General features: G+C 66.6%; 49 protein-coding genes and 1 tRNA gene (1 of these 50 cut by a window edge). 21 read left to right on the top strand and 29 right to left on the bottom strand.

Annotated features, from left to right (window positions below):
- Nucleotides 1–59: 59 nt before the first annotated feature.
- Entirely contained in the window at nt 60–812 is a 753-nt protein-coding gene (locus FHU35_RS29095) for a mechanosensitive ion channel family protein (protein ID WP_145742565.1), read from the bottom strand.
- Nucleotides 813–1,056: 244 nt separating this feature from the next.
- Between FHU35_RS29095 and FHU35_RS29090 the strand changes: the two genes are divergently transcribed.
- From FHU35_RS29090 to FHU35_RS29065, 6 genes are all read left to right on the top strand, one after another.
- Nucleotides 1,057–2,271 (top strand): PucR family transcriptional regulator, encoded by a 1,215-nt coding sequence (locus tag FHU35_RS29090; RefSeq protein ID WP_186459674.1) that lies wholly within the window; start codon nt 1,057–1,059, stop codon nt 2,269–2,271.
- Between the two features lie 214 nt (nt 2,272–2,485).
- Nucleotides 2,486–3,406 (top strand): ACP S-malonyltransferase, encoded by a 921-nt coding sequence (locus FHU35_RS29085; RefSeq protein WP_145745627.1) that lies wholly within the window; start codon nt 2,486–2,488, stop codon nt 3,404–3,406.
- A complete protein-coding gene (locus FHU35_RS29080; RefSeq protein ID WP_145745625.1) occupies nt 3,403–4,383 on the top strand; it encodes a beta-ketoacyl-ACP synthase III in 981 nt (326 codons plus the stop codon). Before FHU35_RS29085 ends, FHU35_RS29080 begins: the two co-directional genes overlap by 4 nt.
- 80 nt (nt 4,384–4,463) lie before the next feature.
- Nucleotides 4,464–4,703 (top strand): acyl carrier protein, encoded by a 240-nt coding sequence (locus FHU35_RS29075; protein ID WP_145745623.1) that lies wholly within the window; start codon nt 4,464–4,466, stop codon nt 4,701–4,703.
- A complete protein-coding gene (locus tag FHU35_RS29070) occupies nt 4,700–5,944 on the top strand; it encodes a beta-ketoacyl-[acyl-carrier-protein] synthase family protein (RefSeq protein ID WP_145745621.1) in 1,245 nt (414 codons plus the stop codon). The genes FHU35_RS29075 and FHU35_RS29070 overlap by 4 nt, the downstream gene beginning before the upstream one ends.
- A gap of 290 nt (nt 5,945–6,234) precedes the next feature.
- On the top strand, nt 6,235–7,674 hold the full coding sequence (locus FHU35_RS29065) for an acyl-CoA carboxylase subunit beta (RefSeq protein WP_145745619.1): 1,440 nt from the start codon (nt 6,235–6,237) through the stop codon (nt 7,672–7,674).
- 364 nt (nt 7,675–8,038) lie between these two features.
- Here the strand turns inward: FHU35_RS29065 and FHU35_RS29060 are convergent, their stop codons facing one another.
- Together FHU35_RS29060 and FHU35_RS29055 are read right to left on the bottom strand one after the other, a co-directional pair.
- Nucleotides 8,039–8,614, bottom strand: coding sequence for a hypothetical protein (locus FHU35_RS29060; RefSeq protein ID WP_145745617.1), 576 nt, complete (start codon nt 8,612–8,614; stop codon nt 8,039–8,041).
- A gap of 60 nt (nt 8,615–8,674) precedes the next feature.
- Complete coding sequence (locus tag FHU35_RS29055; RefSeq protein WP_425474199.1) at nt 8,675–9,151, bottom strand: DUF3145 domain-containing protein; 477 nt, start codon at nt 9,149–9,151, stop codon at nt 8,675–8,677.
- Between the two features lie 420 nt (nt 9,152–9,571).
- Between FHU35_RS29055 and FHU35_RS29050 the strand changes: the two genes are divergently transcribed.
- Nucleotides 9,572–10,801 carry a hypothetical protein gene (locus FHU35_RS29050; RefSeq protein ID WP_145745613.1) on the top strand — a complete coding sequence of 410 codons (1,230 nt, stop codon included), beginning with the start codon at nt 9,572–9,574 and terminating at the stop codon, nt 10,799–10,801.
- Nucleotides 10,802–10,803: 2 nt separating this feature from the next.
- On the opposite strand, the gene FHU35_RS29045 is transcribed toward FHU35_RS29050, so the two are convergent.
- The 3 genes from FHU35_RS29045 to FHU35_RS29035 all read right to left on the bottom strand — a co-directional run bounded on the left by FHU35_RS29045 (nt 10,804) and on the right by FHU35_RS29035 (nt 13,028).
- Nucleotides 10,804–11,406 (bottom strand): hypothetical protein, encoded by a 603-nt coding sequence (locus tag FHU35_RS29045; protein WP_246110644.1) that lies wholly within the window; start codon nt 11,404–11,406, stop codon nt 10,804–10,806.
- Between the two features lie 123 nt (nt 11,407–11,529).
- Entirely contained in the window at nt 11,530–12,540 is a 1,011-nt protein-coding gene (locus tag FHU35_RS29040) for a WD40 repeat domain-containing protein (protein ID WP_145745609.1), read from the bottom strand.
- Entirely contained in the window at nt 12,537–13,028 is a 492-nt protein-coding gene (locus tag FHU35_RS29035; protein WP_145745607.1) for a SigE family RNA polymerase sigma factor, read from the bottom strand. Before FHU35_RS29035 ends, FHU35_RS29040 begins: the two co-directional genes overlap by 4 nt.
- Before the next feature lie 422 nt (nt 13,029–13,450).
- On the opposite strand from FHU35_RS29035, the gene FHU35_RS29030 reads away from it, so the two are divergent.
- The 4 genes from FHU35_RS29030 to FHU35_RS29015 all read left to right on the top strand — a co-directional run bounded on the left by FHU35_RS29030 (nt 13,451) and on the right by FHU35_RS29015 (nt 17,882).
- Nucleotides 13,451–15,586: a carbon starvation CstA family protein gene (locus tag FHU35_RS29030; protein ID WP_145745605.1), complete on the top strand. Its 2,136-nt coding sequence runs from the start codon at nt 13,451–13,453 to the stop codon at nt 15,584–15,586.
- Nucleotides 15,583–15,789 (top strand): YbdD/YjiX family protein, encoded by a 207-nt coding sequence (locus tag FHU35_RS29025; RefSeq protein ID WP_246110640.1) that lies wholly within the window; start codon nt 15,583–15,585, stop codon nt 15,787–15,789. The genes FHU35_RS29030 and FHU35_RS29025 overlap by 4 nt, the downstream gene beginning before the upstream one ends.
- Before the next feature lie 179 nt (nt 15,790–15,968).
- The gene (gene pobA, locus FHU35_RS29020; protein WP_145745644.1) at nt 15,969–17,141 is read left to right on the top strand and encodes a 4-hydroxybenzoate 3-monooxygenase; all 1,173 of its coding nucleotides are present in this window, start codon (nt 15,969–15,971) and stop codon (nt 17,139–17,141) included.
- 36 nt (nt 17,142–17,177) lie between these two features.
- A complete protein-coding gene (locus FHU35_RS29015) occupies nt 17,178–17,882 on the top strand; it encodes a class I SAM-dependent DNA methyltransferase (protein ID WP_145745601.1) in 705 nt (234 codons plus the stop codon).
- Between the two features lie 84 nt (nt 17,883–17,966).
- On the opposite strand, the gene FHU35_RS29010 is transcribed toward FHU35_RS29015, so the two are convergent.
- A complete protein-coding gene (locus FHU35_RS29010) occupies nt 17,967–19,067 on the bottom strand; it encodes a hypothetical protein (RefSeq protein WP_145745599.1) in 1,101 nt (366 codons plus the stop codon).
- Between the two features lie 377 nt (nt 19,068–19,444).
- Here FHU35_RS29010 and FHU35_RS29005 point away from each other — a divergent pair, with 377 nt between their 5' ends.
- Nucleotides 19,445–19,645 carry a cold-shock protein gene (locus tag FHU35_RS29005; RefSeq protein WP_145745597.1) on the top strand — a complete coding sequence of 67 codons (201 nt, stop codon included), beginning with the start codon at nt 19,445–19,447 and terminating at the stop codon, nt 19,643–19,645.
- 297 nt (nt 19,646–19,942) lie between these two features.
- Here the strand turns inward: FHU35_RS29005 and FHU35_RS29500 are convergent, their stop codons facing one another.
- Together FHU35_RS29500 and FHU35_RS28995 are read right to left on the bottom strand one after the other, a co-directional pair.
- Nucleotides 19,943–20,254, bottom strand: a complete 312-nt coding sequence (locus tag FHU35_RS29500; RefSeq protein ID WP_186459673.1) for a hypothetical protein — start codon at nt 20,252–20,254, stop codon at nt 19,943–19,945.
- A gap of 1,085 nt (nt 20,255–21,339) precedes the next feature.
- Nucleotides 21,340–22,515 (bottom strand): hypothetical protein, encoded by a 1,176-nt coding sequence (locus FHU35_RS28995; RefSeq protein WP_145745592.1) that lies wholly within the window; start codon nt 22,513–22,515, stop codon nt 21,340–21,342.
- A 400-nt stretch (nt 22,516–22,915) separates the two neighbouring features.
- On the opposite strand from FHU35_RS28995, the gene FHU35_RS28990 reads away from it, so the two are divergent.
- A complete protein-coding gene (locus FHU35_RS28990; RefSeq protein WP_145745589.1) occupies nt 22,916–23,476 on the top strand; it encodes a hypothetical protein in 561 nt (186 codons plus the stop codon).
- A gap of 12 nt (nt 23,477–23,488) precedes the next feature.
- Here the strand turns inward: FHU35_RS28990 and FHU35_RS28985 are convergent, their stop codons facing one another.
- Complete coding sequence (locus FHU35_RS28985) at nt 23,489–24,589, bottom strand: NsdA family TPR-like regulatory protein (RefSeq protein WP_246110639.1); 1,101 nt, start codon at nt 24,587–24,589, stop codon at nt 23,489–23,491.
- A gap of 208 nt (nt 24,590–24,797) precedes the next feature.
- On the opposite strand from FHU35_RS28985, the gene FHU35_RS28980 reads away from it, so the two are divergent.
- Nucleotides 24,798–25,073: an HC3 family zinc finger protein gene (locus tag FHU35_RS28980; RefSeq protein WP_342788591.1), complete on the top strand. Its 276-nt coding sequence runs from the start codon at nt 24,798–24,800 to the stop codon at nt 25,071–25,073.
- Nucleotides 25,070–25,285 carry a hypothetical protein gene (locus FHU35_RS28975; protein ID WP_145745583.1) on the top strand — a complete coding sequence of 72 codons (216 nt, stop codon included), beginning with the start codon at nt 25,070–25,072 and terminating at the stop codon, nt 25,283–25,285. The genes FHU35_RS28980 and FHU35_RS28975 overlap by 4 nt, the downstream gene beginning before the upstream one ends.
- A gap of 237 nt (nt 25,286–25,522) precedes the next feature.
- Here the strand turns inward: FHU35_RS28975 and FHU35_RS28970 are convergent, their stop codons facing one another.
- The 9 genes from FHU35_RS28970 to FHU35_RS28930 all read right to left on the bottom strand — a co-directional run bounded on the left by FHU35_RS28970 (nt 25,523) and on the right by FHU35_RS28930 (nt 31,980).
- Nucleotides 25,523–26,050: a type IV pilus modification PilV family protein gene (locus FHU35_RS28970; protein WP_145745581.1), complete on the bottom strand. Its 528-nt coding sequence runs from the start codon at nt 26,048–26,050 to the stop codon at nt 25,523–25,525.
- Nucleotides 26,051–26,144: 94 nt separating this feature from the next.
- Entirely contained in the window at nt 26,145–27,383 is a 1,239-nt protein-coding gene (locus tag FHU35_RS28965) for a WXG100 family type VII secretion target (RefSeq protein ID WP_145745579.1), read from the bottom strand.
- A 38-nt stretch (nt 27,384–27,421) separates the two neighbouring features.
- Nucleotides 27,422–27,709 (bottom strand): hypothetical protein, encoded by a 288-nt coding sequence (locus FHU35_RS28960; protein WP_145745577.1) that lies wholly within the window; start codon nt 27,707–27,709, stop codon nt 27,422–27,424.
- A gap of 13 nt (nt 27,710–27,722) precedes the next feature.
- The gene (locus FHU35_RS28955) at nt 27,723–28,097 is read right to left on the bottom strand and encodes an SAV_915 family protein (RefSeq protein ID WP_145745575.1); all 375 of its coding nucleotides are present in this window, start codon (nt 28,095–28,097) and stop codon (nt 27,723–27,725) included.
- Nucleotides 28,098–28,205: 108 nt separating this feature from the next.
- Entirely contained in the window at nt 28,206–30,323 is a 2,118-nt protein-coding gene (locus tag FHU35_RS28950) for an FtsK/SpoIIIE domain-containing protein (protein ID WP_145745573.1), read from the bottom strand.
- A complete protein-coding gene (locus FHU35_RS28945; RefSeq protein ID WP_246110638.1) occupies nt 30,320–31,030 on the bottom strand; it encodes a hypothetical protein in 711 nt (236 codons plus the stop codon). Before FHU35_RS28945 ends, FHU35_RS28950 begins: the two co-directional genes overlap by 4 nt.
- Nucleotides 31,027–31,362 (bottom strand): hypothetical protein, encoded by a 336-nt coding sequence (locus FHU35_RS28940; RefSeq protein WP_145745571.1) that lies wholly within the window; start codon nt 31,360–31,362, stop codon nt 31,027–31,029. The genes FHU35_RS28945 and FHU35_RS28940 overlap by 4 nt, the downstream gene beginning before the upstream one ends.
- On the bottom strand, nt 31,349–31,705 hold the full coding sequence (locus FHU35_RS28935) for a WhiB family transcriptional regulator (protein WP_145745569.1): 357 nt from the start codon (nt 31,703–31,705) through the stop codon (nt 31,349–31,351). The genes FHU35_RS28940 and FHU35_RS28935 overlap by 14 nt, the downstream gene beginning before the upstream one ends.
- On the bottom strand, nt 31,702–31,980 hold the full coding sequence (locus FHU35_RS28930; RefSeq protein ID WP_145745567.1) for a helix-turn-helix domain-containing protein: 279 nt from the start codon (nt 31,978–31,980) through the stop codon (nt 31,702–31,704). The genes FHU35_RS28935 and FHU35_RS28930 overlap by 4 nt, the downstream gene beginning before the upstream one ends.
- A 164-nt stretch (nt 31,981–32,144) precedes the next feature.
- Here FHU35_RS28930 and FHU35_RS28925 point away from each other — a divergent pair, with 164 nt between their 5' ends.
- Both FHU35_RS28925 and FHU35_RS28920 read left to right on the top strand, forming a co-directional pair.
- Nucleotides 32,145–32,522: a helix-turn-helix domain-containing protein gene (locus FHU35_RS28925; protein ID WP_145745566.1), complete on the top strand. Its 378-nt coding sequence runs from the start codon at nt 32,145–32,147 to the stop codon at nt 32,520–32,522.
- A gap of 174 nt (nt 32,523–32,696) precedes the next feature.
- Nucleotides 32,697–33,824, top strand: a complete 1,128-nt coding sequence (locus FHU35_RS28920; protein WP_145745564.1) for an NsdA family TPR-like regulatory protein — start codon at nt 32,697–32,699, stop codon at nt 33,822–33,824.
- Here the strand turns inward: FHU35_RS28920 and FHU35_RS28915 are convergent.
- A complete protein-coding gene (locus tag FHU35_RS28915) occupies nt 33,777–34,358 on the bottom strand; it encodes an NUDIX hydrolase (RefSeq protein WP_145745562.1) in 582 nt (193 codons plus the stop codon). The two genes, FHU35_RS28920 and FHU35_RS28915, sit on opposite strands and share 48 nt — an antisense overlap.
- A gap of 180 nt (nt 34,359–34,538) precedes the next feature.
- Between FHU35_RS28915 and FHU35_RS28910 the strand changes: the two genes are divergently transcribed.
- Nucleotides 34,539–36,257, top strand: coding sequence for a sigma factor-like helix-turn-helix DNA-binding protein (locus tag FHU35_RS28910; protein ID WP_186459672.1), 1,719 nt, complete (start codon nt 34,539–34,541; stop codon nt 36,255–36,257).
- A gap of 432 nt (nt 36,258–36,689) precedes the next feature.
- Here the strand turns inward: FHU35_RS28910 and FHU35_RS28905 are convergent, their stop codons facing one another.
- From FHU35_RS28905 to FHU35_RS28890, 4 genes are all read right to left on the bottom strand, one after another.
- The gene (locus FHU35_RS28905) at nt 36,690–37,943 is read right to left on the bottom strand and encodes a site-specific integrase (protein ID WP_145745558.1); all 1,254 of its coding nucleotides are present in this window, start codon (nt 37,941–37,943) and stop codon (nt 36,690–36,692) included.
- An 81-nt stretch (nt 37,944–38,024) separates the two neighbouring features.
- Nucleotides 38,025–38,099: transfer RNA gene (locus FHU35_RS28900), tRNA-Ile, on the bottom strand.
- A gap of 163 nt (nt 38,100–38,262) precedes the next feature.
- A complete protein-coding gene (locus tag FHU35_RS28895; RefSeq protein ID WP_145745556.1) occupies nt 38,263–38,559 on the bottom strand; it encodes a hypothetical protein in 297 nt (98 codons plus the stop codon).
- A 158-nt stretch (nt 38,560–38,717) separates the two neighbouring features.
- A complete protein-coding gene (locus FHU35_RS28890; RefSeq protein WP_145745554.1) occupies nt 38,718–38,924 on the bottom strand; it encodes a hypothetical protein in 207 nt (68 codons plus the stop codon).
- 748 nt (nt 38,925–39,672) lie between these two features.
- Here FHU35_RS28890 and FHU35_RS28885 point away from each other — a divergent pair.
- Nucleotides 39,673–40,536 (top strand): SAM-dependent methyltransferase, encoded by an 864-nt coding sequence (locus FHU35_RS28885; RefSeq protein ID WP_145745551.1) that lies wholly within the window; start codon nt 39,673–39,675, stop codon nt 40,534–40,536.
- Between the two features lie 130 nt (nt 40,537–40,666).
- Complete coding sequence (locus FHU35_RS28880; RefSeq protein WP_246110637.1) at nt 40,667–41,812, top strand: magnesium and cobalt transport protein CorA; 1,146 nt, start codon at nt 40,667–40,669, stop codon at nt 41,810–41,812.
- 1 nt (nt 41,813) lies between these two features.
- Here the strand turns inward: FHU35_RS28880 and FHU35_RS28875 are convergent, their stop codons facing one another.
- Nucleotides 41,814–42,014, bottom strand: coding sequence for a DUF4177 domain-containing protein (locus FHU35_RS28875; protein WP_145745550.1), 201 nt, complete (start codon nt 42,012–42,014; stop codon nt 41,814–41,816).
- Between the two features lie 250 nt (nt 42,015–42,264).
- Here FHU35_RS28875 and FHU35_RS28870 point away from each other — a divergent pair, with 250 nt between their 5' ends.
- Nucleotides 42,265–42,675, top strand: coding sequence for a hypothetical protein (locus FHU35_RS28870; RefSeq protein ID WP_145745548.1), 411 nt, complete (start codon nt 42,265–42,267; stop codon nt 42,673–42,675).
- 117 nt (nt 42,676–42,792) lie between these two features.
- On the opposite strand, the gene FHU35_RS28865 is transcribed toward FHU35_RS28870, so the two are convergent.
- From FHU35_RS28865 to FHU35_RS28855, 4 genes are all read right to left on the bottom strand, one after another.
- Complete coding sequence (locus tag FHU35_RS28865) at nt 42,793–44,784, bottom strand: ADP-ribosylglycohydrolase family protein (protein WP_145745546.1); 1,992 nt, start codon at nt 44,782–44,784, stop codon at nt 42,793–42,795.
- 78 nt (nt 44,785–44,862) lie between these two features.
- On the bottom strand, nt 44,863–44,985 hold the full coding sequence (locus FHU35_RS30265; RefSeq protein ID WP_281290278.1) for a hypothetical protein: 123 nt from the start codon (nt 44,983–44,985) through the stop codon (nt 44,863–44,865).
- Between the two features lie 5 nt (nt 44,986–44,990).
- Nucleotides 44,991–47,243 (bottom strand): ADP-ribosylglycohydrolase family protein, encoded by a 2,253-nt coding sequence (locus FHU35_RS28860; protein WP_186459671.1) that lies wholly within the window; start codon nt 47,241–47,243, stop codon nt 44,991–44,993.
- 2 nt (nt 47,244–47,245) lie between these two features.
- Nucleotides 47,246–51,372: the 3' portion of a WXG100-like domain-containing protein gene (locus FHU35_RS28855; RefSeq protein WP_145745541.1), read on the bottom strand. Its footprint extends 1,495 nt past the window's final position; only the last 4,127 of its 5,622 coding nucleotides appear in the window; the start codon falls outside the window, past its right edge; its stop codon occupies nt 47,246–47,248.

Raw genomic sequence — 51,372 nt, 5'->3', positions numbered from 1 at the left:
CCAAGAGCGTGAAAAATCGGGACCCACCGATGGGTGAGCCCCGATTCCTCAGCGTCGCTTCACAGGGTTCCGCTGTGCCCCTGAGCGCCCGGAGCGGCCTGTCCCGAACCGGACTCCGGGGTGCCCGCCTGCTGCGCGCCGCCGTCGGCCTTGCCGCCGAACTGCGACTCCGCGCTGTCGAGCCAGCGGTGCCAGCGCTGCTGCATCGGCTGGATGAGCCCGCCGCCGACACCGACGATGACCACGCCCGCGGCCGCCGCCAGCACCGCCACCAGCACCGGAGTGGTGACGGTGACCGCGATGCCGATCTGGTTCAGCGCCGAGATGATGCCCAGCGCCAGGATGAAGCCGAAGGCGATCTTGCCCAGCACCGGACCGACGGAGCGGTTGCCCAGCGAGCTGGTGATCAGGTCACCGACCGCGCGCCCGATCGCACCGGCGACCAGGACCAGCACGACGGCCACGACGATGCGCGGCAGGAACATCACGACCTGGTCGATGAGGTCCTTCACCGCGTTGGGGCCGAATGCGCTCAGCGCCAGCTGCAAGAAGATCAGCAGGATGAAGTAGTGGATGAGCTTGACGAGGATTCCGCCGACGTCGATTCCCGACCCGGACGTCATGTCGTTGAGCCCGGACTTCGCAAGGAGCTTGTTGAAACCCATTTTGTTGAACGCCATCTGAACAGCCTTGGAAACGGCCTTGGCGATGAGCCAGCCGACCAGCAGGATGATCAGGAACACGACGAGCTTCGGCACGAAGGTGGCCACGGCGGACCAGGCCGCGGACAATCCTTGTTGGAGGGCTCCCATATTTCTCGCTCCTCAGTAAAACCAGAAAAATGTACGACAAATTCGCGTCCGGCGAATCGTTCTCGATCATCAACTGCGCGGCAACTCCGACAGGCTCCACGTTCGGACGACTGTTGTAATTCGTGCGAGTGAATTATTCGAGACCGTTGATGACTCTGTGAATACGAATTCCCGGCGGGTGAGAGTCACCTCGTCCTCGCGCTCCCCGCGTCCGCGCCGATCTCAGACATGCGATTCTGTCGGCATGAGTACCGAAGACGCTGGTGAGCGGGACACCGGTACACAAGATCAGGTGTGCGCGGCGACGCTGCGGCGGCTGGAGCGCGCGTCCGGAGGACTCGCGGGCGCCAGCATCACCGCGATGGAGCAACGACTCCCCTGGTTCCAGCGGCTCCCGGCGGACCAGCGGGCGAGCGTGCAGCTGGTGACCCAGACCGGTGTCTCCAACTTCGTCTCCTGGATGCAGGACCCCAGCCAGTCGATCCGGCTGACGGCCGAAGCCTTCCGCAACGCGCCCCGCGACCTGTCCCGCTGGGTCAGCCTCCGGCAGACCCTGGAACTCGTCCGCGTCGCCATCGACATCTTCGAGCAGCAGCTGCCGGAGCTCGCCGAGAAGGAGCACGAGCGGTTCGTGCTGCTGGAGTCGATCCTGCGCTACACGCGGGAGATCGCCTTCGCCGCAGCCACCTCCTACGCCGCCGCCGCGGAAGCGCGGGGCGCGTGGGACGCCCGGCTGGAAGCGCTGGTCGTCGACGGAATCGTGCGTGGCGACGCCGAGGAATCACTGCTGTCCCGGGCCGCGGCGCTCGGCTGGGACCCCGCGTCCGAGGCCACCGTGCTGGTCGGCAACGCACCCTCCGACGACCCGCCCACCGTCGTCTACCAGGTGCGCAGCCGCGCGGCCCGCGTCGGCTGCCCCGTGCTCCTGGGCGTGCAGGGCTCACGGCTCGTGGTCGTCTTCGGCGGTGCCGGCGACGATCGGGACAACGAGCAGATCGCGCTCGGGCTGACCGAGGCGTTCGGCGAGGGCCCGGTGGTGGCCGGTCCGAGCATGCCGAGCCTCGCCGATGCGCACCGCTCCGCGGCCGACGCGATGTCGGCCCTGCGGTCGGTCGTCGCCTGGCCCACCGCACCGCGCCCGGTCCCCTCCGGCGACCTGCTGCCGGAACGCGCGCTCGCCGGAGATCCCGAGGCCGAGCGGCAGCTGGTCGAGCGGATCATGCTCCCGATCGTGGACGCCGGCGGAGCGCTGATGGAGACCGTCGACACCTACCTGGAGGTCGGCGGCGTGCTGGAGAACTGCGCCCGCCAGCTCTACGTCCACCCCAACACCGTCCGATATCGACTCCGCCGGGTTGCCGAGCTGACCGGGCGCACTCCGTCCAACGCCCGCGACGCGCACGTGCTGCGGGTCGGGCTCGCGGTCGGCCGGCTGGCCAAGGCTCGCGGGCTCTGGTGACGGGTCCCGGTCGGGGAACGGACTCGCGAACATCGGGCGAACCGAGTGGTGTGGGGTTCACCGCACGGTCATCAACCGGACACAGCCAACAACGATTCCCCAGTTAAGAACCCCTGCTCCAGGTGGCACTTGTAGACACTCCACAACTTTGCGCCTCGGACTTAGTCCCCGTCGGCATCACCTCGATCCCGCCACCGGGTGTTCAGTAGCAAGAGTGATCGCGCTTCTCGCCCCCGGACAGGGGTCTCAGGCCCCAGGGATGTTCAACCCGTGGTTGGAGCTGGACGGCGTCGAGGACCGCCTCGGACGCTGGTCGGAGCTCGCCGGCCTCGACTTGATCAAACTCGGCACCACTGCGGAGGCCGACGAGATCAAGGACACCTCGGTGACCCAGCCGCTGGTCGTGGCGTTGTCGCTGATCGCGGCCGAGGAGATGCGCCGCCGTTTCGAGGTCCCCGCCGACACCCCGGTCGCCGGGCACTCGGTCGGCGAGCTCGCCGCGGCAGCCATCGCAGGTGTGCTCAGCGCGGACGACGCCGTGGCGCTGGCCGCGGTGCGCGGCCGGGAGATGGCCGCCGCCTGCGCCCTGGAGCCGACCGGCATGTCCGCCGTGCTCGGCGGTGACGAGCAGACCGTGCTGGAGACGCTGGAACGCCTCGGCTTGGACGCCGCGAACCGCAACGGAGCAGGTCAGATCGTCGCCGCCGGCAAGACGGGCTCGCTGGAGGTGCTGGCCGCGGAGCCACCGGAAGGCGCGCGGGTCCGCCCGCTGCCGGTGGCCGGCGCGTTCCACACCCGCTTCATGGTCTCCGCGCAGGAGACCCTGGCCAAGCACGCCGAAGACGTCGACGCCGGTGACGCGGTGCTGCCGCTGCTGTCCAATGCGGACGGTGCGGTGGTCTCCTCCGCCGACGACGTCCTGAGCCGGCTGGTCAACCAGGTCACCAATCCGGTGCGCTGGGACAGCTGCATGAGCGCCTTGGGCGAGCGCGGTGTGGACGCCGTCGTCGAGTTCCCGCCCGCCGGTGCGCTGACCGGCATGGTGCGCCGCGCGCTCAAGGGCGTCCAGACGATCGCCCTCAAGACCCCTGCCGACCTGGACAAGGTCGCCGACCAGCTCGGGAGCGCCGCGTGAGCCTGCCCCGCATCGCATCGAAGCCAGCCGTCACGGGCACCAAGCTGCTCGGCTTCGGCAGCAGCCAGGGAAACCGAGTCGTCACCAACGACGACCTGGCGAAGCTGGTGGACACCAACGACGAGTGGGTGCGTCAGCGGGTCGGCATCGTCCACCGCCGGTTCGGCGACGACGACCAGACGGTGGTCAGCATGGCCGTCGAGGCCGGCGCCAAGGCCATCGCCGACGCGGGCCTGGCACCGTCCGATGTGGACCAGGTCATCGTGGCCACCTGCACCATGCAGGGCGGCATCCCCAACGCCGCCGCCCAGGTCTCCGACCAGATCGGCATCAAGGCCAAGAGCGCCTTCGACCTCAACGCCGCCTGCGCAGGATTCGTCTACGCCCTCAACACCGCCTCCGACGCGGTGCGCTCCGGTTCCGCCCGCAACGTGCTGGTGATCGGATCCGAGCGCTTCCAGGAGTGGCTGGACTGGGAGGACCGCGCCAACGTCATCATCTTCGCCGACGGCGCGGGTGCGACCGTGGTCGGTCCGGCCGAGGCCCCCGAGCTCGGCCCGGGCGTGCTGGGCAGCGCGGGCGACCTGGTGGACACCATCTACCTGCGCGAGAACAAGTACATCTACCAGGAGGGCCAGTCGGTCTTCCGGTGGGCGACCACCCAGATCGCGCCGGTGGCCATCGAGGCCGTCGAGGCGGCCGGGCTGCAGCTCTCCGACATCGACGTCCTGGTGCCGCACCAGGCGAACCTCCGCATCATCGAGGCCATCGGAAAGAAGCTGCAGAGCAAGGGTGCCCGCGATGACCTGGTGGTCGCGCGTGACATCGTCTACTCCGGCAACACGTCATCGGCGTCGATCCCGCTGTCCATCGACCACATGCGCGCGGCCGGGGAGATCCCCAGCGGTGCCGTGATGCTCCTCGTGGGCTTCGGAGCCGGGCTGTCCTACGCCGCCCAGGTCGCCATCTGCCCTTGATGTTCTGCCACAACCACAAGGCCGCCGCGGGTCGCGCGACTCAGCGGTAGGGACGTAAGAACCAGGAAGGAAACGAACCAGTGTCGAACGAAGAAACCGCCAAGGGTCTCGCCGCCATCGTCGAGGAGGTCGCGGGTGTCGACGCGGCCGACGTGACCGTCGACAAGTCCTTCGTCGACGACCTGGACATCGACTCGCTGTCCATGGTGGAGATCGCGGTCCAGGCCGAGGACAAGTTCGGCGTCAAGATCCCGGACGACGAGCTGGCCAACCTCAAGACCGTGGGTGATGCGGTGGACTACATCACCAAGAACGCATGACCACCGAAGTCGTCATCACCGGGCTGGGCGCGACGACACCGCTGGGCGGTGACGTCGCGTCCACTTGGGACGGGTTGCTCAACGGAGTCAGCGGCATCCGCCGCATGGACTACGACTGGCTCGACACCTACGAGCTGCCCGCCAAGATCGGCGCGCCGCTGGCGGTCGACCCGAGCGAGGTGCTGCCTCGCGTGCAGCTGCGCCGGATGGACCGCTGCGAGGCCATCGCGGTCATCGCGGCCCGCGAGGCGTGGGCGGATGCCGGCTTCGAACTGCCCGGCGACGAGGCCGAACCGGTCGACCCCGACCGGCTCGGCGTTGCGCTGGGCACCGGGATCGGCGGCCCGCTGACCCTGCTCCAGCAGGACGACCAGCTGGAAGCGGGTGGCCTGCGCAAGGTCTCGCCGCTGACCGTGCCGATGCTGATGCCCAACGGTCCGGCCGCGATGGTCAGCCTCGAACTGCGCGCCCGCGCCGGTGTGCACTCGCCGGCTTCGGCGTGCGCGTCCGGTGCCGAGGGCTTGGCCAAGGCCGCCGAGATGATCCGGTACGGGCACGCCGACGTCGTGGTGGCCGGTGGTGCGGAGTCCTGCATCCACCCGATCACCATCGCCGGCTTCGCCCAGGCCCGGACCCTGAGCACCCGCAACGACGAGCCGGAGCACGCCTCCCGCCCGTTCGACGTGGACCGCGACGGGTTCGTGATGGGCGAGGGCGCCGGAGTGGTGATCCTGGAGAGCGCCGAGCACGCCAAGGCGCGCGGAGCGCGGATCTACGGTCGGCTGGCCGGGTCCGGCATCACCTCCGACGCCTACCACATCACCGGTAGCCACCCGGACGGTCTGGGCCAGGTCGCGGCGATGCGCAAGGCGCTGGCCGCAGCCGATCTCCAGCCCTCCGACATCGGGCACGTCAACGCGCACGCCACCTCCACCGTGGTCGGTGACGTGGGCGAGGCGAACTCGGTGCGCAAGGCCATCGGGGACGGTGCCGTGGTCACCGCACCGAAGGGGTCTCTCGGGCACCTGGTCGGCGGAGCCGGCGCGGTGGAGAGCATCGTCACGATCCTCTCGCTGCACCACGGCGTCATCCCGGCGACGCAGAACCTCGAGAACCTCGACCCCAAGGTGGATCTGGACGTGGTGGCCGACAAGCCGCGCCACGTCGAGCAGACCGCCGCCATCAACAACGCCTTCGGCTTCGGTGGGCACAACGTCGCGCTCGCCTTCGCCACTGCATGACCGCGATCGGCGGGGGCCGGGCTCGACCACCCGTCCCCGCCCGGTCGAGCTCGTGCTGATCGACGTGCGCAGCGTCGCGAGCAGCGGAACCTGAAGCGGTTCTCCTGCTCCCCGAACGCCCCGACCCGGCTGGTCCAGGACATCGAGGCGCCTTCACAGGAGAACACCGCTCGAACCCGCGGTGCGCGTCGCCCATCGGGCAGAAGACCGGCCGCGCCGGTCGAGGACCGCACACCACCACTGCGCGATCTCACAGACGTCTGCTGACACCGAATTCCCGGAGGACCCCCATGACCGCTCTCGCCACCACATCGCCGGAGACCGAGCAGGCGCAGCGCGACTTCCGCGATCCCGAAGTGCGGCTGGAGCAGATGCTCGACGAAGACTCGATCGAACCGCTGCATCCGCGCGACAACAGCGGGATGTTCGCGGTGCGCGGTCGCATCGACGGCACGCGGGTCATCGTGTACTGCAGCGACGCCACCAAGATGGGCGGCGCGCTGGGTTCCGAGGGCTGCGCGCACATCGTGGACGCCATCGACATGGCGGTGCGCGAGCGCTGCCCGGTGATCGGCGTGTGGCACTCCGGTGGTGCCCGCATCCCGGAGGGCGTCGAATCCCTGGACGGCATGGGCCAGATGTTCGCGGCGATGATCCGCGCGTCCGGCCGCGTCCCGCAGATCTCGGTCGTCGTCGGCCCGGCCGCCGGTGGCGCGGCCTACGGTCCGGCGCTGACCGACGTGGTGGTCATGTCACCGAAGGGCCGCGTGTTCGTGACGGGCCCGGACGTCGTCCGCAGCGTCACCGGCGAGGAGATCGACCAGGAAGGGCTCGGCGGCATCCCCGCGCACGGCACGAAGTCCGGCGTGGTGCACGTGGTCGCCGAGGACGAGTCCGACGCCTACGTCCGCGCCCGCCGCCTGACCGGCCTGCTGGCCAAGCCAGGGCTGTTCGACCTGCGCTCGGTGCAGGACGAGGCGGAGCTGCGCGGCCTGCTGCCGGACCGCCCCCAGCGCGCCTACGACATCAAGCCGGTCATCCGCGGAATCGTGGACGCGCGCCCCGACGGCAACGCCGATTTCGAGGAGCTGCAGGCCAAGTGGGCTCCGAACATCGTGGTCGGCTTCGGCCGGCTCGGTGGCCGCAGCATCGGCATCATCGCCAACAACCCGCTGCGCAAGGGCGGCTGCCTCGACTCGCTGTCAGCGGAGAAGGCGGCCCGCTTCGTGCGGATGTGCGACTCGTTCGGCGTTCCGCTGCTGGTGATGGTGGACGTTCCCGGCTACCTGCCGGGCGTCGGCCAGGAGTGGGGTGGGGTGGTCCGTCGAGGTGCGAAGCTGCTGCACGCCTTCGGTGAGGCCGTCGTGCCGCGCGTGACGCTGGTGCTGCGCAAGTCCTACGGCGGCGCCTACATCGCGATGAACTCCCGCGCGCTGGGCGCCACCACGGTGTTCGCCTGGCCGGAGGCCGAGGTCGCGGTGATGGGCGCGAAGGCCGCCGTCGGCGTGCTGCACCGCAAGAAGATCGCCGCCGCTCCGGAGGAGGAGCGCGAGCAGTTGGTCGAGGAGCTGACCGCCGAGCACGAGCGGATCGCCGGTGGCGTGGGACGCGCGATGTCGATCGGCGTGGTCGACGAGGTCATCGACCCGGCGTCCACCCGGCGTCGCATCGCCGAGACGCTCGCCGCCGCCCCCGCCGGCCGCGGCGCCCACGGCAACATCCCCCTCTGACCCGCGACCAGGCGACCGAGGGCGGTGCTCCAGAGCGCCGCCCTCACTCACCAAGTCCCAGTTTTAGTCATAACTGAGCCGACATTTCAGACATGATCATGGCTCGGTTTGGACTAAAACTGGGATCCGGTGCGGCGGGTGTCGTTGTCTTCAGGTGTGGGACTCAGCTGGCACCGCCGCGGGTTCTCACACGCTGTCTGGCGAGTACGCCGCGACGCCGTGTATTGGCATACAAAAGGAGTGGCGCACGGAGTCCAGACGGCGTGTGAGGTTCCGCCACCCGCACCGCCAAGCAGAGTGATTCTGCAATGCCCCCTAAAACTGGGCGGTGCCGCGGCGTGCGGTGCGGGAACGGTGCCGGGGGTCAGGCGCAGGGGGTCATGATGGCGCTGTTGGGCAGCTTGCTGATGTCCAGGACGGCGTTGCCGTTCTCGTCAACGACCACCGGGTAGACGACGTCCCAGTGCACGCATTCGGCTTTCAACTGCGGCGGCGCGTCCTCGAGGTCCTGCTCGCTCTTGAAGCTGAGCATGACGATCGCTGAGCGGTCCTGCCCGGGGTCGATGCGATGCACCTTCATCTCGAGGTCCCGGGTCGAGTCGTAGGCGTCGGTCCACTTGCTCTGGGGCAGTTCACGCCACTTGCTGGGCGGAACGGTGGACTTCCACAGCTCGTAGTTCTTGCGGTTGATGCCGTCGAAGTAGTTGTCCAGCAGACCTTCGATGATCTTCTGGTCGGGGTAGGCGGCGGCATCCGGTGCGTACTCGACGCCGGAGCGCGACACCTTCTTCTGAAGGGTGCCCGGCACGGGAACGACCCCCTGGTCCCGCTGTCCGTACTGGTCGTCGTAGACCTGCTGGGCGAGCAGGACTCCTCCACCACCCGCTGCGAGCAGCACGACGACGGCGAGCGGAATCCCCCATTTCAGCCAAGTGCGCACGCGCCCAGCTTCGCACAACACCGATCACCGGTTGCGCCGTTCCCCGCGATCCGCCGCAAATCAGCCGACGCGGTGCAGCACCGTGACGGGAGCGCCGTCGCCGGCGCGGCGGAACGGCTCCAGGGCGTCATCCCACTCCGCACCGAGGAGCTGGCCAACCCGGTGCGAGAAGGCCTCCGGCCCCTTGGCGTTCGCTGCGAGCGTTCTCAGTTGATCTTCGCTCACGACGATGTCACCATTGGCGCTCGTGCAGGCGCGCCACAGACCGAGCCCGGGCGCGTGGCAGAACCGCTGCCCGTCGACCCCGTGACTGGGGTCCTCGGTGATCTCGAAGCGCAACATGGGCCACGCGCGCAGCGCGGTCACCAGGCGTGCTCCAGTACCCGGCTCGCCTGTCCAGGTGCACTCCGATCGGAGTTGCCCTGGGGCTGCCGGTTGTGCCGTCCAGCGGAGTTCCGTCCGAGTGCCGAGTGCGCCGGAAATCGCCCACTCGACGTGCGGGCAGACCGCAGACGGCGACGAGTGGATGTAGACCACACCGCAGGTGAGGCCACTGTCGCTGCCACGGGTTCTCACTGCTGACCTCCGCTATTCGACGAGGGACGTCTTCCCCTACGACCTCGCGAACCCGGCGATCACCAGTTGCGGCGCCATTCTGCATCGCCGGTGGAGATCTTCGCCACCGCGAGATCGTCACGCGGTCAACTCCCACAACGCCCGGTACCAGCCGAGACCAGTACGGCATCGAGGACGCCGATTCACTGAAGTCGCTGATCCGGGCCCCGCACCGGGCGATCGACATCCCTCGGACGCACCAACGCCGCCTCGGCGGACGAGTGGCGATTACCACTCGAACGGATTAATCATCGATCCGGATCACGTCGTCGGCCCGCCCCCGCTACGGTCGTCCGGTCGGCCCGAAAGGACCCGGCACACCAGAACTCTCGAGGAGGCCTGATGCACCTGGTGCGGCTCGGAGCGGAACCGACCAAGGTCGGTGCCGACATCCGGGCGGCCATCGCCGCGTGGGGCGCCGGTCGTTCGGTGCTCGGCGGCGTCGCCGTGCTCGGCTGCCGGCCTCCGGGCAGCCCGCGCGAACTGGACGCCGTGATCGTGCTGCCTCGCGGGGTGATCGTAGTGCTCGGCGTCGACCTGCCGGAACCGGTTTTGAAGCTGGACGCCCCCGTCGGCACGCCGTGGACGGTCGACGGCTGGCCGCTGGTGCGCACCGAAGGCAAGGTCAACCCGGCGCAGGAAGGCCTCGAGTCGGCCGCTGCCCTGGCCCGCAGCCTGCAATCCCGCGGGCTCGAACCGCTGCCGGTGGCAGCGGTCGTGGCGGTGGGCCCGTACGTCGGACAAGTCACGCAGCCGACGGCCGACCTGCACCGCGGGGTCCGGGTGGTCTCGCCGAACACGACCTCCGTCCTGTCGGCCGCCCGGGAGCTGGCGACCTACGAGGGTCCGTGCGACGCGGCGTCCGCGCTGGGACTGCTCCGCGTCCTGGACGCGGAGGTGCCCGGTGACACGCTCATCGCGGAGGGCTTCCCGGCCTCGCCCGAGGTGGATCTCGCCGGCATCGACACGATGCTCATCCCGAAGTACTCCGAGGACCGCCCGCGCGCCGCGGCACCCCGGTCCTCCCCGCGAGGCAAGGTTCTCGGTGCGGTCGCGGCGTTGGCCGTGGTGTTCGCGCTGGTCGGAGCCCTGGTGCTGGGGTCGTCCTCGGCGAGCCCGCCTGAGATGCCGTCGCAGCGAGTCGATGGTGTGGAGTTCGCGCAGCATGCGACGGACCGCGTCGGCGAGTGCGGACCGGGCTCCTACGGCGACGTGCAGCGGTTCTTCCAGCAGCAGCCCTGCCGAGGTCTGCGACGCGGGATCTTCGAGTCCCGCCTGGGCCCGTCGTCGGTGGCGGTCTCGATCGCGATCGTGGACCTGCCGGACGCGCGGGCCGCGACCGAGCTGCGGAAGCTGCTGGAGTCGGCGGGGACCGGCGGGATCAGCGATCTGCTCTCGCAGGGCGGGGGCTGGCCGGGCGCACCGCGCGACTTCGGCGACTCGGCGCGATCGGTGCAGCAGACCGCGAACCAGGTCCGGGTCGTGCAGGCGGTCTGGTCGCAACGCCGATCCCACCCCGACGATCCGGAACTGCGGGCGATGACCGAACGCGGGTTGCGGCTCAACGTCTGAGGCTAGGACCTCTCCCGGTCCGCGACACCGGGCTCGTCGCGCCGCTGGGCCGGAATCGGACGCGGCCCCTTGGTGAGGTAGGGATTTCCGAGCCTGGTCAGGAACAACACCGGCGCGAACAGCGGCACCACCGCCGACAGCGCGGCGGCCGTGACACCGGCCCGCAGCACGTCTCCGGGCAGCAGCGTGGCCCGCTCCAGCAGTCGGCGGGAGATCTGCGCGGTGATCCACAGCAGCACGACGAAACCGACCATGCTCCCCACGGCCACCAACATCGCCGGCCGGTAGCCGAGGCGTTCCGCTCCCAGCATCACCGCGACCCAGCCGAGCAGGGCGGGCAGCTGACCGCGTTCGGTGGTGGCCGACCACAGGAGCCCACCGAAGATCGCGAGTCCTCCGCCGCTGTGCTGCCAGGTCTCGGTGACCCGCTGCGTCCAGCCGCCGCCGGTGAAGCCGACGCGCGCGGCGAGCTCGCCCAGCACGCCCAGCGCGCTCGGACCGTGCGCCGGGGCGAGGAACTGCCCGACGATCCACGCCAGCGCCCACAGCGACACGCAGCACGCGACGACCTGCTGCCACCGAGGCCGGTCCAGAGCAACGAGCACCAACCGCCGCAATCCCCGCACGCACACCCCACACCGTCGGACGACCTTCCGAGGATGGGCCAACCCGGGCCGCCCGACCAGCAGATCGCCGATGTCTCGCCCGCTTGGGTGAAGCGCGGTCGGTCAGAACGTCGCTGGAATGGCGGTGCACGGCTCGGAACCGGCGCAAGGCTGCGGGATCGGCAGCACTTCGGGACCGTCGACCAACCACTGCGCCCTGCCCGGGGCGGACACCAGGGCCCGGCCCTGCGGGTCGGCAGAGAGGCCGAAGCCGCCCGGCCCGACCGGCGGGGTCGCGAACGGCACGCCCGCGGCCAGCTTCCGCCCGGAGTCGGCGGCGTAGGTCGCGACCCGCGCGCGGCCCGAGACCGCGCAGTCGGCGGGTTCCAGCGCGGCGATGTCCGAGCCGGCACCGGCGATGGCCAGCGGCCCGCACGGACCCGTCTGCACCGGAAGGCTTCCCTCCACGGTGGACGGATCCGGCGCGGTCAGCAGGAGCTGCGCCGAACCGGCGCGCTCGGCCAGGAGCGCAAGCCTGCCGTCCCCGGACAGCGCGAGGTCGACGACGCGCACCCCGGGCGTCGGCAGGTCCCGGCGCACACCACCCGTCCACAGCACCACCCGGTCGCCGTCGGCGTAGGCGACCCGGCCCCCGGCGGCGGTCAGGGCGCGCCCGTCACCGACTCCGGCGAGAACCCGCTGGCCCCCACCGGCGGTCACCTCGACGGCCCTCTCACCCTCCGATGTGGACACCAGCGCGAAAACGCGGCCCTGATCGCCCGCGAGGTCGGTCACCTCGCCGCCGGCGATCCGGGCGAACTCGCCCTGGCTGCGCCCGGAGGCCACGTCGAAGGACGCGATCGTCCCCGCTCCCACTGCCGCGACGTAGTTGCCCGGCCGCACGCTCACCGGCTGCGGGCTCGGGGTCTGGAATCCCAGTGCCACACCGGTGAAGATGGCCACCACCGCGGCCGCGGCGACGACCAGGAAGGTCGGCCTGCGGTAGGGCGCTCGGTGGCGGCGCCGGGCGGCGGCCAGCAGTTTCGGCAACGAGTCCGGCGCCGGTTCGACGTCGTCCACGGCCCGGTGCATCCGGGCGCGCACCAGTTCGGTGTCGCGATCGAGTTCGTTCACACCCGCTCCCCCAGCAGCTCCGACAACCGCGACACCCCGCGCGAGCAGTAGGACTTCACCGAACCCTGGCTGCACCCCATCACTTCGGCGGTGCGGACCTCGCTGAGATCGGCGTAGTAGCGCAGCACGATGGCCTCGCGCTGCCGCCGCGGAAGCCGCGCGAGGGCCTGGGCGAGCACGGCGCGATCCAGCCCGCGCCCGGTGTCGTCGGGCAGGCTGTCGGCCACGGCCAGCTTCGGCAGGTACTTGCGCGCGACCAGCCGTCTCCGCAGCGTCGATCTCGCCCGGTTGAGCACCGCCTGCCGCAGGAAGGCCAGCGCTTTGTCGGGATCGCGCAGCCTGCTCCGCGAGTCGAAGACCCGCAGGTAGGCGTCCTGCACGATGTCCTCGGCGGACGCGCGGTCGTCCACCAGGAGCACGGCTATGCGCAGCAGCTGCGAATAGTGCTCCTGGTAGAGGTCGGTCAGCTTGCTCGTCAGTTCGTCCATTGCCGCCGACCCGTCACCCGGCCGGACGGTCACAGGCATTGCGATCGACACCGTCACATCTGTGCACGACGCCCGGGACCCCCTCCTGGGTTGTGGCCGGATTTCGGTCGTTACCGAATCGGCTGCGATCAACGGCGGCGACTCTACCGACGGCGAGCGCTGTTGATCAGGCCGTCCGGCGAGTTCACGCCACCGGCCGCGGTCCCGGCCGAGCCGGACCGGGCAGCGAGCGGAGGCCGAACCCCCGCTTCGACCCGGCCGCTTCACATCCTGATTACTCTCCCGAAACGGGCTGGACATTCCAGACGCGCGAGCCGATGCTCTAGAACTGCTGTGCAACCGCATCTCGCACAGCAGGATTGGAGTCCGAGACGGTGGCTACGACAACGGCCCCGAGCGGTGGAGCGGCTCGGAAGCGCAGGATGAATCCCCGGGAGATCATCATCTGGGTGCTGGTCGCGCTGGTCGGCGCGGTCAGCTGGGGCGTGATCGCGCTGGTGCGCGGTGAGGAGATCTCGGCCGGCTGGCTGGTCTTCGCAGCGCTTGCCTCTTACGCCATCGCGTACCGGTTCTACGCCCGGTTCATCACCAACCGGGTGCTCAAGACCGACGACGACCGGGCGACCCCGGCGGAACGGCTCAACAACGGGGCCGATTTCCACCCGACCGACCGCCGGGTGCTGTTCGGCCACCACTTCGCCGCGATCGCCGGCGCCGGGCCGCTGGTGGGTCCCGTGCTCGCCGCGCAGATGGGCTACCTGCCGGGCACGATCTGGATCATCGTCGGCGTCATCTTCGCCGGCGCCGTGCAGGACATGGTGGTGCTGTTCTTCTCCACGCGCCGCAACGGCCGCAGCCTCGGCCAGATGGCCCGCGAGGAGATCGGCCCGGTGGGCGGCGTGGCGGCGTTGATCGCCGTGCTCCTCATCATGATCATCCTGCTGGCGGTGCTGGCGCTGGTCGTGGTGGGTGCGCTCAAGGGCTCGCCGTGGGGCGCGTTCTCGATCGGCATGACGATCCCGATCGCCCTGTTCATGGGCTTCTACCTGCGCTACCTGCGGCCGGGCAAGATCGTCGAGGTGTCGGTGATCGGCATCGCGCTGCTGCTGCTGAGCATCGCGGGCGGCAGCTGGGTCGCCGAGTCCGGCATGGCGGAGTTCTTCACCCTCAGCGGCACCGAGGTCACCTTCGCGCTGATCATCTACGGGTTCGTCGCCTCGGTGCTGCCGGTGTGGATGCTGCTGGCTCCGCGCGACTACCTGAGCACCTTCATGAAGGTCGGCGTGATCGTGCTGCTGGCGGTGTCGATCCTGGTGGCGATGCCGGGGATGAAGACCGCAGCGGTCACCGACTTCGCGCTCAACGGCACGGGCCCGGTGTTCTCCGGCTCGCTGTTCCCGTTCGTGTTCATCACGATCGCCTGCGGCGCTCTGTCCGGTTTTCACGCGCTGATCTCGTCGGGCACCACGCCGAAGATGATCGAGAAGGAATCGCAGATCCGGGTCATCGGCTACGGCGGAATGCTGACCGAGTCGTTCGTGGCGATCATGGCGCTGGCCGCGGCCTGCATCATCGATCCGGGCATCTACTTCGCGATGAACATGCCCGACAGCGCGCTGGGCGACACCGTGCAGTCGGCGTCGCAGGCGGTGGCCGGGATCGGCTTCCAGGTCACCCCGGAGCAGCTGTCGGCCGCCGCGGCGGCGGTCGAGGAGGAGACGCTGGTGGGCCGCAGTGGTGGCGCACCCACCCTCGCACTGGGCCTGTCCGAGGTGTTCTCGCAGGTCATGGGCGGGGACGCGCTGAAGGCGTTCTGGTACCACTTCGCGGTGATGTTCGAGGCGCTGTTCATCCTGACCACGGTGGACGCCGGGACCCGCGTGGGCCGGTTCATGCTGCAGGACACGGTCGGCAACGTCTGGAAGCGCTTCGGCGACGTCAGCTGGAAGCCCGGCAACTGGCTGGCCAGCGCGATCATCGTCGGCGCGTGGGGTTACTTCCTGTGGGCGGGCGTGAACGACCCGCTGGGCGGCATCAACCAGCTGTTCCCGCTGTTCGGCATCGCCAACCAGCTGCTGGCGGCGGTGGCGCTCGCGGTGGCCACCACGCTGCTGATCAAGGCGGGCAAGGCCAAGTACGCGTGGGTCACGTTGATCCCTCTGGTGTTCGACGCGGCGGTGACGCTGACCGCGAGCTGGCAGAAGATCTTCTCCGCCGATCCCAAGATCGGCTTCTTCTCCCAGCGGGCGTCGTACCAGGCCGCGCTGAACGCCGGGCAGACCAGCAAGGGCACGGCCGACACCGTGGAGGAGATGCAGAAGGTCGTGGTTAACTCCACTGTGGACGGTGTGCTGAGCGTGCTGTTCGCGGTGCTGATCATCATCGTGCTGGTGGACGCGGTCCGGGTCTGGATCAAGGCGCTGCGCACCAGGGACCCGCTGCCGAGCACCGAGGCGGAGTACGTGAAGTCGGAGCGATGGGCTCCGTCCGGACTCATCCCGACGGCGGAGGAGCGCCAGAAGCAGAAGGAGCTCGCCTCGTCGGGGAGCGGAAGTTGACCGGTACGACCCTGTCCAAGCTGCGCGGATCGGTCCGCGCGGCGTGGCAGATCGTGCGCGGAGTGGTGGGCGAGACCGCCTACGAGGACTACCTGGCGCACCACCGCGCCCACCACCCCGGCGAGCGGCCGATGCCGGAGCGCGAGTTCTGGCGAGCCCACATCGACCGCCAGGACGCCAACCCCGGCTCCCGCTGCTGCTGACCGGGAGATGAGGACCGCGGAGGGCGGGAGTTCCGATCGGGACTCCCGCCCTCCGTCAACTCGGCGACGGTTTCCGGCCTGGGACTTTCCGTTCAGCGGGAGCGAAGGCATCCTTCGACGGGGGCTCGGATCCGATGGTGGTGCTCGTCCGAGGTCCCCGAGGAAGTGAGGCCGTGGCTGTGCGAACCCAGGTCGCGATCATCGGCGGTGGACCCGCCGGCTTGCTGTTGTCCCACCTGCTGCACCTGCAGGGCGTCGACTCGGTGGTGCTGGAACGCCGCGGCCAGGAGCACGTCCAGCAGCGGGTCCGCGCGGGCGTGCTGGAGCAGGGCACCTGCGACCTGCTGCGCGAGGTCGGCGTGGGTGAGCGGATGCTGCGCGAGGGCGACCGGCACGAAGGCGTCCACCTGCAGTTCGACGACGAGCGGCTGCACATCCCGTTCACCGAGCTCACCGGCCGGGCGATCACCGTGTACGGCCAGCAGGAAGTGGTCAAGGACCTCAACGAGCGACGGCGGGCCGACGGCGGGCAGGTGCTCTTCGAGGTCGACGACGTCGCCGTGCACGACGTCACCACCGACGCCCCGAGCGTGACCTTCACCCACGACGGGCGGGCGCAGGTGCTGCACGCGGACTTCGTCGCCGGGTGCGACGGCTTCCACGGCGTGTGCCGCGACGCCATCCCGCCGGACGTCCGCCGGGTCTACGAGCGGATCTACCCGTTCGGCTGGCTGGGCATCCTCGCCGAGGTCGCCCCCTCGACCGACGAGCTGATCTACGCCAACCACGCAGGCGGTTTCGCGCTGCACAGCATGCGCTCGGCCACCATCAGCCGCTTCTACCTGCAGTGCGAGCCGGACGAACGACTGGAGAACTGGTCCGACGAGCGCATCTGGGACGAGCTGAGCACGCGGCTGGGAACTCCGGGCTGGACGCTGCGCGAGGGCCCGATCATCGACCGGTCGATCACCGCGATGCGCAGCTTCGTGAGCGAGCCCCTGCGCCACGGCAGGCTCTTCCTGGCAGGCGACTCGGCCCACATCGTGCCGCCGACCGGCGCCAAGGGCCTCAACCTCGCGGTCGCCGACGTGGATCGGCTGGCGGAAGCGCTCGTCGACCACTACCGCACCGGCAGCGACGCGGGGCTCGACGAGTACTCGGCGAAGTGCTTGGAACGGGTGTGGCGGGTGCAGCACTTCTCGTGGTGGATGACGTCGATGACGCACCGCTTCGAAGGCCCCGACCACGACTTCGAACGCCGCCTCCAGCGCTCCCAGTTCGACTACCTGCGCACCTCAGAGGCCGCCGCGACCACCCTGGCGGAGAACTACGTGGGCATGCCGCTGCGGTGAAAAACCGCTTTCGCGGTCGGCCCCCTCGGCGGAAGGATGCGAGGAGTGGACTTCGAAACCTTTGACGCACGCGGGTACCGGACCGTTGACGTCCGCACGGGATACGGGGAGTGGGTCGCCCACTACGAGGACACCGTCGAGGACGTGATGGACCTCGCGCTCCTGGAGCGCCTGGCCGAGCCGCCCTGGACGGCGGTGAGCAGGGCTGCCGACCTGGGGTGCGGCACCGGGCGCACCGGGCAGTGGCTGCGCGACCGGGGCGTCGCGCACGTCGACGGCGTGGACGTCACCCCGGAGATGCTGGAACTGGCGCGCCGCAGGGGCGCGCACGACCGGTTGAAGGAGGCCGACGCCTCGGCGACCGGACTGCCCGGCGAGGCTTACGACCTGGTGATCTCCTCGCTGATCGACGAGCACCTGGACGACCTGGGCCCCCTCTACGCCGAGGCGCACCGGCTGGCCGCTCCGGGGGCGGCGTTCGTGCTGGTCACCTACCACCCGCACTTCATCATGACCTCCGGGATGCCCACCCACTACACCAACGCCGAGGGCGAACCGGTCGCGATCGCCACCAACGTGCACCTGATCAGCGACCACATCGCGGCCGGCCTGGGAGCGGGCTGGCGACTGGCGGAGCTCCACGAGAACGTCATCGACGACGCGTGGCTGAAGATCAAGCCCAAGTGGGAGCGCTTCCGCAACCACCCGTTCTCAGCCGCCTACACCTGGCGCAAGGACTAGAAGCTGTTGATGAGTTGTTTGCGTGGCGGTGCGGGCTGAGTCCCACACCTGAAGCAGCGGCAACGCCGCATTCCTCAACAGCTCCTAGCCGCGATGTCCGGGCGGCGCGACCACACCGCCCGGACGGGTCCGCAGCGCTCGGAGCAGCCGCCGCCAGCCTCGCGTGCGGGGTGGCTGGGCGGGTGGTTCGGGCGGGCGTTCGCCAGGAGCGGCGGGCGCCCAGCTCCCGAGGTCGTCGGGCTCGCCGCGCCAGAGGACGGGTTCGCCGACGTCGAGCGCGTCGGTGAACCAGAAGGTCTGGTCGGGGTCCCAGCCCGCGAGCACCGTGCGGGCGCCGCCCACCGGCAGCGCTCGCCCGGCGGTGGTGAGGTAACCGGTGAGGGTGAGGTGCACGGCATCGTGGTCGGCCGCCACCGCTTCCCAATCCGGTGTCATCCAGCGCCCGGTCCACCCGGTGACCCGGAACCAGTCGTGCCTGCGGGAGAGCGTGACCTCCATCGGGTAGCGCTCGACCAGCTCGCACCAGTCCTCCGGTCCGGTGATCTCGTGGACGCGAGGTTCACCGGCCGGCCGCACGGACCGGCACCACGCCCACTCGGGCCCGAAGCTGTCCTCCTCCAAGCAGAGTCCGAGCGCTACAGGCCTGGCTCGGGTGCTGTTGATCAGATCGTGCGGCGGCCTGGACCACCAGAATCCGCCGAACGGCGCGGCGGGGTCCGCAGGCCTCCGCCGGGACCGGCGCTCGTCCTCGACGGTCTCGGCCCGCCATCGCGCCAGCACCTCACCGGCCGGGCGGACCGTAGGCACTTCGCCCGGGTGTGTCGTCGCAGCGACCTGGTGGCCGAGATCAACCGGGGAGGACCACCACCGGGCCCCGGGCGCCGAAGCGATGGCTTCAGCGACGGGCAGCAACGCGGGGGCGACCTCGGCGGCGGCGAGCGCCTGATCGATCTCGTCCGGTTCCTGCCAGTACATCGCCCGGTCGACCGAGTCCGCCAGCGGCTCGAGCAACGCCGTCTCGCCCCAGCCCGCCAACGCCGCCACCTCGTCGGCCTCGCGGTCCTGCACGAAGCCGACGATCGTCTGCGGGCTGGCATCGGGCCACGAGAACATCCGCCCTGCGACAGCGCTGAAGCACAACCGCCTCCCCCGCGGTCCCGCCACCAGCTCCTCGGCGAATCCCATGGCCGGACGGTATCGACCACTTCTCCCCCACGACACCGGTTTTTCCCCGTTGCCGCCCGGACGGGAACGAGCCGACACGGGTTCGATCGCGACACGTTTTCGACCACAACGAGGGCGGAATCGCCTGGTCACCACCCGAGGCGTTCACGCAAAAGGGTGGATGCGTCGACGTAGGGGTGGACTGTGGCGGGTGGTGTGTAAGCTTGGCGCCGGTCGTTGTATTTCTGGGTTCGTGTTTGCGCACGCTCGCAGGATTTGATGCGAGCGAGCAGCTGTCCGTGGTTGTAGCTGGAAAGCCGCCGTTCGAGATCCCCGGCCCGGGCTCCCACGCAGTGTGGGCGCCCGTCACACGCTCCAGCTCCCAGGAGGAGACAAACATGGCACAGGGAACCGTGAAGTGGTTCAACGCTGAAAAGGGCTTCGGCTTCATCGCCCCGAACGACGGTGGCCCGGACGTCTTCGTCCACTACTCGGCCATCGAGGCCAGCGGCTTCCGCAGCCTCGAAGAGGACCAGCAGGTCACCTTCGAGGTCACCCAGGGCCCGAAGGGCCCGCAGGCCAGCTCGGTTCGCGTCTGAACCTCGTAGCTCACGAATGCCGCCGGCTGCTCACCTCCGGGCGAGCAGCCGGCGTGCTTCTACCGGGAGGAATCCCATCACCGCCGCAACACCCGCGTCCACCGAGACGCCGGTTCCCGCGCAGGAAGCTCCGAACGAGATCGCCCCGATCCAGTTCGTCGAGCCGGAACCCGCCCACGCGCAAGAACATCAGCCGCACGCGGACCACAGCGAAGCCGGAATGCGCGAACTCCGCACCCCTTTCAACACCTGACCCCCGCTGCCGCGGAACGATTGTCAGTGGCGCGGATGCAGAGCTCACCTGACGTGCTCCTTCCAGCTCCTCAGCTCCGTGACGTCGCGATCGTCGATCAGTTCGCGACGGTGCGCTTGATCGACGAGTCCCCTCCAGCGTTCCACCGGCATCCTGTCGAACACGTCCTTCAAAGCACGCGGCACGGTGGTGACGGGGATGTTCTCGTGCTGCGTCAGCTCCTCGTCGGCGATATCCCTACGAACTTCGAGCTCGACCCAGTCCGGGAAAGGGACATCGGTGTGCCCGCCGTGGAGGTGCGCAAGCTCGCGCACCGCGGTGCGCTGAAGCCTTATGGCAAGGGTGTCTATGTGCACCTGGATGTCCCGGCCGACGAGCTGACTCAGCCGGCGGTAGCACCTACCCACCCAGCGGCGGCTGGCTACCCTGATGCGGCGCGGATTGAACTGCCCCAGTCTCAGTAAGTCCAGGACTGCTTCGCGTTGCAGGAATGCGCCGTCACCGACCAGAGCTGCCCTCCTGGCGCCGTCAAAATCGCACCACTTCCGGGACGGTTTTGACGTTCGCGAAGTGGCAGAACGCGGCTGATTCCGGCCACCTCGACGCCGGATGACGCGTTGGGTGCGCAAATGCGGGCGTTCATCCTCAGGACGTGCGAGATCACCGCAGGAGACCCCGGAGGCCGGCACAGATCTTTGGGCCAGTCGCTTCGGGTTCGAGGCAGCCTAGAACCACTTTGGGAGAGGAGACGGAAAAGCCGCTTGGGGCTGAGCCCTCGATGCAACGCGGAAACGGCAAGACCTTCGCGGCGCATAGGTTCCTCGCGCTGCCGATGTCCTGGATGCCGCGTACAGACCAGAGTGATCGATGTTTTGTGCACGCAAAGTGCCTACTGTCCGCCGGAAAGATCGCAGGGTCACATTCTGACCAGCGTAAATGTGGGGCAGGTGGGACTTGAACCCACGACCTGACGGATTATGAGTCGGCCATCTGTTATCGCACCGTTGTAAAACAGGGGCAAATCGGGCGCTTGGAGTACATCCAAGGGCCGCAGCAGGCATCTTTCGCGGGAGTTCGCACCCAGTCCCGCACCCAGTCCCGCACCCAGTCGCCCGCACGAACTCCTACTGCGCTGCGCGCGTTCAGACGTCCTCTACTTCATTTTGGGTGACCTCCGGGCGCCTGCCGCGCCGCATGCGAGCCCGGCAAGCATCCGGCCGGCCAGGTATGCGGGCTGACAGCTGGTCCGCACAAGCGGACGCGGCCCGGGCGCGAGGTGGAAGGCAGGCTCTCAACAGCCTGCCCGAATCAGCACAACGACCCCACTTCCTTTCATGACCAGAAACGATCAATCGCCTGAGCGAAGTAATGTGCAGTACTGGAGGCGCGCCAAGGGATCGCCTTACCACTCAAGTAGACACCAAGACGCATTGGCATCTGACTACAGACTGGCGAGCGATTTCAGGAATTCTACAAGCTGCACCCCCTGTCCCGTCACCAAATAGTATGCGACGACGATCAAGGCAAGGAGCAATCCAATGGATTTTGCATTTTGCTCGAGGGTCGCATTAATCCGATTGACAAACCGCGCGAATCTCGAAACGGGAGTAAATTCCTTATGATAGCAAGGCGTGAGCCTCGATATGCGCCGTGCTGTAGCCAGGAGATCCTCGTTCGTAACGATCGTGATCGCCATCGTGCGCAGCATATCGGTACGCACTATCTTTTGGGGCTGCCGGGAAGACTCTTCGCGCAAGTATGTAGCCAGGTTCAAGTAGGCGACCGAAACCTCTTGGAAGTGACCAGTCGAATAGAACGGCTGGAGACGTGGAAGAAACCGCTCCAACAACACAGCAACCAGAAAAGCCTGTTCCTGATGCGGAAATCGCCATCTAGATAGTCCAACCAACGTCACCTCTCCGTCAGCAGATGGTTCCTGACGATAGAAGCAGGCCTCCGCCAGTCTCTTTTCAGCAATAACCCTTCTAGACAGAGCCGCTGCCATCCAAAATAGGAGGACTTCCCCAATAATTCTCACACCATCATCACTCAACAATATCTTCCATTCAGGGGAAAAGGCGCGCGAGCCTGTAAAGTAAGGGGCAGCCACTGGAACAGCCAGCACGAAGAGCGCAGCAGAGTTACACCGTCCGACATTCTTCCAAACTATAGAGTCGCGCACGCACCGGATAGCCTTATCTCGCATCGATCCATCAAACCAGTACTTCCATGCCGTGGAATTCCATTGGCCAGCCCTAAACTCCCGTAGAGGTGTCCGATATGCGACGTCGAACGGGACAGCCAGCGAAAGTACAGCGGCGAACAGACCAGCGGCAACTAAAACCTCGCGCGATGGATACCGAGTAGCCAAGAGCTGAATGAATATAAGCGGCGGGCAAGCCGCCATTGCAACGACCAGGAAAATTTCTCGAACTGGCGGAATCCGGCGTAACCACCCCCTTGCCCCATCTCCCATTATTACGCGCCCCGACCACTCAGCCAAGGTTGATAGAACAGCGTAATTGCATCCAAACAAGCCGAAGTAGAAGATGCAAATCGAAATTGCAAGACTTACATGATGCACTTGGTGAATCCGCTCCTTTTTGCAACCGAACATCGCGAAACACTACTGATAGTTCAGTGGTTCCAGGCTTAAAGACAATGAGTTCACTCAAGTGGACGAGTCCGCCAGCACGCGTGTAGACACGCTCAAGACCGGTGCAGGCGCCTCGGGCTGCTACTGGATCCCGTGTGTTTAAACTTTCACTACTTCATTGGGGGCGATGCCTGCTGAGCCGCACCTGCGTGCGCGCCGGGCAAGCTGCCGGCGCCCCCGCAGGGAACGCCTCGAAGTGGCCCCGGGAACCGAAGAATCGTTCACCGCACACCGGTACTCAGCTCACCTGAGCAGACGCGAGACACACGCTGCTCAAGTCGCGTTACCACGTGAGCCGTACGTCAAGCCCTTCGCGCCGAAACCTGGCCGCATGTTTGTGGGTATCCATAAGATGGTGATCATGTCTGGACAACTTCAGTGGATCGGCAATCTCATCACCGCCGTCGCAACCCTTTCCGGTGTCCTAATTGCGCAGTTTTTCGCGCGTAGAACCGAAAAAACCAAGGCCCTTCGCGAGGACGCCACACGATGGATGCAAGACCGCAGGGAAGCCTATACGGACTTCCTCGCCGCCGTATGGCAGATGCGAGAGTTCTCTGTCAAAATGGACACGCATGACAGCGGTGAGCCCGAACGGCCGACTGTTGAGGAGCGCAGGAAAGATCTGGCCAGAGCTCACGAGCTTCTCTACATCATTGCGCCGCCCGACGTGCTAGAGCGCGCCGACGAGCTACGCGAAGCCCTCGCCACTTTCCACACAAGGTGTTTTGACTTGATACTCGCGTTCAAACATGCGGAGGACAAGTCGGCGGCGGAATTTGCGTACTCGGATCACAAGTACGCCTACGATCTGGCTGTCCTCGAAGCGGCAGCTGCGTTCCGTGAAGCCGTCCGCCTGGATCTCGGAGTCGATCCACAAGCCCAAAAGCTACGACGCCGACGAGACAAGATGGTCAAATAGCCCACCAACCGTTTACATCAAAGCAAGTCTTCTTTGCTGGCGGACTGAACCGATAGTGACGGCGAGACGCTTCGCTTGGTCAACCTCGGCTCGTAGCGCCTTGTCTTCGCCTGCGGACCGCAAGGCGGTCGCGAGGTCCACGCGCAATGCAGTCTCGGCGCGGGTGAAACTCGGGTCGAGTTCGCCCAGTGCGCGCGACAGCACGCCGACCGCGGTTGGGTCCGCAAAGCTGGCGAGTGCGTGTCCCCGCCAGCGATCGAGGTGCACAGAACTAAGCACCACGTATGGGCTGCCGGGGGCACTCGGCTCGACCGGGAGGAGTTCAGCAGCGTCATCGAACGCTCGGAGGCTCTCGCTTGGTTGATGACGCGCAGCGAGTGCCTCGCCGTATGCGGCAGCGAGCCAAGAACGTAGGAGCTGCGGGCACTCAGAATTCGCCCGCCCCCGCATTGCGTGCAGCAGGCGGACAGCCTTCGTGGTTTCGCCGAGGTCAAGAAGCACGAAGGCCTGTTCGGCTGCTGTGTGGATTTCGTACGACTCGCTGCCGGTCTCTCGTGCGCCCTGTTTCGCCCGCTCGTAGTGCTGCCAGGACCTTTGCGTCTTCCCGAGGTCGAGGGCTTGCCAGCCTGCGAGCGTGTGGAGTTCGGTGAGGATGACGGCGAGTTGCTGACGGGTGTTTCCGGGCAAGCTGTGGGTGAAGAGCTTCTCGACTTGGCTCGCCTTTGCCCCGACTTCCTCGTATGCGACGACTGCGCCGAGTTGCCGGTCGACGCGGCGTATCGAGTCGAGCTGTCCGCGGAGAAGGCCCAGAAGCGTTCCGTCGATTCGGCGCGAGACGTCGAGCATCTGTCGTAGTTCGGAGGTCTCGTCGTCGCACGGTGGCGGTGACAGCAGCTCGTCGATCGACAGCCCGAAGATCCGTTCGAGCAGGCGTGCCGTCACGGCCCGGACTGGTCCGAGCGGCTGCCCGTTGGGGCCGCGTCCTGTGATCAGCCGTTGCAGGTGCCGCAGGCTGAGTGTTCCGGGTTCATCGTGCTCGCGGGCGAAGCGTTCTGCGTACTCGGTGAACTCTTCGAGTGTCTGGCGTCGTTCCCTGATCTTCTGTTCGAGCACCGTACGAGGCGGTCGCACCGTGTCTACCCCCGTTCGCTCGTGCATGTCGTCCGCATGTCGTGTTGATGTCGTTCCGCCGATATTGGCGAGGTGAGACGCTTATTTCAGTGTGACACGCCGCTGACCGGCCGGTCACACGTCAGTCCAGCGGCAGCGCCCTCTCCGCGCTTCGGCGCCGTCGCCGGACTCCCGGGCGTGGCCCGTGCCGATGGCCCCCAGTCGGGCACGGGCCACGTGCGTACCGAACAGGCATCGACGTACAGGGACAGCCATGCACCCGTTTCGCTGGACACCCGCTGAGGGGAAGCGACACGCGACGACCGACCGCCGTCGACTCACTCGGCTCTATCCGGTGTCCGAGCAGATCGAGACGCTGTGCGGCCAGTCCGTTGAGGTCGCCGAGCCGAGCGAACTGGCGTGGTTGTGGGAGACCTGCGTCAGCTGCAATGAGAGTGCGCATCTGCTCGCGGCGAGCGAGTCATGACGACCCGATCGGCCGCTCTGGCGGTGTTGCTGCGCAAGACTCAATGGTTGCTCGACGATCTCGCGTTCGAGATCGGAGCTGGGCGAGCCGACCAGGTCGACATTGCCTGTGTGATCGACCTGCTCGAATCCGTGATCGCGCTGCTTCGGGAGGAACAGCAGCAGACACCGCACGTCATCGACGGCGCCACGGAGACAGATCGGGACACGTAACCGCGCCAACCTCTACAGGTTGGCGACGACACCACGAACGGGACGGGTGGGACGGGTTCGTAGTAACCCGTCCCACCCGTCCCAGTTCTTGTCTTCCCTGTTCAGCGACCTTCTCGGCCTGTCCTGCCGCTGAGGACGGGTTCATAGGTCGGTGACGGGTTACGCCCTCGCCGTGACACCCGTCCGGCCGCTATCAAACGCGTCCGTGCTGCCGGTGTGCATCAGCCCACAGCCACATCACAACGGCAGGTGGAGGTACTGCCGGGCCGCCTGGTTGGTCTCCACGTGATGGTCCTGAGCGGAGTGTGCGATGCCGTTGTACACGAGGTCCCAGAGCTTGCGGTTCGACTCGATCACCAAGCAGGTCGTCACAACGATCCGTTCCGACCGGTCTTTCAGCACAAGATCGAGTCGGCCCGGCCCGGTGTTCACCTTGACCTGCTTCAGGTCGTAGGTATCGACCCAGTGCTTGCCGTCGAAGTACCAATCCGCTCCGCCCGCGATCACTCGACCGCGGAACTTGAAGTACATGATGGCCACAAAGGCGAGGGGCCATGGCCACACGTACCAGGCCAGCAGCCCTTGCATCGTCCAGTTCTGAAGCGCAGCCAGCGCGACGATTCCGATGGCGACGATGACAGCGGAGATCAGGACCGGCCCTCTACGGGGCTGGTACCACTCCAAGGTCGGGCCGCGCCCTTCCGGCGGTTTCGGCTTTCGCTTGCTGCTGGTTTCCCGTGACCGCTCGTCGGGCTCCTTGCCCATGCTCTCCACCAACGGAGCGGAGGGCGGGCGCGGTTGCCCGGTCTGCGGGTCCGGTTTGGGCGGCAGCTGGTCAGTGCGGTCCATACCCGTCCGATCACGTGATGTCGTGCCAGAGGTCGCTGGCACCCTTCTTCATATCGTCGTAGTGGTTGTCCATGAACCAGCTCACGCCAGCCGATACCACAACGCCGGCACCGACCGCCGCCAGAGTAGCCGGGCCGCCGGCCACGCCGAGGGCGACCAAGCCGGCCTCGGCCCCCACGAACGCACCAGTGGAAAGAGCCGTGCTGCTCACGTTCGATACGACGGCCTTATCAGATGGTGTTCCGTTAGCGATCGAAACGCTGGTACTCACCCCGGTGAGAGCGATGGCCGAGTACGGAAACGCCTTGGCGACCGAGCCCACGCCGCGCAGGAAACCGTTCGACCCCTTCGCTGCCAGCTCCTCGCCAGGTGCAGCAGCGATCATGGTCTTGACACTTTCCGGCAATGGCACATGGCGGTCGATCGACCAGCTGCTCAGCGTGTTGGTGGTAGCGCGCATGGCGGGAAACTCACGCTCAAAGAAGAGCATCCGAGCCACTGCGCGCCGGTCGGGTGACATGTTCGGGTTTGAGGCGATGGTCTTGGCCACGGACGCCGCACGGCCGAGTTTCCGGGCTTCATCGCTGTATTTCGCTACGTTGGCATTGGGACTGCTGGCCAAAGTCCGCATGACACCGAGCGAGCTGAACAGCAGCCCTCCCTTGACGGTCTCCAAGAGAGTGCTCGGTTCGCGTACAGCTTCTTGAAAGCGGTGGTGAGCGTCGCGTTCGTCCTGCCGAGCTTGATCCACTGTCGTGGACGCCTCGTCGAATGCCTTCTTCTTGGCCTGGTAATCGGCCAGAGCCGCTCCATGTGCGGCCACCGCATTTTGGTGCTGCCCCGATGCCTTCTCAGACGTCGGGCGTTGGGGCGCGGCTGGCGCAGGACCCGGCACTGGGCCAGGAGGCAGAATTTCAGCGTTGGTGACGGCGAGTTTCCCCTTCTGGGCCAACTCTCGCGCCTGGTTCACTCGGCTGATTACCCCGTCAAGGTCCTGGGCGAGCCGGTCGTGGGCGCCCGAGATCTTCCGCGCGGCCGTGACGACAGTGTCGATCGTTTTCGCTGATTCTTTGATGAAGGTACGCCCCTTATCGGCGGCGTCACCTTTCCACGCATGCTCAGACTCACCCGATGTGCGGTGTATAGAAGCGGCCTCGGTGTCGAGCAAACCAGCAAGTTGCGTGCACTTGGTCGCAGTGTCACGCAGCGATCCCGGATTTCCCTCAACTCGCGTGCTCACGCCGCCCATGTGCCCTCCAATGAATGCTCCGCGGATCGCAATCGTCTTTAGCTTGGGTTGATCTGAGAGATCTTTTCGGCACCGGCGTGGTCACCGGTCACGTACTCATCGCGGACTTGCGTCACCCGCTCAACGAGCTCATCGACAGCGTGTACTGCTCCGGCGGTTTGTTCCAACAGCAGCTCAAGGACTTTCGCGGAAGCCTCGGTGGAATCCCCCGCGTCGGCCGGATTCGGCGGGCTATCCGAGCCACGGCCCATCGCATCGCTGCTATGTTGCATGGAACCGATCACACCCGTTAGACCGTCCGGGTCTACGTAGAACTTGTCCCCCATAATTCGCCTTCTCTCAGTCGTCCTTCCGCGCTTCCTCAGGCAGCAACGCATTCCACAACACAACCTCGGCCGCAGTGGTGCGTTGAACTTCCTCCACCTGCTGGCGATAGACCGAAACCCAGGGCTGCTGGTTTCCACATGCACTGAGAAGCAGGTCCAGCGACTCGTAACAGAGCAAGGCCAGCTGCCCCTCTTCCGTACGCCGCAACTCCAGCTTCACGTCTGCACCACCGCCCTGAGCTCGTTCGGACGGAATGAATACCTGCTGACGCGGGTTCTCGTCAGATCGATCTTCCATATCCGAATTGCCAGGTTCGATTACCCCCGACGAAGTTGCCGAGTCAGGAGCGGCGAAAACTTCCTGTTCCCTTTTTCCGCCGTAGCGCACGTAGTACCTCTCGTCGACGCTTGGTCATTGGCCCGAGGCTCCCATACGAGCCACAGACGTCGGAACCAACTCGGCGAAATGTGATCCCCCTAAGGTGGATCGCCAATTTCATTCTTCGTAGGCGCTATTTTCGGCTGCTTTGCGGAGGTCTGCGGTGTAGTAGCCGCGCACCTGCCGAATTGTGCCGTCCTCAGACGCGGCTCGACCGCGCCGAGGCTGGCATCCGCACTCGCCCATCTGTCGGCCGAACATGGTCGGTTCAACGTCGAGAGCTGCGACCAGCTCGGCGGTCGGGACGAACTCGCGGTCGTCGAGGTCGTCGCCCAGGTAGTCGAGCACCGACGCGAGCGGCTCCGGGACCGTCTCGGGCTCTTGCTCGGTGGGTGTGCCGCTGCCGAGCGCCTTCAACACGGCAGCTGGGTCGACGGCCCGCTGTTCGTCGTCGCCCGCTGCGTGACCCGTGAGCGTTCCGGCTTCCTGTCGCAGAGCACGGCCACGCTCACAGATCGTCCGCCAGTCCGGGTTGGCCATGAAGTACGTCCGCACCGTCTTCGCGATCATGTCCGCGCCCGTGTCAGTGTCGGCGTCTGGACGCAGGATCCCGACTCCCTTGTGCCCCGGCAGCAACGTCGACGTGTCGAAGCCGCGCGTGTTCATCTGCTCGCCGAGGACGATGTTCGAGTCCCGCCAGTCCATGACCCGCAATGCGAACCGCGATCCCAGCACTGCACGGAGCCGGGACGGGATGGTGGTCGAGTCCGGCCGCTGCGTCGCCAGGATGACGATGATGCCAACGGCCGGCCCCTTGCGGGCGAGGTAGGTCAACAAGTCAGCGATGTAGGCGCCGAGCGTGCTCTTCTTGCCTGCTACGTCCTCTCTCGCAGGGTTTTCCAGGTAGACCTGGACCTCGTCGATGATCACGGCCGTGATCGGCATACCGAGATTGCTATCTCGCGAGATCGCTGGGGTGATCTTGGATTCCGGGCACAGGTCGTCATCCAGCGCGGACATTCGGGCGTAGCGTGCTTGGACCTCCGCAACCAGCTCGACGAGGTGATCTCGGATCCTCTCGGCGTGCTCGATCTCGTCGCCGCAGACGAACCGGTGGGCAACATTCGCGGCGGCTTCCCAGTCCTTACCTCCCTTGCCGTCGAAGACGTACAGCCGCGCATGCGGGTCGAGGATGAGTCCCGCCGCTGGTAGCCGGGTTGCGAACGTCTTGCCTTGCCGGGGAATCGCTCCGATCAGCAGCGACGTCCACACGAGCTGCATATCCACCCGCCGACTCCGTGCGTCCCGCCCGAACGGGATCGGCTGCCAGGCATCCCAGCGCTCAACATCGAGCAGCGGAAACCGCAACGGCGGACCGGCGTACGGATCGCTGTCAGCAACCCACAGGAACACCCGTCCCGCGTGCCCACCACGGCCGCGGACTCGCTCGACGATCAGTTGCAGCTCGTCGACCGCCAGCGCCGATGCCAGCGCTTCTCGGTTCTTGATCACGTCGGCAGCCTTGCGAGTCGCGGGGAGATCGACCGTCACGGCCCACCCGGCACCGTCGTGCGAGGCTCGTTCGACGAGCCGCAGCGACTCGTCTTTGCCGATCAGCTTCGCGTCGCGGAACGCGTCGACGAGCATCTGCGGATCCATCATCCACGTGAGCGAGCGCGGTCCGGACAACGTCGGGGTACGTCCGGGAGCGCCGTCCTTGCGGCGACCGAACACGGCCATCCCCACCGCGACGACGGCCGCCGCGATCCACAACGCCCGTCCGCCGTAGAGCAGGTAGATAATGGCTCCGGCCGTGGCGACTGCGACCACGGTCATGCCGGTGACTTTCCAGCGGAACAAGGTGAGTTCGCGGATCTCGATGAACTTGTCCGCGAGCTTCTCGGACTGCTCCGCGGCTTCCCGGTAGTCGTGCACGCGGACCCACTTGCGCCAGGTCCGGAACACCGCGACTGCACCGCGTCCGACTGCGCTCACGAACCACCACGGCGACCACAGCAACACCCCTGCGAGGCGCAGCAGACCGTTCTTGGCCGCGTGCCGAGATTTCAGCGCGAGCGGCACGTGTCGTGAACGCTGCCACCAGTTCATGAACCTCTGCCACCGGGTCAGGCTCGGAGCCTGCGGGACGTCGTCGATCAGTTCGGCGTCGAACACGGCCGACTCGACCGCTCCCGACTGCCGCTGCGCAGGCAGGGATTCGTCGTACGTGCTCATGCCTCCCCCTCACCTACTTCGGACGCCAGCGCGGCGGACAGCCGCGACGACAATCCGCGCGAACAGCCAGTGACCTGCCGAATCCATGCCGGGGTGACAGTCACTTCAGGGGTCCAAGACTCGCGGGCGTGTTGCAGGTATTCCTCGAAGGAGATCCGCCGAGCCGATGTCCGGTCGGGTTCGACTGGTTTCGGCACGGTGTCCGCAACCGTGTCCGCCTGGTGTTCATGGGCGGCTCGGATCGCCTCGGTGAGCTTGTCGCGGAGATTCGTCACGGCCTCAGCCGCGACGAACACGACCAGGGGCGGCACGGAATGCAGCACGACCATTGCCGTGTGTCCTGCCTCGAAGGCGTCCCAGGTGTTCATCACGTACGTGGCGGCAAGCGTGAACCACTTCGCCGTTCGCACCCACCCGCCGGTACGAACCCCGTAGCGCGCCGTGACCTGCTCGGCGCGCAGAATCGCCAGCAACACCAGCGAGACCATCGGATCCAGCAGCCATGCCGCCCACCACGGCAGCGACCCAACCGGCGAGCCGGCTGCGGCGAACCGCTGCACGTTGGTCATCGTGAACGCCAGCCCGAGCAGGATTCCCGACCAGCACAGCCGGTCTACCTGCCGTCGCACCTGTTCCACTGATTCGGCCGGGCCGGGGACGGACGGAACCCGCCCGTCCCCGGTGGCGCTCGACTGCCGGGGGCTCATCGACTCTGCCTCGTGCGCCGATGGTGCCGGTCCTCGGTCGTGACCGTCAGCGCCCGCACCAACGTGAACGCCGTGATCAGCGCAGGAACCGCCAGCACGGCGAGCAACAGCCCGGTCTCGCGGCTGTGGTGGATCACGAGCCACTGCACGGCCACGATCACCGCAGCCGTCACCAGCACTCGCCCGGTGAGCGACACCATCCGCGATCCGGCGTGCGCGGCTTCGGCAGTACGTCGCGCCATCCGCAGGCTCGAATGCCAGATCGCGAAGACCGCGACCAGCAACCCGATGCCCACCAACGTCTCCATCGGCGAGAGATCAAGCGTCGTCATCGGTGGTCACCTCCTCAGCGGCGAAGTCGCCTTGCCGCCGATCGGCCCAGATCACGAAGAGCTCGCGTCGGTCCGCGTCCGACAGGCCTCCCCACACGCCGATGGTTTTCGCGCCGTGCAAGCGGAATTCGAGCTCGATGCAGACGTCCTGCACCGTGCAGCCAGCGCAGAGGTCGGCGGCGAGCTGCCGGTCCGGGTCGGGCCCGCCCGGGTCCGGCGGGCCGTCGTCGCCGACGACCCACATGCACGGGTCGTCACGCATGACGATCTCGGCGAGCACATCGGTGGGAACCGCGCGAAGCCGGTCCAGTCGGACGGCGATGTCGTAGAGGCGGTCGTTCATCGCGCACCCCCGCTCAGCCGAGCGACCTCGGCGGCAGCACGGTGGTCAGCTGCCAACCGAGCGACGTCGACGCAGCCACCGGACTCGCTCGCCGCCGCGGCGAGCCGGTCGACGGCAGCAGCGGGAACGACGTAACGAGCGCGGACCCGGACAGCAGGAAAGCCGTTCTCCCTAATCGCCCGGTACAGAGTTGACGGATTGCAGCGCATGATTCGGGCGGCTTCCCGAACCGTGTAGAACGTCGGCCTTTCGACGTTCTCGTGACCGAATGTCATGTGAAGTCCTTCGCGTAGCAACGCCTATTTTGGCGACGTGTAGAGCTGGTATTAGCGCTGCTTGGCGCGCGAGAAGCGAAACGCGGTATTTCTGAGCTGAGTGAGAACCGCGGAATCGCGTGAAGGCGTTAATCTCGGCGTCGAAGCGGAGCGCGGAGGAATACGTGTCGGAGGATTGGGCTGCGGTCGCGCATGCGATCGATCAGCGAACGCGCGAGCTGGGCTTGCGTCAGCGTGACGTGGCGAAGCGCGCGCAGGTATCGCAGGCGACGGTGCGCGAGCTGCAGCGACACACGGTCGTACGCCGCAGAAGCACGCGAACGCTGGAAGCGCTGTCGCTCGCGCTCGAATGGCACCCACGGCACCTGCTTGCCCTGCTGGAAGGCCAGACGCCTCCCGCTATCGACGACCCCGTTTTCCCCGAGGACGACGTGCCGACTCGCCTCGATGCGATCGAACGGCATCTGCGGGAGATCACGCACCAGCTCGACGAGCTGAACAACCGACTCCGGGACGACCGTGACGGCAAGCGAGCCGGGTAGCCGACTCGGATCCGAAGCGGCCGGCCTCGCGGCGAGGGCGGTTTCAGTCGTTGTGCGCATGCCTCCAAGAAACGGCATCCGAGCGCGTTTTTGCAGGTGGCGCGGGTTAACCGCAATCCCATTAACCGCAATTAACTTCCCAGGTCAAACCCGTTATTCGGCATGGGTGAGGCGATGACCGGAACCCCCTTGCAACGCGTGCGCAAGCAGCTCGGCTACTCCGCAGACGGCGTGATCCGGCTGCTGCGGCAACGCGCCGATGTGCGCGGCGTCCCGGTGATGACGGCGGCGAGCCTGAAGACAAAACTCTCGCGCTGGGAGAACGGACACGAGCAGGTCAGCGAGCCGTATCAACGCCTGTTCCGCGAGATCTACGGCCGCACGAACGAAGAACTCGGCTTCCCCGCTGACGAGGAAGACGACGATACGGCGGAGCTGCGAGCGCGGCTGGAGATGGCACGCACCGTTGACGCGGACACCATCGCCGTATTCCGACGGCAGATCGACGACGCAAGACGGCTCGACCGCAAATTCGGCGGCGTGACGCTCCTCGATCAGCTACGCGGCACGATCGACCAGGTCGAAAGCCTGCTCGGCTACAACACCATCGGCGGCAAGCGAGAGCAGCTCGCCGGAGCGCTCACCGAAGCATCCACATTGGCCGGTTGGGAAGCGTTGGACCGCAACGCGATCGGCCAGGCATGGCAGCACTACGAGCGCGCGAAGGCTGCGGCGCGCGAAGCGATGTCCCCGGCATTGCTCGCACACGCGATGGCCGAACAAGCCTTCATCTTGGTCGACATCGGCGAAGCAGCCTCAGCAGTCGAGCAGGTCGAACACGCACGCCAGGCCGCCGAGAACGCCGGACCGCCACTACTGCGTGCGTGGCTTGCGGCCGCAGCCGGCGAATGCCTGTCCGCAGCCGGTCAGCGGGGCGACGCGCTCCGCGCATTTGACGCCGCAGACACGCTGCTCCCGCCTGAACCGATCGACGCTGAGCTGCCGTTCCTCTTCCTTGGCGGATCCCACCTCGACCGGTGGCGTGGGAACGCCCTCGGCAAGCTCGGTGAGCCAGAAGCAATCGACCAGCTCACCGACGTGTTGCCGCGCGTGCCCGAAGCATTCGTACGCGCGCGAACAGGACTACTGGTCGATCTCGCGTACACGTTCGCCGCGTCCGGCGACAGAGACGCCGCGCTCGACCATGCACGGCAAGCGCGGCGTCTGGCGTCTCGAATCAAGTCGGACCGGCAGCTACGGCGTCTGGACGGGCTGATCCTGCCCGGCAGCAGTGCCGCGTGACGTGAGGTAGTAGAGCAGCGCGACCAACGTCCCTGAACCGAGCAGCTCTTGCCGCTGCGCCAGCTCCATGACACGCGACAACGGCACCCACTCGACCCGCCCGACTTCCTCAGTCTCGGTCGGCTCGCCGATGTGTTTTGCTCCGCGCCACAGGTATACGTCGATCGGCGCAGTCACCTGCCCCGGCAACGGCTCGAAAGTCACCAGGTGCTCACCGTCCCCGATCGGCTCCCACCCGCTCTCCTCAGCAGCCTCACGGGCAGCAGTCCCCGCCGAGTCGTCACCGTCGTCGACCATGCCGCCCAGCAACTCATAACCCCACTGCTCGGTGGGGAACCGGTACCGCCACAGCATCAACGCCCGGTCCTGCTCGTCAACGATCAAGGCGATCGCGATCCGCGCCAGGTGCACCACGTGGTACTCCCACCGCTCACCGTTCGGCGCCTCGACATCCGCCAGCCCCAACCGAACCCATCGATTGTCGTAGACCAGCCGCTCCCCGTAGGTCTTCCATGCTCCGCGCTCAGTGCTCACATCGGCAGCCTACGGTTCCGTCATGACTGGCAGAGAAGCCGTCAGTTCGGGTGCAGTACCAGGTGGCGTTAGGAACGGCGAACGAAGTTCTTCATGACGAACAGTCACTTGATCATGCTGAAGATTCTGCGATACTCTAATAATCCAAGAGATCGTGCGCTAGTAAATCAAGGTGGGGGAATGGGTATCGACCACGAGATTCGTGAATCTCAGATCAAAGAGGCAAGAATTGAAGGGGCAACCCTTGAAGAAATCGGTCGAATCCACGGAATTACCCGCGAGCGAGTGCGTCAGATTTTGAAGAGCAGCGGCAACGAAGTCAGCTCGGAAGAAGCTAAAAAGAAGAGGTACACATCGCGCAGTAAGGCGCTAAACGAAAGCATCGCCGAATTTCTGGATGAGTATCGCGATGTAATCGCAGATCTCGCAAATGACGGAGCACTTCGTTCTGACGTTGAAGAGCGGTTCCAGATCTTGGCTCCGAACATTCCATACGAAGTGGTTCGCCAGGCGGTGGAATCTTCCGCAGAGCTATTTGATCACCGAAATACCCAAGAGTACCGATTCCCGGACTCAGTGGTTGAATCTGCCGTTTGGTATACACTTGGCCGAAGCCTCAAGCTCGATCCGATTAGGCAATCCGCAGTACGCGATATTAATCTGGAAGAGGCGCGGGAGGTGTCGAACACGCTTGCAGAAGAAGGGTTCTCTGCTGATCGAATCGCCGAGATCTTGGCGACCGTAATTTCGACGCGCGAGCACCATCGTAATAACCCCGATGTCGCGCTCACCAGTAAGTGCTACACCAACTGCCGGGATGAAATACTGAAAGAGTTCGGAAATGAGTCACGAAAGGGAGCGTGGCCGTGGCCGCCAACGAATCAAACGGTGATGAAGCGACTAGGTGGGGGCTATTGGGCCGATGCAATGAGGAGAGTGGGAATATCCCCAGGCGATAAGGGGCGCCAACGCGGTCAGATCATTTTTCAAGTGGAGGATTACTATAATTCAGTATCAGGATTCCTTAAACATGCGAGCGAGGACAATCTGGACACGACGTTCACAGGCTACAAGAAGTGGGTTATAGCGGAGGAACGCGCGGGGCGGCGCAGACCTTCGTCGGATGCCGTTAGAAAGCAATTCAATTCGTGGACGAACGCGAAACGGGCCGTCGCATCTTCCGTCAAGGCTGACCTAAGAAGCGTGAAACGAACTGGCTCGGCAAGATTTAATCCGGGCGGAAAAGATGCCCTTAACAGGTCCCAAGTGGAGCTAACTAGGTTTATGCGTCAAGTAAAAACCTTGCCCACGACCGAAGCTTCCGATGCCTGCTTAAAATTCATTTCGGAGTTTTGTCAGGAATTTGAAGTTAGCCGTCGAAATTGGCTACGAGCGATGATCTACGCGGACTGCCCGGACTCCATCTCTAGGCAGTTGTCAGCGCGCGACGAAGGAATAAAGCTTAAGCTGACGAATAAGCAGATTCATGAGCTGCGTAAGCCCGAACCAGATCTTGACACCATTCTCTCGTCAAACTACCTTGACGGGCTCCTCAACCAGGCAGACCCCCGTAACACAGACGGCTGGCTAAGGAAGTCCGCCCAAGACGAACTAGATGCCATCTCAGTCGAGGATCTTAAGCGATTTCGGATCCTACGATACATGCGCAACGCATTCGTGCATAAATCTCCGGACGCACGTCTTGAACGTGCCATTTCGGATCTTTCCGACGATGATCCAGGGTTCGAACTGAAGCAGTCTGCGACTCTCCGAGTCGTAGGAGACTGGCTTCGAAGTCGAAATTTCTCGCGTTTTGATAAACTATGTCAAAGCGTTCCAAATATCTGGAGAGCGATGGTCGTAAGTGAAATCCGCCTTTCTGATGAGCTAGCCGGTTAACCCAGATTGGGCACAAGGTTCTCTGAGGACTGGCGGAGTTGCCTGACAAGGCATGAGGCACTTCGAGGGCGTGACCTTGATGGGGGATTCGAGGTATTGAACCCATGACTTTCTATTCGGAAGTCATGGGTTCGCATCCTTATCTTCCTCGCCCGCTTGCCACGTTGAATCAACCCGCTTCTCGCCATCGAGTCACTGCGGTACCGTATTGACGCATGTGGCAGGTTCTGGAGCAAGCAACTCATCCGCGCAATGCCGAGCGCTTGGTCACCGCAGCCGACCCGTTACCGATCAAAACACAGAAAATACTCGACACCATTTATCACTCGATAATGCACGCACAAGCCTAACTCGGGTGTCAAATTGGCCGTTCCTGGACTCTTCTGCGTGGCCTCATTACCCAGTACGTCCAGGTACGGATTGGAGCTCTAGTTAGTCGCGCCTCCGCTTCGGCATCCTGCTTCCAAGAATCTCTGCCGCCTTGCGGTCGGACGCCGCTACCCACGCCGCGTAGACCTTCAGGGTTGTCGCGCCTCCACCGCCATGTCCCAGGCGCCCGGAGACAGTGGGGAGATCCACTCCAGCCGTCAATAGCTCTGTAGCCGAGTAGTGGCGCAGGGCGTGTAGATGGGTGTTGATACCGAGGCGGGTTGCCATCTTCTTGTAGCGGGGTGTCATGGCATTTGGCGAGTACGGCTCGGTGTGGTCGGGTGTCTCGATGCTGCTGAAGACGAACAGGTCTTCCCGGAACTCAGCGCCAGCCCCTCCGACGCGCTCGGCGACCCGATCATGTTGTTCGCGGAGGAGGGCGACTGTTTCTGAGTCGAGGGCGATTCGGCGGCGTTGGTGGGTCTTGGTGTCCTTCTCCTTGCCTCGGACCCAGTTTCGGTGAACCCACACGACTTCCTGGTCCAGGTCGATGTGGGAGAAGCGCAGTGCGGCCAGCTCGCCGCGACGCATGCCGGTGATCATGGCCAGCCAGACGAGGGTGCCCCAGTCGTCGTCGATCCTGAACGCTTCCTCGGACAAGCGTGCGGCCTCGGCTGGGGTGGGCGGTGTGGGTTCGGGGCGCTTCTGCTTCGGCTTGCGGGCGACTCGGGCCGGATTGGAGTCGATCCACTCCCAGCGTTCGGCCGCGTCGAGGGTGCCGCTGATGATCGCGTGGATCTGTCGGACCGTCGACTGGGCCATCGGGCTGCACGCGTGCGGTCGGCACTTCGCCTTCTGGCAGTCGTGCTCGTCGGGCTTCCGGTATTCGACGTACGGCTTGCCGTCGCACCGCTCCCGGCAGCGGCGCAGATCTGAGTAGAAGGTCTCCAACATCCGCACCGAGACCTTGTTGACCGGCTGCTCGCCGAGCGCGGGAACGATCGTTCGATTGATGTAGCCGCGGTAGGTGTTGCTGGTGCTCTCCTCGATCTCGTTCGTACGCATCCACTCTTCGAGCGCGAACGAGAACTTCACCGACGATGTCGCGGTCTGCTGCTTGTCAGCCTGAGCCAACAGCTTGTTCAAAGTCTTCTCGGCGCGCTTGTGCGCGGCCTTATCCGTGCCCTGGATCGTCTCGCGGAGATAGACGCGCTTGCCGGTCACCGGGTCGATGCCGGCGTAGACGATCACTCGAAGTGTTCGGGCGCGTTCTTCGATGCGTCCCCGAGAACGGTCTTCCCTGGGTGCGTGCGTCATGGCTGCGAGGCTACTCGCACCCAAAACCGCACCCAGGAGAAAACGCGCTCGCCAAATTCTGCCGTCTTGCCTGCTCAAAGGTGGGGCAGGTGGGACTTGAACCCACGACCTGACGGATTATGAGTCCGCTGCTCTGACCAGCTGAGCTACTGCCCCCGCGGGGTGCTCGGTATCGGGGATCGTATCGAGGGCGTCACAGAGCGGGGTCGCCGGGTGTTCCGGCCGGACGGCCCAGCATGATATTGGGCGGAACGGCGGAAACCCAGCGCACCACGTGTGCGTCGGGTGGTCTACTGATCGTCGCGAGCGGAGTCGTGAATCAGCACTCGGCGGCCTCGATCAAGCCGCGTTCGCACAGGTGAGCGCGTTGTTGTTCACCTGTGGTCGGTTCCCGGCCGCAGAGGCTGCCGCATTGCGCGAATCTCGGTAGATCGTCGTATTCCGCGACGGAATGCGGATATCCGGGATCTCGCTGGAACCGCTGGAATTCTTCAGGAGCGATCCCCCGCTCCACGCTCGTGCGGGCGGGAGCCGGGGGTGGCGCGAGTTCGCTCGGAGCGCCCTCGCAGGCGAGCAGCGCCACCGCGAGGGCGGTGGTCGCGAGCGGTCTGCCCATCAACGCACCTCCACCGCAACCGCACCAGGGACGCCCGAGTATCGGTGCCACCGCGCGATCGCGCGAGCGGAGTGATCGGGGCGTGCACGAGGCCCGGACATGACGAAGGCCCGGCGCCTGTGGGGGGCGCCGGGCCTTCGCTGAAGGTGTCGGTCTCTTCAGCCGAGGAGGCGGAAGACGTCGAACGCTCCGGACAGCTGCCCGATGATCGCGATGGTGGCCATCAGAGCCCCGATGGCGGCCACGGTCAGCACGGACATGATGATCAGGTAAACGACTGCCTTGATCGGTTTCGGCAGCTTGGCCACCGAATCGAAATCCGGCAGCGTGATGTGGCGTTCCTTGCCGATTCCTGGTGCGGACATCTGACTCCCCCGTCCTTGTCAGTTCCCTCGAACGACCACCTGCATTCGAAGGACGGAGCGCGAACGGACAACCGTTGCGCCGAATCGCATCACGAATTCGTCTCGGTCGAAAATCGATCGAATCATCCAACGCGGTCGATCCCAGCGGCCCTCACGAGCCACGAGGCTTGGCACGAATCATCCGCACCGATGCCGTTGGCCGCGAGCCGAACTGAGGCGACATCGCGCATTTCGACCCTGGATCGTTATCCGGCCGACGGTCCGCGGCGTGCGGACTGGCGATGCTGGTCGGCCGGGACGTCGCCACGCTGGAACCTCGCCGACCGCACCATGATTCTCGCATCCGCCAACATCGATCTTCGTCCAGGGTGGCCTCAGCCGGAACCGCCGATCGGGGCGGATCATCCGGTTCGCGAGTGAACCGTCCGATGTCGGCTTTCGGAATCGATCAAAGTGGATCGAATGCAAATTCGATCCGCCGCGCGCCGCGCCCGAAACGAGCGCGGACAGCCGCTTTTCTCCGCTTTTCACGGGCGCGGAGCAGGCCCGCGGACGCGTCCGGGCCCGAACCCCGGGCCCAGCGGAGATCACAGCGGGTGTTTTCCGGTTCCCCCGGAACCGGAGGGGAATCAACCCGATAGGTGCATGACCGCGCCACCCGTTCGGTGGCAGACTACGGCGGCATGTGAGCGTGACGTGATCACTACGATGCGTCATAGAAGTACGCGTACCGCGAAGGGGTAAGACCGTGAGTCAGTCGAGGGCGGAGATGTTCGCGCCTGAAGGTGTGGACCTGGAACACCCCAACGTCGCCCGGGTCTACGACTACTACCTCGGCGGCAGGGCCAACTACGCGGTGGATCGCGTCTTCGGCGAGCGAGCTCTGGAGCGCTACCCGTTCGTCGCACCGGCCGCCAAGGCCAACCGGCTCTTCCTGCACCGCGTCGTGCGGTACCTCTGCAAGCAGGGCATCAGGCAGTTCATCGACATCGGATCCGGCGTTCCGACCATGGGCAGCACCCACCAGGTCGCCGACGAGATCGTGGACGACGCCAGCTGCGTCTACGTCGACAACGAACCGGTCGCCGTCGCGCACTCGCGCATCCTGCTCGAGGAGGAGGACGTCACCGGCAAGCACGACGTGCTGCACGCGGACCTGCGCGAACCCGACCGGTTGTGGAAGCAGATCGAGGACAGCGGGGTCATCGACCCCGAGCAGCCGGTGGCGCTGCTGCTGATCGCCGTGCTGCACGTGACGCAGCCCGGCCCGAACGGCGAGGACATCGGCCCGCAGGCCGTGGCGCGCTTCCGCGAACTGCTGCCCGAGGGCTCCTACCTGGTGATCACCCACGGCACCGCCGACGACGTGCCGGACAAGCGCAAGGCGGAGATGGCCGAGTTCGGCAAGATGTACGACAAGTCGGCGACCCCGGTCATCTGGCGCCCGCACGGCGAGATCGAGGAGTTCTTCGGCGACTACGAGCTCGTGGAGCCGGGATGCACCTGGACCCCGCTGTGGCATCCGGAGGAGACCGGTGAGAACGCGCCGGTGATCGAGTTCGACAGTCCGAACGACTCGGTCGTCTGGGCGGGCGTCGGCCGCAAACCCTGATCCGCACGCGCGCAGCCGCCACGACCTGCGGGCCGTGGCGGCTGTGACGTCTGCCTGGAGCCAGCGCGCGCAGGGCACGGCTGGGTACGCTCGACTCGATCGTCCGCCCCGACGACCTCGGGAGGCCACAGTGCCCGAATGGCGCCCACGTCCGCTGCGCAGGCGTGGCAGGCACACGGAGCCGGCGCTCCGTCAGGAGACGGCGCCCGAGCACTCGATGGACCCCCGTTCCCAGGACGAACGGCCGCTGGCCGATCGGCCGCTGATCGACACCGCGATCTACCGCGACGGCGTGCGCATCTCGACTCCGCCGAGCCTCGGTGAGACCTACCGCCAGCTGCCCGGCGCGGACGGGACGATGGCCTGGATCGGCCTGTACCGGCCGGCCGAAGAGGAGCTGCTGGCCGCAGCCGAGGAATTCGACCTGCACAAGCTCGCTGTCGAAGACGCGATCGTCGCCCACCAGCGGCCCAAGATCGAGCGATACGGCGACACGTTGTTCGTCGTGCTCCGCGCGGCCACCTACCTCGACGACCTCGAAGAGGTCAGCTTCGGCGAGCTGCACCTGTTCGTCGGCCCGAACTTCGTGCTCACCGTCCGACACGGGCAGGCACCCGATCTTTCGGTCGTGCGCCGGCGGATGGAGACCGATCCGGAACTGCTCCGGCGCGGCCCCGAAGCGGTGCTCTACGCGGTGCTCGACCACGTGGTGGACGGGTACGCGCCGGTCATCGCGGGACTGCAGAACGACATCGACGAGATCGAGACCGAGGTCTTCAGCTCGGACCCGCACGCGTCCCGGCGCATCTACGAGCTCTCCCGCGAGGTCATCGAGTTCCAGCGCGCCACCAGACCGCTGCTGGCGATCCTGCGCAGCCTGGAAGCCGGGTTCGAGAAGTACGAGATCGACGAGGAGCTGCAGCGCTACCTGCGCGACGTCGCCGACCACGCCACCACCGTCGCCGAACGCGTCGACAACTTCCGGCAGATGCTGGACAACATCCTCACCGTCAACGCCACGCTGGTCACCCAGGCGCAGAACGAGGAGATGAAGCGCATGACCGAGGCCAGCTACGCGCAGAACGAGGAGCTCAAGCGGATCTCGTCGTGGGCGGCGATCCTGTTCGCCCCGACCCTGATCGGCACCGTGTACGGGATGAACTTCGACATCATCCCCGAACTGCACTGGTCGTTGGGCTACCCGTTCGCGATCATGCTGATGCTCGTCGTCTGCGTCAGCCTCTACGCCATCTTCAAGCGCCGCAACTGGCTGTGACTCAGGCCTGACGCTCGAAGGTCACCAGCAGGCCCTCGACGCCGCCCGGCCCCATGCGGCCCTTCACGTCGGCCCCGGTGATCGCCTTGAGCTGCCAGCCGTGAGCGGCCTCGTCGTTGAGCACCTTCTCGAGCTTCTCGCCGGACATCTTGCCGCCGAGCCACTTCTCCCGAAGCTCCACGACCTTGTACTCGTACGCCACGGTCCCTCCCCGATTGTCGAACGTCTTCTCCCACCAACGCCGGCCCGCGGCCTGAAGTTCCAGGTGCCGCACCTGCCCAGCGGGCACCGGGTTTTCGGTCCTGGTCCGAGTCCCGGGCGAACGGACGTTGATCGAAGTCGCTGCAGAGCAAACCCATCCCGATGCCGAGCGCTCCCTTGCGCACGTCTGCTAGCTTAACATCAATTCACTAGTTGACTAGTGAATTGAGACTTCGAGCGAGGGAGACAGCATGTCGTTCATCAACACCAAGCGCGCCGTGTTCGCGGGAGCCCTGGCCTTCGGGACGATCGCGGGAGTCGGCGCGGCCGCCATCGCAGGCCCCGCGCAGGACGTTCCGCGGCAGCCCGCGGCGAACGCCGTCCAGGTGCCGGCGCAGGCCAAGAACGTGCCCGAGGTGCGCATCACCTCGGGTGACTACGCGCTGGAGTACCGCGTGCTCAACACCAACGGCGACGGATTCGGTTCCACGATGGACCCGAACACCGCCCGCGAGATCCAGGCGGATGGGTTCTCGACGGTCGACTTCACCGTCGCGGGCGAGCACGTCGTCGGCGACTGGTCGCTGGTGGACGGCTCGACGCTGACGTGCCGCGCCACGGGCACGGCCGAGGACCCCGACGTGGACTGCGACTTCGAGTGACCGGCTCTGGGCGGGCACGATCGTGCCCGCCCACGGGCGTCCTCGACTCAGCGGGCCCACCTCGTGCGGAGGGCAGGCGCCGCACGCGGATTCCTCACCGCGAACCGCTTCGGAACATCACCAGCGGGGGTAGCGCTCGGTCCAGTCGTCGTCGCCTTCCACCGCGAGGACGTTCCTGTGGGCGAAGTGCCAGAAGGCGTCTTCGGCGAGCTCGAGGAGGAGGTCCCGCACGTCGAGGGCCTCGACCCACTGCCGGGGCAGGCCGGCGACTCCGGTTCGGGCGCCGATGATCGCGCCCGTGAGGGCTCCGGTGAGGGCGCTGCTGCCGGAGTGGTTCACGGCGATCCGCAGGGCCATCTCCGGCTTGTACTCGCGGCGGGAGGCCGCCATCAGGGCGCGTCCCAGGACCGAGAGCGTGTCGGTGCCCGTGCCGGTCCGCTCGATCAGCTCGATGTCGTGGTCGAAGTACCGCGTCCGCCGCTGGTCGACATCGCGCACCACAGCGGCGACCTGGTCGGTGCCCGGCCGCGTGCCGGTGAGCTCGGCCTTGAGCAGCTGCTGCAGCTGCAACCAGATCGGGTTGACGAAGTCGCCCTCGAGGAACAGGCGCTGGAACAGAGCGGCGAGCGCGTTCGACGCAGCATCGTCGATCTCCGTCCGGTTCCAGCCCCCCGCCAGCGCAGACCCGGCCTCGCTCACCGCACCGGGAAGTGCCCACATCAGCAGCAGGGGCCCGCCCAGCGAGCTCTGCGACGGGTCCGCGACAGCGGCGCGCACCGCCTCGATCAGCTGCGGCGAAGCGCCCCGATTGGCGTGCAGCTCGGGAACGCCCAGCAGCCACCCGTCGGGCTGCGGGTGTTCCGCCGCGAGCGGGCCCGCCGCCTGCTGCCACTGCACTCCCTGCGTGACCAGCCAGCGCGCATGAGCCGAACGGACGGCTGCCGGGTCGACTGCGGAGGTCGTGCCCTCAAGACCGCGCATCGTGCCCTCGGTGAGGAACATCAGCAGCTGCGTCAGCCAGCCCACCTGGCCCGGTCGTGCGAAGACCACGTCCGGTTCCTGGATGCCGGCCCGGCCGTAGCGCTGCTGGATCTGCGGCCACGTCATGCCGTCGACCGCCGCGCCCAGCGTCTCGCCGACCGCGAACCCGACGTAGGCGCCGATCGTCCTGTGCCAGGAGCGATGCGGGTCGAAAGCACCCACGCGGGCGAACTTGCCGAAGGTGTCGAAGTGCGGCTCGGCCCGGCCCCGCGCGTCGTGGGTGATCACCAGGCCGTTGACGTTGAGGTCCTCCGGCCACTCCTCGGGCTCGCCCGCTCTCCTGCGGCCGGAGTTGTAGCGCAGCCAAGACACGCCGAGCAACAGCTTCTCGCGCTCGTCCTGGGTCAGCTCGTGCCCGCTCGCGCGAGCCTGGACGAACCAGCGGGAGTTGATCGACGGGGGCTGCTCCAGCCCGAACCTCTGCTGGAGCGCTGCGGACCTGGCGTTCTCCGGGGTGAGCCCGAACTCCTCCTCGTACACCGGCTCGCCGGGCTTGAGTCGCGAGAGGTGCTGCTGAAGGTCGTTGAGCTCGTCGGACTTGATCGTGAACGACGGATAGCTGTCCGGGTTGATCGCCATGCTCGCCCCGGGGTATCGCGCGAGGAACGTCAACCCCGTCATCCGCCACCACGACGTCATCTCCGGGATGTGCCGAGGCGAGGTGTACACCCGCATCACCAACCGCGGTTCCGGTGGCGCATCAGCATCACCCGGAACTAGGAACTCCGAACCGAGCAGGCCGAACAACACCCTCTGACGCGGTAGGTACTTGAACGCCAAGTAGTTCAGCAGGGCCTCGAGCTTGTTCTCGTGCTGCGGCAGCCCCTGGCGCAGCGGACCCGGGCGGTAATCCGGGTTGGTCTTCTCCTCGACGCTCCCGTCAGGATGCGTGATCTCCCAACCCGTGACCTGAGTCTTCGGCACACCCATCCCGTACAACCCGGTCGCGACGTACTCCGGATCGATGCTCTCCGAGCGCGCAGGCTCACCCGGCCACGACAGCGGAAGCGAAAACCCCGGATACGGCGTGGTGTTCGCCATCCGCAACTCGCCCTCGGGCTCAGTCACGATGCACACCGGAGGAGGCACGATCGACTGCACCGGATCACCGGAGTCGACACCTTCGGTGATGTTGAAAGGCACGCGTCAGCCCTCGGGAACCAGCCGCACACCACTCAGGTCGACCTTGCGGCCACCCGCTTCCCCGATCTGGAAGCCCTGCGCACGCAGCCACCGCTCGACCAGCTCAACGGCCTCGCTCTTGTCCACCGAACTCACCAATTCGGGTAGCGCCCGGCCCAGTCGTCGGACTCCTCGTACGGGTTGCGCTGGGCGAAGTTCCAGTACGCCTCATCGGCCAGTTCGCGGATGACCTCACCGACGTCGAGGGCCTCCACCCATTCGCGCGGCAGGCCTGCGATCCCGGCCCTGGCTCCGACCATCGCACCGGCGAGCGCGCCGGTCATGGCGCTTCGGCCGGAGTGGTTGACCGCCACCGTCAACGCCGTCCGAGGGTCGTACTCGCGGCGGGCCGCGGCGAACACGGCGCGTCCCAGGACCGAGAACGTGTCGACACCACCGCCGATCTGCTCGATCTCGGTGATGTCGTGCTGGAGGAACTTGAACCAGCGCTTATGCACGTCGCGAAGCAGGTCGCGCGCCTGCTGCTCGGGAGGTGTCGCCGGTGTGGCGTAGGGGCCTTCCAAGAGGTCGAGCACCCGGATGCAGACGGCGTTGCCTGCCTTCTGCCGCAGGAACAGCCTGGACAGCAGCTGTTCCAGCACTGCGGTGGCAACCAGGTCGTCCGGCGTCCGCCGCCATCCACCGGTCGGGAACCCGTTCCGGGCCAGGGCACCGGGCAAGCCCCAGGCCAGCATCATCGGCCCGAACAGCCCGTGGTCCCCGCCGGGCTCGGCCACCGCCGCCCGCACCGCCTCGACGAGCTGCGGCGGAACCCCGCGCTGCGCGTGCAGTTCCGGAACGCGCACCAGCCAGCCGTCGGGTTCTGGGTGCTCTGCGGCCAGCGTCCCCGCCGCCTGCTGCCAGGGCACGCCCTGGGTGACCAGGAAGCGCGCGTGCGCGGAACGCATGGCGCTGTCCCCGTTCTTCCCAGCGCTCCCGCGAATGGCGCCTTCGGTCAGGAACATCATCAGCTGGGTCCGCCACGACACCTGCCCCGGGCGTTCGAAGACGACCTGCAGGTCGGTGATCCCGGCCGGCCCGAATCGCTGCTGAATCTCAGCCCACGACAAGCCGTCGACGGCGGTCCCCAGCGCGTCCCCGATCGCGAAACCGACGAAAGCGCCGACCACCGAGTGCCACGAGGTGTGCGGATCGGTTCCGCCCATGCGCGGGTACTTGCCGAAGGTCTCGACCGCAGGCCAGACGCGACCGGCCTGGTCGTGCAGCGACATCAGGCCGTTCGCGCGGAGATCCGTCGGCCAGGTCTCGGCGGAGAGGTCGTCCCCGGCCGAGGGCAGGACCTGGTAGCCACGGCTGTTGCGCGTCTTCCAGGCCTCCGCGGTGAGCAGCTTGGCCCGCTCGTCGAGCGTCAGGTTGAACCCGCTCTCCCGCGCGTCCGCGACCTTCTGCCGTGACAGCGTGGGCGGCGTCGGCAGGCCGAACTGCTGCTGGAGCGCGCGGGCGTGGTCATCGAGCGAGCCGTCGAACCCCGGTTCGGTCTCGATCGTCGGTTCGGCTGGCAAGTAGGCCTGCGAAGACGCGAACACCCGGTACTTCGTCGGCAGTTCCGCGAGTTCGGCCGCAGTCACCTTCTGAGACGGGTAGCTCCCGTCGTTGATGACCATCGTGGCGGTCGGGTAGCGCTGAGCGAACGTCGCGACCTTCATCCGCCACCACCGGAGCGCCGAAGGGATCCGTTGCGGCGAGCTGTAGACACGGATCGCTTCGGTGCCGTGCTGCGAGAACGAGTGCGCGTCGCTGTGGAGCTCCTCCGAACCGAGCTGCAGCGGCACCAGCACCTCCGTGCCGTACAAGCCGGCCAGGAACTTCTCGCGATCCAGCTGCTTGAGCTCGTGATGGTTGAGCAGCGCTTCGAGCTTGTTGTGGTGCCGAGGAAAACCGCAGCGCAACGGCCCGGGCTTGTAGGCCGGGTTGGCCTTGCCCTCCTTGCGCCCGTCGGGATGCTGGATCTCCCAACCGGCGATCTTGACGCGAGGCACGCCCAGCTCGAACAGCTCCGCAGCCTGGTACTCGGGATCGACGATCTCCGCGTACGCCTGCTCACCCGGCCACACGACCGGCTTCGAAAACCCCGGACGCGGCGTGGTGTTCGCGAACCGAACCTGCCCCTCGGGCTCGGTCACGATCAACGCCGGAGGCGGGAAGATCTCCTTGCCCGGGTCGCCGTGATCCAGGAACGCGACGTTGCCGTACGGCACGAACCAGCCCTCGGGCACCTGAGAAACCCGCTCGTGCTCAACTCGGACACCGTCAGACTCCCCAACGCGCTGCCCGGACGCCCGAAGCCACCGCTCCGCAAGCTCAATCGCACCCGACTTCTCCACGGTCAGCGGTTCCTCCCCGGTTGCCGTTCCTCATCACGTCCCGATGCCGAACTCATCCACCGGATCCCTGCCGGCGTCGGCGCCCATGCGCCGGTGCCCTTGTCGAACGTCCCCAGCAGCGACTCGGGCCCCTCGGCGTCCTGGACGTAGATCTCAGCACGCCCGGTGAACTCGCCCGCGCCGAGTTCTTCCTGGTCGAACGGTATCCCCATACCGTTCGGATCGGGCGCCTCGTAGCGGAGCGTCAGTGCCGAGTCCGGGCGATCGTCGATCTGGCCCGGCCCGAAGTCCAAGGCCGCGTCCTTGCGGAACGTTACCTGCCGACCATCCGCAGCCAGGAGCGTGGACGACTCCTGATTGCCCAGGTACATGGCCGCCAGATCCGCTGGAATGGTCGCTTCCCGGTTGTGCGTCACCGACGCCTGGTCGCCGTCACCACGCCCATCAAGGGAGCGGCCCACATCGCTGCGATTCCCCTGCCCGGGCGTGGCTCCCATGGGGCCTGCACCGCCGCCGGGCTGCTGTCCCGGAACCGAGCCACCGGACGTCGGAGACGGACCGGTGGTGGAGCCAACACCGGATGTTCCGCCCGGCGACACCGCACCGGAGGAAGGTTGAGCCATGGCCTGACCTGCGGTCCCACCAGCCGTCGAGTCCGCAGCCCTCGCGCTGCCGGTGGACGAGGAACTTTCCGTGGAAGCCGCGGCGGACGGCGGAAGGCTTCCTCCCGCTCCGGTTCCGGACTCGGTACCTGCCGACGTGCCGGGAGTCTGAGGCAGGTTGTCCAAGCCCAGCTCACCGGAGATGGAGCGATTCACAGCGTCGGGAGCGACCGGCGAGCTCGCACCACCTGCCGACCGGTCACCACTGCCGTCCTGGCTACCCGGTCCAGACGGGACGGTCTCCTGCGACTCATGACGGTGTCCCGGCTGTCCCGATTCAGTGCCAAACCGCGTGTGGTCTTGAGACTCGACCGACGGCACGCTCGACGTGTTCACCAGCGGCCCCAGCTCGTACTCGTCCTCGGCCTCAGGAACCGTGCGCAACGGGTTCGCGTGCTGGCCGAACCAGGGGCCTTCCTGGCGCCACCGGCTCGGCGCCTGCCTCGGTTCACGATCATCGGAAGTCGTGTCCGATGTGGACTCGGAGTCCGCCGACGCCTCTGCGTCATCAACGTACTGTGGCTCGTCTTCAACGAGCGGAATCTCCGATGTGGATGGACCGTCCTGCGGGGCATCCGGGTCCGACACCTCAGACGTGACCTGCGGTGTGTGCGGATCCGGTTGCGGGGCACTGTGAGCGGAGTGCGGCAGGTTGAGTCCGGCTGAGGTGTTGGTCGCCTGGTCCGGAGCTGTTCCGAACGGCAGCAGTTCGATCGATTTCGGCGGATGCGGAAGATCCATCAGCCGCCCCGACTGCGGATCGATGAACGCGACGCCCTCCGAGGTGTTCACGACCATGGCGACGTGCCCGAGCGTGTTGTCGGCATTCGTCGGATCCGCGAACCGCACCCCGATGACAGCATGGGACCCGGTCGGCTCCTGGGACATCCTGTGGATGACGCTGTCGTAGTTCTGCCCGTGGAATTCCCACTGACCGCCGAGATTCTGCTGGACGTACTCCTTGGTGCCCTTGGCCGAGAGCTCCTCAGGACGCACCGGCTCGATCGGTTCATCACGGCCGACGAGCTGCTTCGCGTAGTTGACGACGCACCGGGTGCAGTTCGTCTGCCACCCGTTCTCGAAGCCGCCCGGCGCGTAGAAGTTCGGGTTGGTGCCGGGCAGCTTCGAGTGATTCGCCTCGACGTACTCCGCACCGCGCTGGGGGTGCGCCGTAGCCGCATGGATGGCGGGCAGGCTGTGCACACCCGGCGTGCCGTGGGAAAGGCTGCTCCAATCCGGAGACCCGTCGGGGTGGGTCGGCAACGGCGGCACGGCGGGCACATCGCCATGGGCACCGAACAACTCCTGCGGTGCGCCCATCGGCGTGTCGTCGTCCAAGGCCGACTGCACGTCGCCTCCGTCGGGATCCTCACCCGACAACATGCTTTCGATTCGGTTCGAGCTGCGCGCCTCGATGATCTCGGCATCAGCCGCCGATCGTTCCTGCCGATCCGCGATGCGTTCGCGCGTCTCCTCCGGGCTGAGGTACCGGGGATCACCGGGAAGGATCTCTTCGGCGTGGATGACCCACTTCTGCCTGCCTGCGACCGTTTTCCCATCGGCGTCGATGGTGGCCGGGATCTCGACGAGTTCCTTGCTGTGCACGTAGAGCTGAGCGCCGGGCAGGAGCGCCGCCTCACGCTCGTCGGTCTTGCTGGCGAGCTCCTGCATCCGTGCCGCGGTCTTGGATTCGATGTGCAGCTCAACGCCACCTTCGAAGCCCGACTTCTCGTCAGGCGACTGCTTCATCGCCATGCTGGTCACCGAGTGCTCGACCGTGACCTGTCCCGGCTCGTAGTGACCGGCGGTGAGTTCTGCCGCGCGAGGGTCGCTGAAGCGCAGCCCGCGAATCGCCGGACCGACGTACGTGGGCGCTTCCTTCATGCCGGACACGATCGCCTGCAGCATGTGCATGTCGGTCGCGGTGAGCTTGCCCTCCCGGCAATGGGAGTTCAGCCTCGCGAAGACGTCATGGCTGGTGTAGCTATGAGCCGCGAGAGCTCCGTCCTTCGACATCGACCGAAGCTCGGGATGCCCCTGCAGGCGCTCCTCCACCCTGTCCAGGAGGTGTTCCAGCCGGTCCTCGTCCGCACCCAGCACTTCCTTGAGCCGCTGGAACGCTCCGGGAGGCGCCTTGTAATCGGGGTCCAGGCAGAAGTCGAGGTTCTGCTCCGGACGCGGGAGCTTCGGCTCCTTCTCGAGCTCCTCCAGCAGTTCGCGCTCGGCGTCGGAATTCTCATCAGCGCGATCGCCCGATTCCAAATCGGGATCGAGAGCGTGCGCGATGTCGCGCGGCTCAGATGAGGGGGCGCGATCAGTCTCGGACTTCTCATCCGTCCCGTCGACGTCCGACTTCTCTGGCTCGGACGTCTCCGGCTTGTTCTTCGGTTGCTCGGCCTCGTCCGGTGTCTTGCTCGGTGCAGGCCCGTCGGTATCCCGCACCTGCTCCGGCATCGCTGCGCTGCCGTCGTGGCCGGTACCGCGACCGGCATCCTGCTCAGGGGAAACCGGCTGGGAAGGAGCGTCTCCTGCCCCCTCCTTGTTGTGCGGGCGGTCCGTCCGCGGCACCTCGGTCTTGGGTGCCGTGGACGACGGCCGTTGCGTTGGAGGCGTTCCGCCTTGCCGGTTTCGCAGCGGAGCCTGCGCTGGGCCGGTCTGCTGCTGCGGCAGCTGCCCCTGCAAACCGGTATGGCCCCTCGGAATCGGGGCCTGCCGCGGCTGTTGGGGCACCTGTTCTTGGCGAGGCGTGTTGCTTGGGACCTGGTGCGGGTTCGCGGCTGGGTTGGGCCGTGCTCCGTTCGGAAGAGGAGGAGCCGGCGGCTGCGCCTGCCGAGGCGTGGTCGGGCCGACCTGTTGATGACCGGCTTGCCCTGTCACCGGAGCGCGCGGACCCTGCTGCGGCGGCTGGGGACCCTGGTTCGGGGTGGTCTGCGGTGGGCCGTGGAGCGGGGCGGGGTGGGCTTGCTGGGGTGGCGGGGCTTGCTGGAAGCCCTGCTGGTGGGTGGGTTGCGGTGCGTGCGGCCGGTAGGCGGCTTGGCCCGTGTTGAGCTGGCCCTGGTGCTGCCAGGGTTGAGCCTGTGGGGGCGTGTAGTGCGGGCCGCGCTGCGGCGGGTGCTGACCCTGCGGCGGCTGCTGCTGGCCTTGCGGCGGCTGCGGCGGGTGCTGGCCTTGATGCGGCTGGAACTGGCCCTGCTGAGGTTGGGCGTGCTGGGGGCGCCCCTGCTGAGGCTGGTTGTGCTGAGGCTGGTTGTGCTGAGGATGTCCCTGCTGCGGCTGGTGGTGCTGCGGGGCGGGGCCGTTCTGGACGTTCTGCGGAGGCAGCTGGCCGCGCTGCTGGTAGCCGCCCTGCTGGGATTGCTGCTGGAAGCCGCCCTGGTGCGCCCCTTGGTTCGGGGAGAAGCCCGCAGGGCCTGGTTGGGCGGGCATTCCGCTGGGGCCGAAGCCGCCCGCGCGCGGGGTTCCGCCGG

Source organism: Saccharopolyspora dendranthemae (genome assembly GCF_007829955.1).
In the GTDB taxonomy this organism is placed as follows: domain Bacteria; phylum Actinomycetota; class Actinomycetes; order Mycobacteriales; family Pseudonocardiaceae; genus Saccharopolyspora; species Saccharopolyspora dendranthemae.
The sequence above is the reverse complement of the archived record's forward strand: the minus strand, read 5'-3'. Positions and strand labels throughout refer to the sequence as shown.

Coding starts and splice junctions, on each gene's coding strand:
- FHU35_RS28905 (WP_145745558.1), bottom strand. CDS start 37,943: ATGACGCACGCACCCAGGGAAGACCGTTCTCGGGGACGCATCGAAGAA.
- FHU35_RS28935 (WP_145745569.1), bottom strand. CDS start 31,705: ATGAACGACCGCCTCTACGACATCGCCGTCCGACTGGACCGGCTTCGC.
- FHU35_RS28890 (WP_145745554.1), bottom strand. CDS start 38,924: ATGTCCGCACCAGGAATCGGCAAGGAACGCCACATCACGCTGCCGGAT.
- FHU35_RS28995 (WP_145745592.1), bottom strand. CDS start 22,515: ATGTTCGGTTGCAAAAAGGAGCGGATTCACCAAGTGCATCATGTAAGT.
- FHU35_RS29005 (WP_145745597.1), top strand. CDS start 19,445: ATGGCACAGGGAACCGTGAAGTGGTTCAACGCTGAAAAGGGCTTCGGC.
- FHU35_RS28895 (WP_145745556.1), bottom strand. CDS start 38,559: ATGGGCAGACCGCTCGCGACCACCGCCCTCGCGGTGGCGCTGCTCGCC.
- FHU35_RS28970 (WP_145745581.1), bottom strand. CDS start 26,050: ATGGGCAAGGAGCCCGACGAGCGGTCACGGGAAACCAGCAGCAAGCGA.
- FHU35_RS29015 (WP_145745601.1), top strand. CDS start 17,178: ATGCGAGGAGTGGACTTCGAAACCTTTGACGCACGCGGGTACCGGACC.
- FHU35_RS28930 (WP_145745567.1), bottom strand. CDS start 31,980: ATGACATTCGGTCACGAGAACGTCGAAAGGCCGACGTTCTACACGGTT.
- FHU35_RS29050 (WP_145745613.1), top strand. CDS start 9,572: ATGCACCTGGTGCGGCTCGGAGCGGAACCGACCAAGGTCGGTGCCGAC.
- FHU35_RS29090 (WP_186459674.1), top strand. CDS start 1,057: ATGAGTACCGAAGACGCTGGTGAGCGGGACACCGGTACACAAGATCAG.
- FHU35_RS29030 (WP_145745605.1), top strand. CDS start 13,451: ATGAATCCCCGGGAGATCATCATCTGGGTGCTGGTCGCGCTGGTCGGC.
- FHU35_RS28910 (WP_186459672.1), top strand. CDS start 34,539: ATGGGTATCGACCACGAGATTCGTGAATCTCAGATCAAAGAGGCAAGA.
- FHU35_RS28980 (WP_342788591.1), top strand. CDS start 24,798: ATGGCCCCCAGTCGGGCACGGGCCACGTGCGTACCGAACAGGCATCGA.
- FHU35_RS28960 (WP_145745577.1), bottom strand. CDS start 27,709: ATGGGGGACAAGTTCTACGTAGACCCGGACGGTCTAACGGGTGTGATC.
- FHU35_RS29065 (WP_145745619.1), top strand. CDS start 6,235: ATGACCGCTCTCGCCACCACATCGCCGGAGACCGAGCAGGCGCAGCGC.
- FHU35_RS28990 (WP_145745589.1), top strand. CDS start 22,916: ATGTCTGGACAACTTCAGTGGATCGGCAATCTCATCACCGCCGTCGCA.
- FHU35_RS29095 (WP_145742565.1), bottom strand. CDS start 812: ATGGGAGCCCTCCAACAAGGATTGTCCGCGGCCTGGTCCGCCGTGGCC.
- FHU35_RS28950 (WP_145745573.1), bottom strand. CDS start 30,323: ATGAGCACGTACGACGAATCCCTGCCTGCGCAGCGGCAGTCGGGAGCG.
- FHU35_RS28975 (WP_145745583.1), top strand. CDS start 25,070: ATGACGACCCGATCGGCCGCTCTGGCGGTGTTGCTGCGCAAGACTCAA.
- FHU35_RS28945 (WP_246110638.1), bottom strand. CDS start 31,030: ATGAGCCCCCGGCAGTCGAGCGCCACCGGGGACGGGCGGGTTCCGTCC.
- FHU35_RS28920 (WP_145745564.1), top strand. CDS start 32,697: ATGACCGGAACCCCCTTGCAACGCGTGCGCAAGCAGCTCGGCTACTCC.
- FHU35_RS28870 (WP_145745548.1), top strand. CDS start 42,265: ATGTCGTTCATCAACACCAAGCGCGCCGTGTTCGCGGGAGCCCTGGCC.
- FHU35_RS29070 (WP_145745621.1), top strand. CDS start 4,700: ATGACCACCGAAGTCGTCATCACCGGGCTGGGCGCGACGACACCGCTG.
- FHU35_RS29010 (WP_145745599.1), bottom strand. CDS start 19,067: ATGGGATTCGCCGAGGAGCTGGTGGCGGGACCGCGGGGGAGGCGGTTG.
- FHU35_RS28940 (WP_145745571.1), bottom strand. CDS start 31,362: ATGACGACGCTTGATCTCTCGCCGATGGAGACGTTGGTGGGCATCGGG.
- FHU35_RS29035 (WP_145745607.1), bottom strand. CDS start 13,028: ATGGACGAACTGACGAGCAAGCTGACCGACCTCTACCAGGAGCACTAT.
- FHU35_RS28965 (WP_145745579.1), bottom strand. CDS start 27,383: ATGGGCGGCGTGAGCACGCGAGTTGAGGGAAATCCGGGATCGCTGCGT.